The organism is Streptomyces sp. NPDC054765, assembly GCF_053612065.1.
Genome location: NZ_JBSHBP010000014.1, coordinates 1 through 57,671, shown reverse-complemented (window position 1 = coordinate 57,671; position 57,671 = coordinate 1). Strand labels below are relative to the sequence as shown.

General features: G+C 70.6%; 28 protein-coding genes (1 of these 28 running past the window's edge). 23 read left to right on the top strand and 5 right to left on the bottom strand.

Annotated elements, in window-relative coordinates; all coding sequences use genetic code 11:
* From ACWGJY_RS12020 to trpC, 9 genes are all read left to right on the top strand, one after another.
* On the top strand, window positions 1-462 hold the final stretch of the coding sequence (locus ACWGJY_RS12020; RefSeq protein ID WP_453260661.1) for an amino acid adenylation domain-containing protein. 12,063 nt of this gene lie to the left of the window's left edge; the window shows 462 of its 12,525 coding nt (coding positions 12,064-12,525); the start codon falls outside the window, past its left edge; its stop codon occupies window positions 460-462.
* A gap of 37 nt (window positions 463-499) precedes the next feature.
* A complete protein-coding gene (locus ACWGJY_RS12015) occupies window positions 500-5,131 on the top strand; it encodes an amino acid adenylation domain-containing protein (RefSeq protein WP_453260660.1) in 4,632 nt (1,543 codons plus the stop codon).
* Between the two features lie 37 nt (window positions 5,132-5,168).
* On the top strand, window positions 5,169-5,921 hold the full coding sequence (locus tag ACWGJY_RS12010; protein ID WP_453260659.1) for a thioesterase II family protein: 753 nt from the start codon (window positions 5,169-5,171) through the stop codon (window positions 5,919-5,921).
* A 294-nt stretch (window positions 5,922-6,215) separates the two neighbouring features.
* Window positions 6,216-7,733, top strand: a complete 1,518-nt coding sequence (locus ACWGJY_RS12005) for a tryptophan halogenase family protein (protein WP_453260658.1) — start codon at window positions 6,216-6,218, stop codon at window positions 7,731-7,733.
* A gap of 45 nt (window positions 7,734-7,778) precedes the next feature.
* Complete coding sequence (locus ACWGJY_RS12000; RefSeq protein WP_453260657.1) at window positions 7,779-9,035, top strand: cation:proton antiporter; 1,257 nt, start codon at window positions 7,779-7,781, stop codon at window positions 9,033-9,035.
* Window positions 9,032-9,556, top strand: coding sequence for a flavin reductase family protein (locus ACWGJY_RS11995; RefSeq protein WP_453260656.1), 525 nt, complete (start codon window positions 9,032-9,034; stop codon window positions 9,554-9,556). Before ACWGJY_RS12000 ends, ACWGJY_RS11995 begins: the two co-directional genes overlap by 4 nt.
* A gap of 55 nt (window positions 9,557-9,611) precedes the next feature.
* Window positions 9,612-10,442 carry a dimethylargininase gene (ddaH, locus tag ACWGJY_RS11990; RefSeq protein ID WP_453260655.1) on the top strand — a complete coding sequence of 277 codons (831 nt, stop codon included), beginning with the start codon at window positions 9,612-9,614 and terminating at the stop codon, window positions 10,440-10,442.
* A 266-nt stretch (window positions 10,443-10,708) separates the two neighbouring features.
* Entirely contained in the window at window positions 10,709-12,391 is a 1,683-nt protein-coding gene (locus ACWGJY_RS11985; protein ID WP_453260654.1) for a 2-isopropylmalate synthase, read from the top strand.
* A gap of 71 nt (window positions 12,392-12,462) precedes the next feature.
* Window positions 12,463-13,272 (top strand): indole-3-glycerol phosphate synthase TrpC, encoded by an 810-nt coding sequence (gene trpC / locus ACWGJY_RS11980; RefSeq protein ID WP_453260653.1) that lies wholly within the window; start codon window positions 12,463-12,465, stop codon window positions 13,270-13,272.
* Here trpC and trpD read toward each other — a convergent pair.
* Complete coding sequence (gene trpD / locus ACWGJY_RS11975) at window positions 13,244-14,302, bottom strand: anthranilate phosphoribosyltransferase (protein WP_453260652.1); 1,059 nt, start codon at window positions 14,300-14,302, stop codon at window positions 13,244-13,246. The genes trpC and trpD overlap by 29 nt on opposite strands.
* 231 nt (window positions 14,303-14,533) lie before the next feature.
* On the opposite strand from trpD, the gene pdxR reads away from it, so the two are divergent.
* Window positions 14,534-15,961 (top strand): MocR-like pyridoxine biosynthesis transcription factor PdxR, encoded by a 1,428-nt coding sequence (gene pdxR / locus ACWGJY_RS11970; RefSeq protein WP_453260651.1) that lies wholly within the window; start codon window positions 14,534-14,536, stop codon window positions 15,959-15,961.
* Between the two features lie 28 nt (window positions 15,962-15,989).
* On the opposite strand, the gene ACWGJY_RS11965 is transcribed toward pdxR, so the two are convergent.
* Window positions 15,990-16,562, bottom strand: coding sequence for an anthranilate synthase component II (locus ACWGJY_RS11965; protein WP_453260650.1), 573 nt, complete (start codon window positions 16,560-16,562; stop codon window positions 15,990-15,992).
* The gene (locus ACWGJY_RS11960) at window positions 16,559-18,157 is read right to left on the bottom strand and encodes an anthranilate synthase component I family protein (protein WP_453260649.1); all 1,599 of its coding nucleotides are present in this window, start codon (window positions 18,155-18,157) and stop codon (window positions 16,559-16,561) included. The genes ACWGJY_RS11965 and ACWGJY_RS11960 overlap by 4 nt, the downstream gene beginning before the upstream one ends.
* Before the next feature lie 208 nt (window positions 18,158-18,365).
* Between ACWGJY_RS11960 and ACWGJY_RS11955 the strand changes: the two genes are divergently transcribed.
* The 12 genes from ACWGJY_RS11955 to ACWGJY_RS11900 all read left to right on the top strand — a co-directional run bounded on the left by ACWGJY_RS11955 (window position 18,366) and on the right by ACWGJY_RS11900 (window position 52,149).
* Window positions 18,366-19,763, top strand: coding sequence for a class II 3-deoxy-7-phosphoheptulonate synthase (locus ACWGJY_RS11955; protein WP_453260648.1), 1,398 nt, complete (start codon window positions 18,366-18,368; stop codon window positions 19,761-19,763).
* A gap of 286 nt (window positions 19,764-20,049) precedes the next feature.
* Window positions 20,050-20,988: a 3-oxoacyl-ACP synthase gene (locus ACWGJY_RS11950; RefSeq protein ID WP_453260720.1), complete on the top strand. Its 939-nt coding sequence runs from the start codon at window positions 20,050-20,052 to the stop codon at window positions 20,986-20,988.
* A complete protein-coding gene (locus ACWGJY_RS11945; RefSeq protein ID WP_453260647.1) occupies window positions 20,985-21,311 on the top strand; it encodes an acyl carrier protein in 327 nt (108 codons plus the stop codon). The genes ACWGJY_RS11950 and ACWGJY_RS11945 overlap by 4 nt, the downstream gene beginning before the upstream one ends.
* A complete protein-coding gene (locus ACWGJY_RS11940; RefSeq protein ID WP_453260646.1) occupies window positions 21,295-22,518 on the top strand; it encodes an acyl-CoA dehydrogenase family protein in 1,224 nt (407 codons plus the stop codon). Before ACWGJY_RS11945 ends, ACWGJY_RS11940 begins: the two co-directional genes overlap by 17 nt.
* Window positions 22,515-23,639 carry an HAD-IIIC family phosphatase gene (locus ACWGJY_RS11935; protein ID WP_453260645.1) on the top strand — a complete coding sequence of 375 codons (1,125 nt, stop codon included), beginning with the start codon at window positions 22,515-22,517 and terminating at the stop codon, window positions 23,637-23,639. The genes ACWGJY_RS11940 and ACWGJY_RS11935 overlap by 4 nt, the downstream gene beginning before the upstream one ends.
* A complete protein-coding gene (locus ACWGJY_RS11930; protein WP_453260644.1) occupies window positions 23,636-24,538 on the top strand; it encodes a 3-hydroxyacyl-CoA dehydrogenase family protein in 903 nt (300 codons plus the stop codon). Before ACWGJY_RS11935 ends, ACWGJY_RS11930 begins: the two co-directional genes overlap by 4 nt.
* Window positions 24,535-26,487 carry a non-ribosomal peptide synthetase gene (locus ACWGJY_RS11925; RefSeq protein ID WP_453260643.1) on the top strand — a complete coding sequence of 651 codons (1,953 nt, stop codon included), beginning with the start codon at window positions 24,535-24,537 and terminating at the stop codon, window positions 26,485-26,487. Before ACWGJY_RS11930 ends, ACWGJY_RS11925 begins: the two co-directional genes overlap by 4 nt.
* 43 nt (window positions 26,488-26,530) lie before the next feature.
* Window positions 26,531-31,249 carry a condensation domain-containing protein gene (locus ACWGJY_RS11920; RefSeq protein ID WP_453260642.1) on the top strand — a complete coding sequence of 1,573 codons (4,719 nt, stop codon included), beginning with the start codon at window positions 26,531-26,533 and terminating at the stop codon, window positions 31,247-31,249.
* Complete coding sequence (locus ACWGJY_RS11915) at window positions 31,246-39,873, top strand: amino acid adenylation domain-containing protein (RefSeq protein WP_453260641.1); 8,628 nt, start codon at window positions 31,246-31,248, stop codon at window positions 39,871-39,873. The genes ACWGJY_RS11920 and ACWGJY_RS11915 overlap by 4 nt, the downstream gene beginning before the upstream one ends.
* Before the next feature lie 5 nt (window positions 39,874-39,878).
* Window positions 39,879-50,960, top strand: a complete 11,082-nt coding sequence (locus tag ACWGJY_RS11910; RefSeq protein WP_453260640.1) for an amino acid adenylation domain-containing protein — start codon at window positions 39,879-39,881, stop codon at window positions 50,958-50,960.
* A 12-nt stretch (window positions 50,961-50,972) separates the two neighbouring features.
* On the top strand, window positions 50,973-51,761 hold the full coding sequence (locus ACWGJY_RS11905) for a hypothetical protein (RefSeq protein WP_453260639.1): 789 nt from the start codon (window positions 50,973-50,975) through the stop codon (window positions 51,759-51,761).
* 178 nt (window positions 51,762-51,939) lie between these two features.
* Window positions 51,940-52,149 (top strand): MbtH family protein, encoded by a 210-nt coding sequence (locus ACWGJY_RS11900; RefSeq protein WP_453260638.1) that lies wholly within the window; start codon window positions 51,940-51,942, stop codon window positions 52,147-52,149.
* Between the two features lie 97 nt (window positions 52,150-52,246).
* Here ACWGJY_RS11900 and ACWGJY_RS11895 read toward each other — a convergent pair whose 3' ends face one another.
* Window positions 52,247-53,446: an acyltransferase family protein gene (locus ACWGJY_RS11895; protein WP_453260719.1), complete on the bottom strand. Its 1,200-nt coding sequence runs from the start codon at window positions 53,444-53,446 to the stop codon at window positions 52,247-52,249.
* A 713-nt stretch (window positions 53,447-54,159) separates the two neighbouring features.
* Here ACWGJY_RS11895 and ACWGJY_RS11890 point away from each other — a divergent pair.
* Entirely contained in the window at window positions 54,160-54,414 is a 255-nt protein-coding gene (locus tag ACWGJY_RS11890) for a helicase associated domain-containing protein (RefSeq protein ID WP_453260637.1), read from the top strand.
* Window positions 54,415-54,821: 407 nt separating this feature from the next.
* Here ACWGJY_RS11890 and ACWGJY_RS11885 read toward each other — a convergent pair whose 3' ends face one another.
* Window positions 54,822-55,223 carry a hypothetical protein gene (locus tag ACWGJY_RS11885; RefSeq protein ID WP_453260636.1) on the bottom strand — a complete coding sequence of 134 codons (402 nt, stop codon included), beginning with the start codon at window positions 55,221-55,223 and terminating at the stop codon, window positions 54,822-54,824.
* Window positions 55,224-57,671 lie beyond the last annotated feature (2,448 nt).

Below are 57,671 nucleotides of genomic sequence, written 5' to 3'. Positions count from 1 at the left end.
GTGCCGGACGGGGCGGAGCTGGCCCGCTACCTCGCCGAGCGACTGCCGTCCTACCTGATCCCGGCCGCCTTCGTCGCGCTCGACGCCTTCCCGCTGACCCGGCACGGAAAGGTGGACCGCAACGCGCTGCCCGACCCCGAGACCGTCCGCCCGGACGACGCGGCCTGGGTGGCACCGCGCAACGAAACCGAGCGGCTGGTTGCACAGATCTGGGCCGAGACGCTGGACGTCGACAACGTCGGCGCCCACGACAGCTTCTTCGCCCTCGGCGGACAGTCCCTGACCAGTGTCAAGGCCATCACCCGGATCAAGAAGACCTTCGGCGTCCGGCTGGCGTTCCGCAGCCTCCTGGACACCCCCACCGTCTCGGGCGTGGCCCAGCTGATCGAGGACGCCCTGCTGGAACAGCTGGAGCGGGCCGCGGCCAAATCATCGGGCGACGCCGTACCTGCGGCGGAATAGCACGCCGTGGCGCAGCAACGAAAGGAGTGGTGTTCACATGTCCCCATCGCGTGAGGAACGTATAGCGGCGCTACCCGAGCACCTGCAGGCGCTCCTGCGCAGCAGACTCTCCGGCGACGCCGACCCGGAACCGGCCGACGAGCCCGCCGCGACCCTGCGGCCGGTGCCGCGCGGCGGCCCGCTGCCCATGTCCTTCGCCCAGCAACGTATGTGGTTCCTCTACGAGTTCGATCCGCTGGCCGTCGGCTACAACTCCTGCTTCGCGCTGCGCCTGCACGGCGCACTCGACGCCACGGCGCTGCGCCTCGCGGTGAACTCCGTGGTCGCCGGGCACGAGTCGCTGCGCACCACCTTCGACTCGGTCGACGGCAAGCCGGTACAGATCCCGCATGCCTCGATGGAGATCGAGCTGCCGACCGCGGAGCTGACCGCCGGGGACCCCACCGAGCGGGAGCAGGAGCTGCTGAGGGTGGTGGAGCGGGAGATCGCCCGGCCGTTCGACCTGCGGGTCGGCCCGCTGCTGCGGACCCTGCTCGTACGGGTCGGCGAGCGCGAGCATGTGCTCGTCCTGAGCATCCACCACATCGTTCACGACGGCTGGTCGCTGGGGCTGTTCACCCAGCAGCTCGGCGAGGCGTACGACACGGCCCTGACCGGCCGCGACCCGTCCCGCCCGGTGGCCGCGCTGCAATACGCGGACTTCGCCGTGCAGCAGCGCGAGCGGTTCTCCGACGGGGCCCTGGACGACTCGCTGAAGTACTGGAAGCAGCAGCTGGACGGGGTCGCGCCCCTGGAGCTGCCCACCGACCGGCCGCGTCCGGCGGTGCTCTCCGGCGCGGGCGGCGCGCATATTTTCGAGGTGCCCGCACCAGTGGTCTCGGGGCTGCGCAAACTCACCGAAGAGTCCGGAGCCACCCTGTTCATGACGCTGACCGCGGCCACCCAGCTGCTGCTCGGCCGCTATTCCCGCCAGGACGATGTCGCCGTCGGCACGCCGGTGGCCGGCCGCGGCGGCGACGGCGAGCTGGACGATCTGATCGGCTGCTTCCTCAACACACTCGTACTGCGCAACCGCATCGAACTCGACCTGCCCTTCCGGGAGTTCCTGTCACGGGCCCGGGAAACGGTGCTGGACGCCTTCGCCCATGAGGAGGTTCCTTTCGAGCAGATCGTGGACGCGGTCCAGCCTGGCCGCGACCCGAGCCGGATGCCGCTGGCCCAGGTCCTGGTCGTGCTCCAGAACATGCCGGAGGTGACACTGACGCTGTCCGGGCTCACCGTGGAGGTGATGACGCTCCCGCAGGCCAGCACCGGCTTCGACATCGTCTTCGCCTTCGAGGAGCGGCCCGACGGCACCCTGTGGGCGGCGGCGGAGTACAGCGCCGACCTCTTCGACGCGGAGACGGTACGGCGGATGTCCGGCCATCTGGTGACCCTGCTGGGATCTGTCGCAGAGGACCCGGACCGGCAGCTGGGGCAGCTCGAGCTGCTCACAGCGGCCGAGCGTGACCGGCTGACCGGGGACTGGGCCCGCAATCCCGTGGCGTCCCCCGACTCTGGCGCGGTGCACCAGATGGTGGCGCAGCGCGCCGTGGAGCGCCCCGAGGACATCGCGGTGCACTGCGGGGACCGGCGGCTGACCTACGCGGAGCTGGACCGCGACGCCAACCGGCTCGCCCACCATCTGCTCTCCCAGGGCGTGCGGCCCGGGTCCGTTGTCGGGGTGTGCTGCGAGCGCGGCCCCGAACAGGTGCTTGCCACCCTCGCCATCCTCAAGGCCGGCGCCGTGTTCCTGCCGCTGCACCCGGCCTTCCCGACGGCCCGCCGCATCCTGATGCTCACCGAGACCGGCGCGGCCATGGTCCTCACCCAGCGCTCCCTGCTGGACGGCTTCGCCGAGTCCGAAGCCGGGATCCGGACGCTCGCTGTCGACGACGAGTGGCCACGCATCGTGGCGCAACCCGTCACCGAGCCGAAGACTGCCCGCACCAGCCCGCAGGACCTGGCGTACATCGTCTACACCTCGGGCTCCACCGGGACGCCCAAAGGCGTGCTGCTGGGACACGCGGGCCTGGCCAACATGGTCACCGCCTCCCGGCGGAAGCTGGGCGCCGGCCCCGGTATCTCGGTGCTTCAACTGTCCTCACCGAGCTTCGACGGCGCGGTCTGGGAAACCTTTGTCGGTCTCACCTCGGGAGCTGTGCTCGCCCTGCCCGACGACCCGTCGGAGGCGCTCGGCTCCGAGCAGATCACCCGGCTGTCGGGGGGACGTCCCACCGTCCTCAGCCTGCCGCCCGCGGCGCTGGCGGCGGTGGAGCCGCGGGCACTGCCTGGCGGGTCCGTGGTGCTCGCGGTGGGCGACCGCTGCCCCGCCGACCTCGCCCGCGCCTGGTCGCGAACGCATCGCTTCATCAACGGCTACGGGCCGACCGAGAACACTGTCGGCGCCACCATGTACGAGGGCGACGGCGCGGACGGCACTTACGGAGTGCCGCGGCTGCCGATCGGCCGCCCGCTGCCCAACACCGAGGTCTATGTGCTCGACACCTTCGGCAAACCTGTGCCGACCGGGGTGACCGGCGAGATCCACCTCGGCGGGGCCCAGGTCGCCAAGGGCTATCTGGGACGGCCGGAGCTCACCGCGCAGCGGTTCGTACCGCACCCTTTCAGCGACGACACCGACGCCCGCCTCTACAAGACCGGCGACCTGGCCGCCTGGCTGCCGGACGGGAAGATCGATTTCCGCGGCCGGGCAGACGACCAGGTCAAGATCCGCGGATTCCGGGTCGAGCCGGGCGAGATCGAGGCAGCGATGCTGCGCCACCCGCACGTCGCCCAGGCGGCCGTCGTGGTCCGCGAGGGCAGCAGGGGCAAGCGGCTGGTGGGCTACGTGGTGCCCGCCGCCGCCGCCGGCGGCGGCGCGGCGCTCGCCGCGGAGGTACGCGATCTGCTCGCCGGGGAGCTGCCCGCCTTCATGGTGCCCAGCACCGTGACCTCGCTGGCAGAACTGCCGCTGACCACCAACGGCAAGGTCGACCGTGCCGCCCTCCCGGAGGAACAGGCCGGCGCCGAACGGATCGGGACGCCCCCCAGCGGCCCGATGGAGACCGCCCTGGCCGACGTGTTCGGCTCCGTACTGGGCATCGACGAGGTCGGCGTGGACGACGACTTCTTCGAGCTGGGCGGCGACTCGATCCTCTCCACCCAGGTCGTCGCCCGCGCCCGGCAGGCCGGACTGCGGATCACCACCAAGGAGCTGTTCCAGCACAAGACGATCGCCCGGCTCGCCCGTGTGGCGCGCGCCGAGGACGCCGGGGAAGCCGATACCGCCGAGGACGCGTACCGGACCGGACCGGTGCCGCTGACACCGGTGCAGCACTGGTTCTTCGCCCACCACACCGTCAACCCGCACCACTTCAACCAGTCGCTGCTGCTGGAGCTCGTGCCCGGCGTCGACCACACAGCCCTGCGCGATGCGCTCGGCCTGCTCGTGGAGCGCCATGACGCGCTCCGTACCCGCTTCGCGTTCGAAGACGGGCGCTGGCTCCAGGAGATACGCGCCGAGGCCGCCGGCCGCTGGCACTTGCGGCGGGTGGACCTGACCGGGACCGCCGGCGAAGCGGCGGCCGACCGGCGGATCGAGGAGGAGGTGGCTGCCGCACAGCGCGGGCTGCACCTGACCGAGGGGCCGCTCGTACGGGCCGTCCTTTTCGACCTCGGAACGGACCGCGCGCCGCAGCTCTTCCTGACCATCCACCACCTGGTCGTCGACGCGGTGTCCTGGCGCATCCTGCTGGACGACCTGCGCCGCGGCTACGCGCAGTTCGCCGCCGGGCAGCACGTCGACCTCGGCCCGCGCAGCACCTCGTTCGGGCAGTGGTCGCACCGACTTCGGGAGCACACCGCGGCGGGCGGTTTCGACGACGAGCTGGCGCACTGGCGCGGCATGCCCACGGCCGCTGGTCCGCCCGAGGCGCTCGGCACGTTCGCCTCCCGCCGCACCGTTCGGGACGGCCTGGACGCGGCCGGCACCGAGGTGCTGCTGCGCCGGGTCCCCGGCGTCCTGCGGGCGCAGGTCAACGAGGTGCTGCTGGCCGCGCTCGGCCAGGCCCTGAACGGCTGGGGCGGCACCGAACAGACCCTCGTCGACCTGGAGGGGCACGGCCGGGAGGACATTCTGGACGGCGTCGATCTCAGCGGTACGGTCGGCTGGTTCACCACCATCTACCCCGTGGCTCTCGATGTGCCCAAGGACGCGGCGCCCACAGCCGCCGTACGAGCCGTCAAACGGCAGCTGCGCACCCTGCCACGGCGCGGGATCGGCTACGGCGCGCTGCGCCACCTGACGCCCGGGGCGGACGCAGCGCAGCAGGACGGTGGGCCGCTGTCCGCGGTGCGCTCCCGGGTGAGCTTCAACTACCTGGGGCAGTGGGACGGCCAACTTCCCGACGGTGACGAGCTGGTGATCCGCCACCTGGAGCACCGCGGCCAGGATCACGAGCCGGCCGAACAGCGGCTCTACGCGCTGGAGGTCTCCGCCGCGGTCCAGGACGGCCGCCTCGAACTGAGCTGCTCCTACTCGCCCGCATCGCATGACGAGGCGGTGGTCGGTGGCCTGCTGCGGACCATGGCCGACAGCCTCCGGGAACTGGTGCGCACATGCGGATGAGCGGGCCGGGACCCTTCACACGACAGGACGACAACCCATGACGACCACTCACCCCTGGCTGGTGATACCCAAACGGCGGCCCACCGCGGGGGTGCGGCTGGTGTGCCTCCCGCACGCCGGTGGCAGCGCCAGCTTCTACCGGCGTTGGGCACAGCACCTGGACTCCTCCATCGAGCTCCAGATCGTTCAGTACCCGGGCCGGGAGGAGCGGGTCAACGACCCGTTCGTCCAGGACCCCGCGGCCCTGGTGGCTGCCGTCACCGGGGCGGTGCTGGACACCGCGGAGCCGGACGTGGAGACCGTGCTCTTCGGACACAGCATGGGCTCCCTGATCGGATACGAGACGGTGCGGGCCCTGCAGACGCACGACTTGCGGGTGGGCAGGCTCTTCGTTTCCGGGCAGGCGGCCCCCGATGAGCGGATCGGCCGCCCGCCCGCCGAGGCGCTGGCTGACGACCGCATCCTGCACGAGGTCGAGAAGCACGGCGGCACGCAGATGAGCGTCTTCGACGACCCGGACATCCGGGAGATGGTGCTGCCGATCCTGCGCAACGACTACCTGCTGATCGACTCCTACAGCCCGGTGGAGACCCCGCCGATCGACACCGGCATCGTCGCCATCACCGGCGACCGGGACGCCAGCGTCAGTGTCGAGCGGGTCCGGCGGTGGGAAGGCGTGGCCGGCAAGGAGTTCCAGCTGCATGTGCTCCCCGGCGGGCACTTCTATCTCGCCGAGCAACGCGCACAGGTCATCACTCTGCTGCATCGGTACCTGCTCAACGAGGCATGAAATGCCAGCAATTTAAGCGAGGGCTGAAATACACACTCGGGCGGCCCCTCCCGAACAGAAAGGAGGTGCCGCCCGTTGCGCTGCAATTTTCCTGCCGGAATGCCACGCGATGCCGTCGCTGACCACCTGGAGTGCATGTTTCCGCTGAGCCTTAAAAGCTTGTCTTGATCTCATCTGCTGCTGAAAGATTCCGGCTGTGCAGGCAACTTGGAAACAGCCGAGTTGCGCATCCGACAGGGGAGGGCCTCAGTGCTCGGAAACGTCGTCATCGTCGGTGGTGGTACCTCCGGCTGGATGACCGCATCGTATTTGAAGGCCGCTTTCGGAGAGCGGATTTCCGTAACGGTCGTTGAATCCAAGCGGATCAAAACGATCGGGGTCGGTGAGGCGACCTTCAGCACGGTGCGGCACTTCTTCGACTACTTGGGCCTTCCGGAGCATGTCTGGATGCCGAAGTGCAACGCCACGTACAAGCTCGGTATCCGCTTCGAGAACTGGCACCGCAAGAACAGCTACTTCTACCACCCCTTCGAGCGGCTTCGGGTCGTCGACGGCTTCCCGCTCACCGACTGGTGGCTGAACAAGCGCCCCGGCGACAGCGAGCGGTTCGACCAGGACGTCTTCCTCATGTCGGCGATCTGCGATGCCGAGCGCTCGCCCCGCTACATGGACGGGACCCTGTTCGAGCAGGACTTCAAGGAGAAGGGCAACCCCAAGGACGGGGACCTGGAGCGCAGCACCCTCTCCGAGCAGGACACGCAGTTCCCCTACGCCTACCAGTTCGACGCGAGCCTGCTGGCCGACTACCTCGCCGAGTACTCCACGGAGCGCGGCGCCCGGCACATCGAGGACGATGTGGTCGAGGTGGCCCGCGACGACCGCGGCTGGATCAGTCACCTCACGACCCGCGAGCACGGCGAGATCACCGGTGACCTGTTCATCGACTGCACCGGATTCCGCGGGCTGCTGCTGAACCAGACACTCGAAGAGCCTTTCATCTCCTTCCAGGACACCCTGCCCAACGACAGCGCGGTCGCGCTTCGGGTGCCCGTGGACATGGAGAAGCGCGGACTGCGGCCGTGCACCACGGCCACCGCCCAGGACGCCGGCTGGATCTGGACGATTCCGCTCTTCGGCCGCGTCGGCACCGGCTATGTGTACGCCAGCGACTACACCACCCCGGATGAGGCCGAGCGCACGCTGCGTGAGTTGGTCGGCCCGGACGGGGCGGACATGGAAGCCAACCACATTCGTATGCGCGTCGGCCGCAGCCGGAATGCTTGGGTCAACAACTGCGTGGCCATCGGCCTCTCCAGCGGATTTGTGGAGCCGCTGGAATCGACCGGCATTTTCTTCATCCAGCAGGGCGTCGAAGAACTCGTCAAGCATTTCCCGAACGAGGACTGGGACCCGAGTCTGCGGGATTCCTACAACCGCTTTATCGGCAATGCCATCGATGGCGTACGTGAATTCCTGGTGCTGCACTACCGGGGAGCCGGCCGCAGCGACAACGCCTACTGGCGGGACGCCAAGACCCGTGCCGTGCCGGACGGTCTGGCCGAGCGCCTGGAGCGCTGGCAGTCCAAGCTTCCGACCACCGAGTCGATCTTCCCGAACTACCACGGCTTCGAGCCCTACTCCTATCACTCGATGCTGCTCGGTCTCGGCGGCCTCGACCTGAAGGCCCCGCCGGCACTGGCCCTGATGGACGACTCCGCGGCGCAGGCAGAGTTCAAGCTGCTGCGCGCCCAGTCGCAGGAACTCGCGAAGCGGCTGCCGAGCCAGTACGAGTACCTCGCCCAGATGCACTGACCGTCGCACCGAGCACCGAGCAGCTTCGTCGAGGAAAGAGGAGTCGTGGACGCTCTCGCGTACGTCCCGGCCGTGTTGCTGGTGGGATCAGTTGTACCCGCCGTGGCGCTGGGAAGACGGGTGGCCCGTCTGCTGGGCCAGCCCGTCATCGTCGGGGAGATCACGCTCTGCCTGCTCCTCGGCGCCCTGGTGGCCACGCAGTTCGGCTGGGGGGAAGGCGCCACCGCGGGCTGGCCGGTGCTGGAGAAGGCCGGGCATCTGGGCCTGGCACTCTTCCTCATCGGCGCGGTGCAGGAGATCCGCGCCGGCTCCACCCGGCTGGGAGGCCGCGCCGTCGTATGGACATCCGTCGGCTCCGCGCTGCTGCCGATGGCCTGCGGCGCCCTGCTGGCCGTCTGGGTGCTCGCCGAGGGAGATCCCGCGCTGCGCGGCGGCGCACCGACCACCGCCCTGGTGCTGATGCTCGCCATTGCCCTGTCGGTGACGGCGGTTCCGGTGCTCGCCGGAATCCTGGAGGACCGCGGACTGCTGCACACCGACACCGGCCGGCTGGCGATGGCCGCCGCGGTGTCCATGGACGCGGTGAACTGGGCACTGCTGGCGGTCGCCGTCGGCCTCGCCACCGGTGGCGAGCAGGCGACGCCGGCCATGGCGTTCGCCGGCGGCCTGCTCGCAGCCTGGGGCATCCGCAGGCTCGGCGGCATACCCGCCGCCCGCGCCCTCGCGGTGCGGGTACGGCCCGCGGTGCCCATCGGGCTGACCGCGCTGACGGCGGTTGCGGCGGCGCTGGTCACCGGCGAGCTGGGTCTCACCGATGTGCTGGGCTCCGTACTGGTCGCGCTGGCGCTCCCGGCGGACGGCGGCACCGGCCCGTGGACCCACGCCGCCCGCACCGTCGGGCGGTGGGGCAGGCTCGTACTGCCGCTGCTGTTCGTGATCACCGGCGCCGGGCTCGGCAGCAGCCCGCTGGGGGTCTTCTCCTGGCAGGCGATGGGCCTGGGCATCGGGCTGGCCATCTTCGGGAAGCTCGTGGGCAGTTACTTCGGCGCACGGGCCGGCGGCCAGAGCGTCCACACCAGTCTGCGGCTCGCCTCGCTGCTCAACGCCCGTGGCCTGACCGAGATCACCGTTCTTCAGATCGGTTACCAGGCGGGCATCCTGACGCCCGCGCTCTACCTCGCGCTCGTCGTCATGGCACTCGTCACGACAGCACTCAGCGGCCCCCTCTTGTGGGCCATCGACCGCCGTGTCCCGGTCATCCCCGTGGTCGCGGAGAGCCCCCTCCACCCAGTCGAGCGGTGAGTCACGTGGAACTCGTCACCCCAACCACCACCCAGGAGAGCACGCCAGCCCTGTTCCGCAGCTTCATGGCCGGCTTCCCGAGCGGAGTCGCCGTCGTCACAGCCATGGATGCCCAGCGCGAACCCTGGGGCATGACCTGCTCCGCGCTGTGCAGTGTCACCGTGGACCCGCCCACTCTGCTCGTCGGCATGCGGGTGGACAGCCCGACGCTGCGAGCAGTCATGATCACCGGTACCTTCGCCGTGAACCTGCTGCACGCCAAGGGGCAGGACACCGCGGAGCTGTTCGCCTCCGGCGCGCCGGACCGATTCCACACCACGCCGTGGCACACACCGAAGGACGCTGCGGGACCACACCTGGCCCGTGACGCCCATGCGGTAGCCGACTGCCGGGTCCGCCAGAGCGTCCGCATCGGCGGTCAGCGGATGGTCTTCGGCGAGGTCTACCGGGTCACCGGGCCGACCGACGAGCCCCCGCTTCTCTACGGACGCCGGCAGTTCAGCGCCTGGCCGGCCGACTGAGCCGTATACCGCACCACCCCAGGCGGATAACCCAGCAACAGGAGAGACACGAGCCATGAGCTCAAAAGCGCGCACCCGCACGACCCGGCTCCGGCGCTATCTGATGTGCCGCCCCAGCCACTTCGAGGTCACCTACTCGATCAACCCGTGGATGGACCCGGCCAAACCGGTGGACACCGAACTGGCCGTGGCACAGTGGGAAAGCCTGCGTGACCTCTACATCTCCCTCGGTCACACGGTCGAGCTCATCGAACCGATTGCCGGTCTGCCCGACATGGTCTACGCGGCCAACGGCGCCACCGTCGTCGACGGCAAGGTGCTCGGCGCCCGGTTCCGCAATGCCGAGCGGGTCGCGGAGGGACCCGCCTACCTGGACTGGTTCCGCGCTACCGGCTTCACCGAGCTCTGGGACCCCACGGAGATCAACGAGGGCGAGGGCGACTTCCTCGTCACCGGGCGGCACATCCTGGCCGGCCACGGCTTCCGCAGCTCCCGCGACGGGCACGCCGAGGCCCAGGAGTTTTTCGGCCGCCCCGTCATCGGGCTCGAGCTCATCGATCCCGCCTATTACCACCTGGACACCGCTCTCGCCGTCCTCGACGACGAGGAGGTGATGTACAACCCGGCGGCGTTCTCGCCAGGCAGCCGTGCCGTACTGGAGAGGCTCTTCCCCGACGCCGTGCTCGCCGAGCCGCACGATGCCGCCGTATTCGGCCTCAACGCGGTCAGCGACGGCCGCAACGTGATGCTGCCGGAGGCGGCCACCGGGCTGGCGGAGCAGCTGCGCGCCCGGGGCTTCCACCCGATCGGCATTGACCTGTCGGAACTGCTCAAGGGCGGCGGCAGCGTCAAGTGCTGCACGCTCGAATTGCGCGAGCCCCGCTGACCGTCCGGCCCGGCCCGCGCCAAGTGCCGCCGACGGCCCGGCCCGCCGAACACCCTTCCCGTACCTGCCTGTTGACCGTACGGCCCAGCGGCCGTACACCCCGCTGAGCGCGCCCGAACGGGCCGGCGCCCGGTGCCTGACCGGAGGCTCCGCACGACACCCCCCATGGACGTGCGGAGCCTCCTACGTCTTGCCTCTGCCGACCCCCGCCATGCCCCACCGGGATCCGGCCCGGGGCACATCCCGAGAACCGCTGTGGAGGAGAGATGAACACGATCCCGACTGGCGCGGACCGAGCCCAGGGCACCATCGACCGCGGAATCCAGCGCGCCGGCACGATGCCGGTGGACAAGTACCTTCCCTACGAGGCGGTCGGACTGCCCGACCGGACCTGGCCGGGGCGCCGCGCCGAACGCGCACCGCTGTGGTGCAGCGTGGACCTGCGGGACGGCAACCAGGCGCTTACCGACCCCATGGACATCGACCGCAAGATGCGCATGTTCGAACTCCTCGTGGCCATGGGCTTCAAAGAGATCGAGGTGGGCTACCCCACCGCCTCCCGCGACGACCATGACTTCCTGCGCCGGCTCATCGAGACCGGCGCCATACCCGAGGACGTCGTCATCCAGGTCATGACGCCGATCCGCGGTGACTTCATCGAGCGGACCGTCAAGGCCCTGGAGGGCGCCCGGCGCGCGGTCCTCCAGGTCTTCAACCCCACCTCGGAGATCCAGCGCCGGGTGGTGTTCCGCACGGACCGCCGGCAGACCCTCGGCCTGGCGATGGACGGCGCGGAACAGGCCCTCAAACTCCAGGAGTCGATCCCGGGCACCGAAATCTTCCTGCAGTACGCCCCCGAGTCGTACACCCACACCGAGCCGGACTTCGCCCTGGAGATCTGCAACTCCGTGCTGGACTTCTGGGCCCCGCGGGCGCAGCACACCCTCCGCATCAATCTGCCCGCCACGGTGGAGGTCTTCCCACCGCAGGAGTTCGCCGACCGGATCGAGTACACCCACCGCAACCTCGCGCACCGCGAGCGCACCATTCTGGGCGTGCACCCGCACAACGACCGCGGCAGCGGCGTCGCGGCGGCTGAACTGGCGGTGCTGGCCGGCGCCGACCGGGTCGAGGGGACGCTCTTCGGCAACGGCGAGCGCACCGGCAACGTCTGCCTGGTCACGCTCGCCATGAACCTCTTCTCCCAGGGCATCGACCCCATGCTCGACCTCAGCGACATCGACGGCGTCCGCAGAGCGGTCGAAAGCTGTAACCAGATGCCCGTCGGAGCCCGGCATCCCTGGGCAGGCGACTTCGTCTACACCTCCTTCGCCGGCACCCACCAGGACGCCATCGCCAAGGGCCTTCTCGCCCGCGAGCAATCGGGCCAGAAGATCTGGGACGTGCCGTACCTGCCCATCGACCCCCGCGACATCGGCCGTGACTACCAGGCACTGATCCGCATCAACACCCAGTCGGGCAAGGGCGGTATCGCCCATCTGCTGCGCACCGAGTACGGCATCGAGCTCCCCCGCCGGCTGCAGATCGACTTCGCCGCGGTGATGCAGCAGGTCTGTGAGGAGCTCGGCGGAGAAATCACCGGGGCACAGCTGTGGACTCACTTCGAGGAGCGCTACATCCGCCCCGGACACAAGGCGGCACCCGGCCGGGAAGCCGCCGTCACGGTGCCGGGCACCGGCAGCGAACGGTGGACCGAGCTGGGCCGGCGGGCGCTGGCGACGGCCGGTCTCGACGGCTTCGTGCAGGGCGTAAGCGTCGAGCGCGCGGGTGAGCCGCTCAACGCCGTGACCGCATTCTGCGAACTGGTCGTGGATTCCCACTCGTTCTGGGGCGTGGGCATCGCGGACACCGAGGACACGGCGGCGGCGCTGGCCGTCGGCTCCGCGGCCCGCCGCGCACTGACCGCGGCCCACATGGACGACCGGTGATCCCGGTGGGCCGCGTCGCCGCACCCGGCCGCACCACATCCCCGTACACCGTCCCGGAGGAACAAGCAGCCATGAGCGTGCTCGACGACATCGTGACCCAAGCCCGCGCCGATATGCGGCAGCGCGAGGCAACCACCGGGCTGGAGGTGCTGGTACACCAGGTGCGCTCCGCGCCGCCCGCCCTCGACCCGGTCGCGGCGCTGCGCCGGCCCGGTGTGCAGGTCATCGCCGAAGTCAAACGTCGCAGCCCGTCCAAGGGTGCGCTGGCGGACATCCCCGAGCCGGCCGACCTCGCCGCCGCGTACGAGAGCGGTGGGGCCGCGGTGGTGAGCGTGCTCACCGAGCGGCGCCGTTTCGGGGGCACCCAGGCAGACCTGGCGGCCGTACGCTCACGGGTCGGTATCCCCGTGCTGTGCAAGGACTTCCTCGTCACGCCGTATCAGCAGCACCAGGCCCGCGCCTACGGTGCGGACCTGGTGCTGCTGATCGTGGCGGCGCTCCAGCAGCCCGAACTCGTCGACCTGATCGAGCTGGCCGGCCGCGTCGGGCTGACCCCGCTGGTAGAGGTGCACGACGGCCACGAGCTGGACCGGGCGCTGTCGGCCGGGGCCAGGGTGATCGGCGTCAACGCGCGCGATCTGCGCACGCTGCGCATCGACCGCACCGTCTTCGAACGGCTTGCACCGCGGATCCCGGACGATGTGGTCAAGGTCGCGGAATCGGGCGTCCGTGGCCCCGAGGACGTGCTCACTTACGGAGCCTGGGGCGCGGAAGCGGTGCTGGTGGGCGAGCACCTGGTGACCCACGGCCGGCCCGCGGACGCGGTGGCCGGGCTGCTCGCCGCCCCGTCGCTCAGCCTGTCGCCGCGAGCTTCGCGGTGAGCACCGCCCAGCGCTGCAACACCTCGTGCGCCGCCCCCGAGTCCAAGGCCCGCGCGGCACGCCGCACACCGGCGTCGAGCCGCGAGGTAACCGGCTCCTCGGTCGGCTCCAGGGCCGCCAGGCCGGCCGCCGCGGAGAGCAGCACGGCATCCCGCACCGGCCCCCGCGCACCCGCGAACAGGTCCCTGGCGACCGCGGCGTTGTACGGGGCGTCGCCGCCCCGCAGCGCCTCCGGGGGCGCATAGCCGATGCCGATGTCGCGCGGATCGAAGGTTTCGGCGCGCACCTCACCGTGTGCGACCGACCAGACCGAAGAGGTCGTGGTGACCGCCAGCTCGTCCATCCCGTCGTCGCCTCGGAAGACCAGCGCGGAACCACCGCGACGGGCCAGGACCTCGGCGACCAGCGGCGCCAGTCGACGATCGGCCACCCCGATCGCCTGTGCGGTGGGGGAGGCCGGATTGGTCAGCGGGCCCAGGCAGTTGAACACCGTCGGTACGCCCAACTCCCGCCGTGTAGGCGCCGCGTGGCGGGCCGCGGGGTGGAATCCGGGGGCGAAGCAGAACGTGATGCCCGCCTCCACGGCGACCTGCGCGACCTCGGAGGGCGGCAGGTCGACGGCGATACCCAGTTCCTCCAGCACATCCGCGGAACCGCAGGCCGAGGACGCCGATCGGTTGCCGTGCTTGACGACCCGGGCGCCCGCGGCGGCCGCCACGATCGCCGACATCGTCGAGACGTTGACGCTGTTGCTGCCGTCTCCGCCGGTGCCGACGATGTCAAGAGTGGGACCGGCGACGTCGATGGTCACCGCGTGCTCGTACATGGCGCGAACCAGGCCGGTGATCTCGCCCGCGGTCTCGCCCTTGGCGCGCAACGCGATCAGCAGGCCGGCCAGTTGCCCGGGCGACGCGAGGCCGCGCATGACGTGATCCATGGCCCAGGCCGTGCTGTCGGCCGGCAGCTCCTGGCGGGCCAGCAACGCGCTGAGAATCCCGGGCCAGGAAAGGGCCGTTTGCTGCTCCGTCACGGTGCTCTCCTTCGGACGAGTGGTGCGGGCGGGGCGTACGGGGGAAGTGCCGCGCGAAATTCAGCAGCGGAATCGAGGAACGGCGCCGAGCAGTGGAATTCATGTGCCGTGACGGCCAATTCGACCGCAATTCAGTGTGTGCGCGAACACAATCCACTGCCAGACCAGTTGAGGTGCCTGCCGGCGGACCATTTCCGCGATGCGCACCAAGAGTGAAGGGGGATCGGGAAGGTGACCTGGAATACGCTGATCGATGTGACCCGGGATTCCGGACTTCCGCTGACCACACAGATCCAGGAAACCCTCAAACAGGAGATCACCGACGGCGCACTGCACCCCGGCACCCGGCTCCCGTCGAGCCGGCAGCTCGCCGAGGACCTGGGAGTCTCCCGGAGCGTCGTGGTGGAGGCGTACGGACAGCTCATCGCCGAGGGCTACCTGGAGGCGCTCCAGGGCTCCGGGACCCGGGTCGCCCCGCATCTGTCGAGCGCCCACAAGGTCCCCACGCTGCTGGACGGTGGTGGCGGCGCCCCGTCGGTCCGCTGGGATCTGCGCACCACAGGCGCGGGCGCCGGAAGCTTCCCGCAGCGCGAATGGCTCGCCGCCTATCAGCGGGTCCTGCAGCGCATGGACCGCCGCGACTTCGGCTACCCGCCGGTCTCCGGAGCCCAGGCGCTGCGCGGCGAACTGGCCCGCTACCTGGGCCGGGTACGAGGAGTGCACACCACGCCCGAACACATCATGGTGGTCGCCGGCTTCGCCCAGGCGCTCGGCCTGGTCTGCGCGGCGCTGCCGCAGCTGGGCATCGAGGAACTGGGCGTGGAGGAACCCTGCCATCCACAGCAGCGGCAGTTCGTGGCGGAGGCCGGCCTCACGCCCCGGCCGGTACCGGTCGACGAACACGGCATCGACGTCGCCACGCTGGCCCGCACCGGTGTACGGGCCGTCCTGGTCACCGCCACCCACCAGTTCCCGACCGGCGTCACCCTGAGCCCGCAGCGCAGGGAAGCACTCGCCCGCTGGGCTCAGGACGTGGACGGCTGGATCATCGAGGACGACTACGACGGCGACCTGTGGCTGGCGCACGGCCCGCGCCCGGCGGCTCTCCAGCGGCAGGCCCCGGACCGCGTCCTGTACGCAGGCACGACCAGCAAATCCCTGGCCCCCGGGCTGCGGCTGGGCTGGCTCGCACTCCCGCCCCGGCTGCGCGACCTGCTGGAACAGGTCCGTTCCCAACGGGACCTGGGCTGTGAGGTCTTCACCCAGCTCACCTTCGCCGAACTGCTGAGCACCGGGGTGTTCGACCGTCATCTGCGGCGCCAGCGTGCCCGCTTCCGGGCCCGCCGCGAGACGCTGGAGCAGGGGCTGCGCACCTTCCTGCCGGACGCCGGGATCGCGGGTTCCGCGGCCGGGCTGCACGCGTACGTCCTGCTGCCCCACCGCACCGACGAGGCGGCGCTCACCACCTTGGCGCTCAAGCGGTCCGTCCTGGTGCGCGGCGGCCGCTGCTGCCATCACCGGCCCTGGCAGGCCAGGCCGGCCCTGGTCATGGGCTATGCGTCGGTCCCGCGGTCGGGGGTGACCGAGGCACTGAGGGAGGTCGCGGACGCCTATACAGAGCTGACCGGCGGCGCGAGCCGCTCCTCCCGCTGCGCCTGAGCGGCCGCGCCCTGTGGCCCGGATGTGCTCAACGCGCGCCGACGGCGAGGAAGTTCTCGAAGAACCGCAGGCCGCTCTCGGTCATGATGCTCTCCGGGTGGAACTGCACCCCCTCCACCGGCAGACTCCGGTGCCGCAGCCCCGTCACGTACCCGTCGTCGGTCGCGGTCGCGGTTACCTGGAGCTCTTCCGGCAGCGGCCGGGAGACGATCAGCGAGTGGTAGCGGGTGGCGACGGTGCGCTCCTCAAGACCCCCGAAGACCCCCTCCCCGTCGTGCTCGACGGTGCTGGTCCTGCCGTGCATCAGATGGTCCGCCACTTCGATGCGGCCGCCGTAGGCCAGCGCGATTGCCTGGTGCCCGAGGCAGACCCCCAGCAGCGGGGCGTGCCCCGCGAATTGGTGCACCAGCTCGACGTGGCCGGACGCGGCCGGGTGACCGGGCCCCGGGCCCAGCAAGACGGCGTCCGGTTCCATGGCGGCCAGCTGCTCCGGAGTGCGGGTGCCGGCCCGGACCACTTCGGTGCGGGCGCCGAGCGTGCGCAGGTACTGGTCGATGATGTGGACAAAGCTGTCGTAGGCGTCCACCAGCAGGATCTTCACAGCAGTTCTCCACCCGTTAACGCCCAGTAGGCGGCGCCCATCTTGGCCAGCGTCTCGTTCCACTCGGCCTCGGGCGTCGACTCGGCGACCATCCCGGCCGAGCTCTGCGTCGAGTAGACCTCGCCGTCGTGCACGATCGTGCGGATGCACAGCGCGAACTCGCTCCACCCGTCCACATCGACCAGCCCGAGCGCGCCCGCGTAGATCCCACGCGGCTGCTCCTCGATCCCGTCGATGATCTCCATGGCACGCAGCTTCGGCGCGCCCGTCATCGTCCCGGCGGGGAAGGTGGCGGCCATCGCGTCCCACACCCCCGTGCCGGTCTCCAGCCGTCCGCTGATCGTCGAGACCATGTGGAAGACGTGCGAGAAGGCCTCCACGGTCATCAGACCGTCCTCGACGAGCGATCCGGCGCGGGCGACCCGGCCGATGTCGTTGCGGCACAGATCCACCAACATCACGTGCTCGGCCTGCTCCTTGGAGCTGGTGACCATCTCCTTGATACGGCGCTCGTTCTCCTCCGGGTCGGGCCCGCGGCGGGTGGTGCCGGCGATCGGCCGCATGACGATGCTGTCGCCCCGGCCGTCGTGTCCGCCGGTGTCGTCCGGCTCGGTGCGGAAGTGCAGTTCGGGGCTGGCGCCTATCAGGGTGTCGGCGCCGCGCGGGCACAAGTACATGTACGGCGAGGGATTGCGGGAGCGCAGCCGCTGGTACACCTGCTCGGGGCAGAGCTCGGTGCGGACGTCGATGCGATGGCCGATCTGGATTTGGTAGATGTCCCCGATCCGGATGTGTTCGAGGCACCGCTCGGCCCACCGCAGGAAGGTCGCCCGCTCCACGCTGTCCCGCACGGAGTGCGGTGGGGGCGCCTCGGGGCAGGAATCCGGCTCGGACGCCGGAGCGGCGGCGTCCGCCGCGAGGGCGGCCACATCGGGTCCGGTCGCCGGCGGGAAGGCCCCGCACGCCGCGCTGAGTAGCTGCACCTCGCCCGTCTCCTGGTCGTACCAGACGGTCTCCCGGAACAGCGTCACGGTGGCGTCCGGACCGCCACGCGAGGCAGCCCGCGCGGGCAGCGGCTCCATGTGCCAGGCGGCCTCGTAGCCGAGGGTGGTCAGGAAGCCGAAGGCGTAACCGCTGCCGGGCACCGCACGCTCCACGCAGAACAGCCCCTGGGCCGCTCGCAGCAGGGCCCACACCTGCGCGGACCGGCTGAAGCGGAACCGGTCGTGATCCTCGGGGGCGAGGCCGTCGCGGGTCAGCCCGGCCCGTTCGGCGGCAGCGCCCAGCGCACGGCGCAGCGGGCCCGCGCCGTCGATCTCTACGTGCCCGGCGAACAGCCGGATCTCGGCGAGCCGGCCGTGGCCGACGACCGCCGGGCGGCGGTCCGCCTGCGGCCCGGCGAGGCTCTCCAGCAAGAACACCTCGCCGCGGCCCGCCGCCGCGGCCAGCGAGGAGTACAGCGCCAGCGGATCATGGGCGGGAAGCGGCACGCTGGTGACGAGTACGGAAAGAGGGGAAACCGCCTTCGTCGAGCGGGCGGTGAGTTCGCCGTCCGCTACCTCTCCGGCGGCCCTGACCGGTGTTATTCCTAGCATCTCAGTCCTCGGTTTCGCAGGCTTTCCCATTCGGCTGGGTGAAAGTGCACGGTAAGTGAATCAGCCGCGGATCGAGGGGATCCAGACCAATCGGGGGATGCAGATACGGGCCACTCCGCCAATTCTTGACCATGCCGTTGCCGCGCGGGTTTTATCTGACATCGCCAGACGTAGCCGAATTGAATTCGATCCCATTCTGGGAGATGTGATGAAGGAACCCGCACAGGACAGCCCCACCGGTTCGTCGCGGACCGTCCCGCCGCACCCGGCGCAGCTGCCGCACCCGGCGACGCCGTTGGGCGCTCCGCTTTCGGCCGCGCAGCAGCCGCAGTGGCCGGACGTGGCGGAACGCGACGCGGTGGTCGCCGAGTTGAGCGCCGCCCCCCAACTGGTCTTCGCCGAGGAGTGCGACCGGCTCCGGGACCGGCTGGCGGCGGTGGCGCGCGGCGAGGCGTTCCTGCTCCAGGGCGGGGACTGCGCGGAGACCTTCGGGCAGACCTCCGCCGACGCGATCGGCGCGAAGCTGCGCACGCTGCTGCAGATGGCCGTGGTGCTCACGTACGCCGCGTCCATGCCCGTGGTCAAGGTCGGCCGGATGGCCGGGCAGTACGCCAAGCCCCGCTCGCAGCCGACCGAGACCCGGGACGGCGTCACCCTGCCCGCCTACCGGGGCGACGCGGTCAACGGGCTGGAGTTCACCGAGGCCTCGCGGCGCCCCGACCCGCGTCGGATGCGACGGATGTATGACGCGTCCACCACCACGCTCAACCTTGTTCGGGCCCTGACCCAGGGCGGCTTCGCGGACCTCCACCAAGTGCACGCCTGGAACCGGGGATTCGTCACAGACTCGCCCGCGGGCCGGCGCTATGAGGAACTGGCCGACGAGATCGAGCGGTCGCTGCTGTTCATGCACGCCTGCGGCGTGGAGCCCAACGGCGTCCAGGCAGCGGAGTTCTTCGTCAGCCACGAAGGGCTGCTGCTGGACTACGAGCGGGCGCTGACGCGTACGGACGAGCGGTCCGGACTGCCGTACGCCACCAGCGGCCACCTCATCTGGGTCGGCGAGCGCACCCGTGCGAGGGACGGCGCGCATATCAACTTCCTCAGCGGGATCCGCAATCCCATCGCCGTCAAGATCGGCCCGGACACCCAGCCGGACGACATCCTCGGCTACATCGACCGGCTCGACCCCGTCCGAGAGCCGGGGCGGCTCACCTTCGTGGTGCGGATGGGCGCGGAGCGGGTGCGCGACCGACTGCCGGCCTTGGTGGAAAAGGCCGTAGCGGACGGCGCACGGGCCGCCTGGGTCTGCGACCCGATGCACGGCAACACCTACCAGACCGCCAGCGGCCACAAGACCCGCCGCTTTGACGTGATCCTGGACGAGGTCCAGGGCTTCTTCGAGGTCCACCGGGCGCTGGGTACGCACGCCGGCGGAATCCATGTGGAACTCACCGGCAACGACGTGACCGAGTGCGTCGGCGGCGGCAGCGCGGTCAACGTCGAGGATCTGCCGCGCCGTTACGAGAGCGCCTGCGACCCGCGGCTCAACCACAGCCAGTCCCTCGATCTCGCCTTCCGGGCTGCCGAGATGCTCCGCGGCTGACGGCGGCAGACCACTCGCGGAATGCGGATGCGGACCACTTCGCAAAACCTTGACCGGATGTGGGCACATTAGTTGGAATTCTTTCCGCGGGCGTAACGCGCCCGGATGGAGTCGCTCACGAGGCGAAAACGCCACGGGGCGGGTGTTCGTCATGAGCGAGTGCTCCGCTCCGTGCCGAGGACACGCCTGGAGATGAGGGTTCGTGACCGTATCGCCCGGCTACGAAAGCCGAGCGCCACTCGCCGTGCGCGCCGCGGCCTGGCACTTACCGGAGTCCTCGGCCCACATCGGGGAACTACCGGAACTGGCCGGACTGCCGCCGGCCGAGCGCAGCGTCTGCCTGGGGCTGGGGATCGAGCGGATACGGACAGGCAGGGAGGCGGACGCGGTCGGTCTGGCCGAGCATGCAGCACACCGGGCGCTGGCCGCAGCGGGACTCACCGCGCAGGACGCCGATGCGCTGATCGTCGTCGAATCGCGCGCCCCGCAGACCCTGCTCAGCTCGGAGGCGACCCGCCTCCAGGAACTGCTCGGGTCGCGGGACGCGCTCACTTTCACAGTGGGCGGGCTGGGCTGTGTCTCGCTGACTCCCGCCCTGCTCACGGCCCGTGGCCTGCTCGCCGCCGACCCGGAGCTTGAGCACGTACTGGTCGCCCACGGCAGCACACCCGCCACCCAGGGGCGCTACCGCCACCCGGTGACCGTCAACGGGGACGGCGGCGGCGCGCTGGTGCTCTCCAGGACAGGTTCGGTGCGGCTGCTGGACATCGTCCAGGAGACGAACGGGAAGTACTGGGATCTGTTCCAGGTTGCGTTCCGGGACCTGCCGAGCGACAGCTGGCGGGAGCGCTGCCAGGACCCGGCGACGTACTCCTTCCAGTTGGCGGTGGAGACCCGCAACCGGCTGACGGCCTTGCTGGACGGGCTCCTCACGCGCCATGGAATGACGCGCCGTGATGTGGCGGGATACATCACACAGAATCTTTCCTCGGGGAGCTTCGGATTCACCGAGGAATCCCTTGGCGTGCACGTTCTCCCGGCCTGTCGCGACAACCTCCGGGAATTGGGGCATCTGGGTCCGAACGATGTGTTCTTGAATCTGTATACGGCCCTTGAGCGCAAGGAATTGGCCGAGGGCGACCGCGCAGTGCTGATCAACGTGAGCCCGGTGGCGGCGTGGAGCCTGCTGCTGGTGGAGATCGGAGCCGGGGAGTCGACACAATGAACTCAACCATTGGCGAGATAACGGAGTTTCTCACCGTCGCGCTCAGGCAGGACATCCGGCCCGAAGACGACTACTTCGCGCTGGGACTGGCGGACTCACTGTTCGCGCTGGAGTTGGTGACCTTCGTCGAGGAGCGCTTCCGGCTCACCGTCGAGGTGGAAGACCTGGACCTCGAGAACTTCCGCACCGCGGTCGGCGTCGCCGGGTTCGTCGCACGCAAGACCGCGGGCGCCGGTGGCGCCGCCGAACCGGCCGACGTCCATGAACCGGCCGCTGCCGAGCCCGCCCCCGAGTTCACCACCGACTATGAACCCCTCCGGTAGCCGGGGGAGCGCCCTCGTCCAGGCGGCCGCCGACCTCGCCGCCGCCGTACGCGACCGGGCCGCGGACTGGGACCAGCGCGGTGCGCTGCCCGAGGACGTGCGCCGTGCGGTGGCCGAGGCGGGCCTGCTGGGTGCCGCCGTGCCGCCCGGCCACGGCGGCGCGGAGACCGGGCAGGACGAACTGGGAGAGATCAGCGCCCATTTGGGCGGGGTGTGCAGTTCCCTGCGTGGCCTGCTCACCGTCCAGAGCATGGTGGCGGCGGCCCTGCTGCGCTGGGGAACCGAAGACCAACGCTCTCACTGGCTGCCTCTGCTGGCCGGCGGCGAGCGGATCGCCGGATTCGCCGCCACCGAGCAGGACGCGGGCAGCGCGCTGGCACATGTGGGCACCCGGGTCGAGGACGACGGACGGCAGATCGTGGTGACCGGCCGAAAGAGGTGGATCACCTTCGGGCAGACGGCCGACGTGTTCCTGGTGCTCGGCCGGTCGTCCGGCGGTCCGGTCACGGTGCTCGTCGAGGGAGACCGGCCGGGCGTGCGCCGCGAGCTGGTGAGCGGCCAGCTCGGCATGCGCGCCGCCGGGATTGCGCATGTGGAGTTCGACGACGTCGTGGTGCCTCGGGAGAACCGGGTGGCGCCCGCGGGGGCCGGACTGTCCCATGTCGCGGCCACCGCGCTGGACCACGGCCGGTTCACCGTCGCCTGGGGCTGCGTGGGCATGGCCGAGGCATGTATCGCAGACGCCACCGAGCACGCCGTGCACCGTACCCAGGGCGGCGTGCCGCTGGCCCGCCACCAGCTGGTCGGATCTCTGCTGGCGCGGGCGGCCGTGGAGACCGATGCCGCGCGCCAACTGGCACTCCGATCAGCCCAGTTGCGTACTGATAACGGGCTGCGCGCCATGACCGAGACCATCGTCGCCAAGTACGCGGCCGCCCGCGCTGCCGCTGAAGCGAGCCACAGTGCCGTACAGATCCTCGGGTCCGCGGGCTGCGGCCCCGAGAGCCGGGCCGGCCGCTTTTTCCGGGACGCCAAGGTGATGGAGATCATCGAAGGATCGCCGCAGGTGGCCGAGTTGCACATCGCCGAGCGGATGTTCCGGCAGCACGGCCTCCGACCGGCCGGCCCCGGACCGCGGCCGGCCGCACCAGGCACAGCTCGGACTGGCGCCGCCGGCACCGTGGCCCGTCAGGAGGTGTCGACATGACGGACACGACGGGCACCCCGCCGCCCCCCGCCCCGGCCCCGACGGTGAAGTGCCTGGTGTGGGACCTGGACGACACCCTGTGGGACGGCACCGTGCTGGAGGGAGACGCACCACGGCCGTTCCTCGCGGCCACCGCCGCCCTGCACACCCTGGACGAACGCGGCATCCTGCACGCGGTCGCCAGCCGAGGCGACCCTGAGGCCGCGGCCGCCCACTTGGCCTCGCACGGGCTGGACGACCTGTTCACGCTGCTCGACATCGGTTGGGGCGCCAAGTCCGATGCGGTGCGCCGGATCGCCGCTCGGCTGAACATCGGCCTCGACACGCTCGCGTTCATCGACAACGACCGGATGGAACGCGCCGAGGTGGTCGCCGCCCTCCCCGAAGTACGCTGCTACCCGGCCTCCCAGGCCGCGCGGCTGACCGTACTCCCTGAATTCCGGCCGCCCTTCGTGACCGACGAATCACGTGAACGGCGCGCCCTCTACCGCGGCGAACTGCGGCGCAAAGAAGCCCAGGACACCTACGAAGGGGCCCCCGCGGAGTTCCTGGCCTCCCTCGGCCTGGAGCTCTCGGTACGCCGCGCGACCGAGGAGGACCTGGCCCGCGCGCATGAGCTGACGGTCCGTACCCACCAGCTGAACACCACGGGACGCACCTACGACCTGGAGGAACTGAGGGAGCTGTGCGCCTCGCCCCGGCACCGCGTGCTGGTCGCCGGACTGACCGACCGCTTCGGCTCGTACGGGACGATCGGCCTGGCGTTGACCGAACACACTGACGGCGCGCAGGACGGGCCGACCGGCGCTGAGGGCGCCAGTGTGCTGAGGCTGCTGCTGCTGTCCTGCCGAGTGATGTCCCGCGGCGTCGGCCCCGCCCTGATCGGACACCTCGTACGCGACGCACTGGCCAGGGACCTGCGCCCGGTCGCGGAGTTCGTCCCCACGCCCGTCAACCGCGTGATGCTGGTCAATCTGCGCTTCAGCGGCTTCGAGGTGATCGAGCGGGCCCCGGACGGGCGCGTCGTGCTGGGCCTGGACCGTGCCGCCTCGCCGCCCCCCATGCCCACCCATGTACGGGTCGTCGACACCGATGCGAACTCACCCTGGAGAGACCGTTGAGCAATCCGCAGAGCGAGAACGGCACCGGGAGGGCCGCCGTCGGCGTGGTCGGCGCGGGCACCATGGGCATCGGCGTCGCACAGAGCCTCGCCGAGGCCGGTCACCCCGTCGTGGTCGTGGACCCCGTCCACGAGGCCCTGGACGACGGCCCGCGCAAACTGCGTGACGGCCTGCGCACGGCCAGGCTGCTGCGCCGTACATCGCGCCGTACATCGGGTGTCGTCCCGGCGGCCGAGGTGTCCGACCGGATCCGCTGGACGCCGGATGCCGCCGCTCTCGACGCGGTGGCCTTCGTGATCGAATGCGCGCCGGAGCGGATGTCCGTCAAGGAAATGGTGTTCAAGGAACTGGACGCGGTGTGTCCGCCCGGCACGGTCTTCGCCTCGTGCACCTCCGCGATCCCGATCGCCACTCTCGCCGCGCACACCCAGCGCCCCGACCGGGTGCTCGGCACGCACTTCATGAACCCGGCCTATCTCAAGGACGCGGTCGAGGTGATCCGCGGGCCCGGAACCGGCGACCGCGTTCTCGATGCGACGCTCGGCCTGCTGTCCGGGATGGGCAAGCGGGGACATGTCGTCAACGACGCACCAGGCTTTGTCTCCAACCGGGTGCTGATGCCCATGGTCAATGACGCGGCGGCCCGGGTGGAAGCGGGCACCGCGGACGCCGAGACCGTGGACCGCATCTTCCAGGACTGCTTCGGGCACGCGATGGGCCCCTTGCGAACGGCCGACCTGATCGGCCTGGACACCATCGTGGACACCCTGTACGTCCTGCTGGAGATCACCGCGGACGCGCGATACGAGCCGTGCTCGCTGCTGCTGGAGTTGGTGCGGCAGGGGCACCGCGGCCGCAAGAGCGGGCGCGGATTCCACGCCTACGGACGGCGAGGATGACCGCCCGCGAGGCTGTCACCGGGCCCCCCGTCCCGGCCGCCGTGGATGTACTGACGCTGATGGAGCACCACTTCCGTGCGTCGCCCGACCGCACCGCCCTCGTAGTCGGCGACAGGGCGCTCACCTACCGGCAACTGGCCTCGGAGAGCGAGGAGCTGGCTGCGCGCATCGCCGCAGGGGGAACGGTACGGCCGGGCCGGGGCCAGGTCGTGTTGCTCTACCAGCGGCAGAGCGAACGCACCGTCGTCGGGATGGTCGCCGCGCTGCGCCTGGGCGCAGCCTGGTGCGTGGTGGAGCCGGGACAGCACGGGCCGTCCGAGCCGGCCGCCGGCCGTGTCCGGGCCCTGCTCGTCGACACCGACTGCGCGGCCATCGTCTTCGACGGGGCCAACGCGGCCACCACCTCGGACACGGTCCGGGCGCTGGCGTCCGGCATCGCCCTGCACGACCTGTCGGGGCCTTCCGGAACTCCCGGGGCGGCCGGTTCCCCGCCCGCCCCTGCGCCGCGCGCCGAAGTGCCGGGCGCTGCCCCCGCGTACGTGATCAGCACCTCCGGCTCGGCCGGCGCACCCAAGGCGGTCGTGGTCAGCCGCGCCAACCTCGCGCACCTGATGGCCGGGCGCGCAGAGGAACCCGGCACGGTCACCTTCGCCCCGTGCCGGCTGGCCTGGGACGGGGCGCTGCTGCTGCTCTTCCATGCGCTCTGCACCGGTGGCACGGCGGTGCTGCCGGACGCACGCGGGCTGCCCGACGCGGCGGCGGCCGCGGCGCTCATCCGTACCTGGCACGTCCGGCTGGCCGCCTCGCCGCCCTCCTTCTACCGCCTGATGCTGCCCCACCTGTCCGGTGCGGACACCCACCTGCGGACCCTGATCCTCGGCGGCGAGGCGGTCCCCGAGGTGCTGGCCGACGCGCACCGCAGGACGCTGCCCGGCACCCGGCTGTGGAACGAGTACGGCCCCACGGAGACGACGGTCGGCGTCCTCGCCCACCTCGCACCGGACGCCCAGGAGCCGGCCGGGTCCGCCAAGTCCCTCCCGATCGGCCATCCCATCGGGCCCGCCACGAGGGCGTACATCCTCGACCACGACCTGTCCCCGGCACCCAACGGCACATTCGGCGAGCTGTACATCGGCGGTCCCCAAGTCGCACACGGCTACGCGGGCCGTCCGGCCGAGACCGCGGGCCGCTTCGTGGCAGACCCGTTCACGGACGTCCCCGGAGACCGGATGTACCGCACCGGAGACCTTGCCCGGCTCAACACGGCGGGTGAGATCGAATTCGGCGGACGGAAGGACGGACAGACGAAGGTGCGCGGAGCGCGGATCGAGCGGCACGCCGTCGAGGCCGTGCTGGAGAGCCACCCCGCCGTGCGCCGGGCGTCCGTGCTCGGCATCACCGACGAGCACGCCGAGGACACCCTTGTGGCGTTCTGGTCCGCGGACCGGACGGCGGCAGCCGCGCCCACGGTCCGTGAGCTGCTGGCGCACTGCGCCGGTCAGCTGGTCGAACAGGCCGTTCCCGAACGCTTCGTCCAGGTCGCCGGAATTCCCCTGACCGCCATCGGCAAGACGGACGAGAGCGCCCTGCGCGCCCTGCTTCGGCACTCCGAGGTAGTGCCCCAGGGGCCGGGGGAGTCCGTGAACGGTGACGCCGACCCCGCCAGGCGCCGCGGGAACGCGCTGGAACGGGAGATCGCCGCGCTGTGGGCCGAGGTGCTGCGGCATGACGAATTCGGGCTCGGCGACGGCTTCTTCGCGGCCGGCGGCAATTCGCGGCGCGTCGTGGAACTGCATCTGCGGCTGCAACGGCGCTGGCCGGGCGCGATACGCGTGGGACGGCTCTTCGACCTGGACACCGTGCGGGCCCAGGCGGCGGCGGTCGCCGACGCGCTCACCGCGACGGGAAGCGAGTGGCCGGCCGCGGCACCCATGACATTCGAAGTATGAGCGAGCCAGGCACCAGAGGCATCAGCACCGTGGGAGAGAGCACGTGACGAGCCGAGCGGCAGCCGTACCCGGCAACGACCATGTCAGCGACGGCGCACCGGTGCGGGACAACGACATCGCGATCGTCGGCATCGGTGTGCGGTTCCCCGATGCGGAGAACCTGGCCGAGTTCCGCGCCAACCTCCGGTCCGGCCGGGACTCCGTGGGCGCCATGCCGGCAGCGCGGGCGGCGGCGACCGGGCTGGACCCCGCGGCCCGGTTCCTCCCCATGGGGCACCTCGCCGACATCACTGGCTTCGACTACGCCTTCTTCAACTTCTCCCGTCGCGAGGCGTCCTTGATGGACCCGCAGCAGCGGCTCGCGCTGCTCCTCGCACACGAGGCGATTGAGGACGCCGGCTATGCGACCTCCGGCCTGGGCGACCACCCGGTGGCCGTCGTCCTCAGCTCCGCCACCTCCAGCTACCACGCGGCCGCCACGGACCCAGGAGCGCTCAGCGCACTGGGCAACGTGCCCTTCGGGCTGCCCGCCCGTATCGCCCATGTTCTCGGCCTCGCGGGGCCGTGCTACGCGGTCGACTCCGGCTGCAACGGCTCACTGATCGCCGTCCACCAGGCGAGCCGCGAACTGACCGCGGGGGACGCGGAGTACGCCATCGCGGGCGGGGTCAGCGTCCGCTCCGGCGGACTGCCCGCGCGGGACGCCGAGGGGCTGGACGAACTGGTGTCGCCCTCCGGCCGCTGCCGGGCGTTCGACGCCGACGCGGACGGCACCGTATCCGGCGAGGGCGGGGCCGTACTCCTGCTGACCACGGTACGGCGGGCGCTCGCCGACGGCGCCCCCGTCCACGCGGTGATCCGCGGCAGCGCCACCCTCCACAACGGGCACGCGGCCGCCACCATCAGCACGCCGAGCGCGGCAGGCCAGGCAAAGGTGATCGCGAAGGCATGGCAGTCGGCCGGCGCCGATCCCGCGTCCGCCGGATATCTGGAGGCGCACGGTTCGGGCACCCGGCTCGGCGACGCGGTCGAACTGGAGGGACTGACGACGGCGTTCGCGGGCCGGCGGGAGCGGCCGGGGCGGAGCGGGACCGCCCGGCTGCCGATCGGTTCGGTGAAGACGAACATCGGGCATCTGGACCACGCCGCCGGGATCGCCGGGCTCATCAAAGCCGTACTCAGCGTCCGGCACGGCGAGCTCTATCCCTCTCTGCACTTCGCACGCGCCACCGGCGGCATCGATCTCGCGGCCGCCGGGATGGAGGTCGTCACCGAGACCCGGCCGTGGGAGGAGCCAGGAGAGGGACGGCATCGGCTCGCCGGCGTCAACTCGTTCAGCCTCGGCGGCATCAATGCACACTGCGTGGTGCAACAGCCACCGGAACGGCCGGATCAGGATCCGGGCCGGGTGGGACACGGCCCCTCGGCACCCGCGCTGGTCGCCGTCTCCGCCCGCAGCCGGGCCGCACTGGCCAGGCTCTGCGCCAGCCTCGGGACCACCTTGCGCGACGGCCGGCAGCGCTTCGAGGACGTCACCTTCACGCTCAACAGCGGGCGCACGCACCATGAGCACCGCATCGCCGTACGAGCCCGGGACACGAAGGAACTGGCCGTACAACTCGCCGCTCAGGCAACTTGGCTGGCCGCGCAGATGCCTCCGGGCAACGAGACTGCTCGGGGCGTCGCCCGGCCCGCGGTGCCTGCGGTCGCGCTGCTGCTCTCACCCGACGCGCCGCCCGTGGGTGTGGAACCCGTGACGTTGCCCGACGAGTTGTCCGCCCCGACGCCGGAAAGTTGCGTACTGGCAGGACAGTTGGCGATGCACGCTGCGATGCTCCGCTGCGGGGTCCGCATCGAAGCGGTGCTGAGTGCCGGGACATCGCGCTATGCGGCGCGCTACCTGCGGGGCGAGCTCACCGAGCGGGACAGCCGTGAGCTCGCGGCGGGTGAGGGTGCCGCACCTGCCGACGCCGGAAGACTGATCGAGGCGGCGGACCGGCTGCTGGCCGACGGACCGGTGGTGTTCGTGGAACCGAGCCCCGACGGCAGCCTCGGCGCACTGCTCGCCGAGCACCTCGACGGGCGTAGGAACGCCGAGGTGCTCACGGCCTCCGAGCACAGCGGCGGGCTGCTGGGCGTGCTCGGTGCGCTCTACGAGCGCGGCGTGGACCTGAACTGGCGCGCGGTGAGCCGACCGGAGGCGGGCCCGGCCGCGGACCGGCCGCCGCGCCGGGTGCGTCTGCCGGGACACCCGATCAACGGCACGCGCTGCTGGGCGGATGTGGACCCGGTCCGGACGGGACCGGTTGAACCCGTGGCTCCGGCCGTCGCGCAGGCGGCGCGGTCCACACCCGATATCCCCCTGTCCGGTACCGCGGAGCTCGACGCCCCGGCGGCACCCCCGGAACGCGCAACGGAGCCCGGTTCGCAGCCCGCCGATCCCACGACCTGGCTGCGCACGGTCCTCGCCGAGCTGCTCAGCTCCGAGACCGAGATCGCCCCCGACGCCGACTACTTCGCGCTCGGCGGCAACTCGATCATCGCGCTGCAACTCGTCGAGCGGATCGAGGCGCACTACGGCTTCCGGCCGAACCTCATGGATGTGTACGACCACCCCACGGTGGCCGAATTCGCCGACCTTCTCAGATCACCGAAGGACCCCGTCGCGGCCGGCCCGCCCACCGGGACGGTGCCCCCGGTGGCTCCGCAATCCGGCCTCGTGATGTCCTTCGGCCAGGAGCGGATGTGGTTCCACCACCAGCTCGACGAGGACACCACGCTCTACAACCTGCCCATGGTCAGCCACGTCCGCGGCTCCATCGATGTCGCCGCGGTGCGCGGCATGTGGGAGGACCTGGCCGCCCGGCACGAGGTGCTGCGCTCCAACTTCGTCGAGATCGACGGCACGCCCACGCTGCGCATCCGCCCGGACCTCGGTGACTTCTTCCGGTACGCCGATGTGTCCCGCGCGCCCGATCCGCGGGCCGCCGCCCGGGAGCTGGTGCGCGAGGCAGCGGAACACCGCTTCGACCTCGCGAATGACCCACTGGTGCGGGTGCTCGTCGTCCGGATGGCCCCGGACGAGCACGTCTTCCAGATCACCATGCACCATGCCGTCAACGACGGCGGCTCACCGAAGATTTTCCAGCGGGAGCTGCCGGAGCTGTACGCGGCACGCCGGGCCGGCCGACCGCCACGGCTCGACCCGCTCCCCGTCCAGTACCGCGACTACGCACGCTGGCAGCGTGACCTCCTGGAGTCCGCTGCCCTGGACGGTGAACTGGCGTACTGGACAAACACATTGACCGGCGCGCCACAGCTGACGCTGCCGACCGACCACCCCCGCCCGGCGCGCAAGAACTTCGCCGGCGACCTGCGTGCGTTCACCGTCCCCGCGCCGGTCATGCGCGAACTGCGGCAGCTGGCGGCGCGCGAGTCGGTGACGCTGTTCGTGGTGCTGCTGGCCGCCCTCTATCTGCTGCTGGCGCGCTACAGCGGACAGCGCGATCTCGTCGTCGGCACCCCCACCACCGGACGCAACCGGCCCGAACTCCAGGGCCTGATCGGCTTCTTCAACAGCACGGTCGCACTACGCGCCGACCTGTCCGGCGACCCACGGCTGCGGGACTTCCTCCGGAACGTACGGACCATCGTCCTGGAGGCGCTGGAGCACCAGGAGATCCCGTTCGACCGGGTGGTCAATGCGCTGGGCGGAGAGCGCGACCTGAGCCGCGCCCCGCTGTTCGATGTGTTCTACGTGCACCAGGACCTGCCCCCGGTCCAGCAGATGGACGGCGCCGCGGTCGGCTTCTTCGACGAGCGCCACTTGGCCGCCAATCTCTTCGGCGGGATGCCGGCCGGCACCGCGAAGTTCGATCTGACCCTGGTCACATCGGACCGTGAGGGCGACGAGGAGATGGATGCCTGCCTGGAGTTCAGCACGGAACTATTCTCCGCCGATACGGCCGCCGAACTCACCGACGCGTATGCCGGGCTGCTGCGCCAGCTCGCCGCGGCGGACGTCGGCAATCGTCTGCTCTCCCAGCTGCTGCTCCCGGACACCGGAGCCACCCCGGCGACGGCATCCGTCCCCCCGCCCGCCCCGGAGCTGATGATTCCGGCGGACCGGCCGCGCCCGCCAGCCAGATCACCCATCGCCCTGAGCGACGCGGTGAGCGAGCCCCTGGACGCCGGACTGACCGCCGGGCTGCGCACGTTCGCGGCACGGTGCGCGGGCGGCGGCGATGACGCGGATACCTGCCTGCGGGCCGCGCTCCTCGCCGGCTGGGTGGTGCTGCTCGCCTGGGTCTGCGGACAGGACGAGGTGACCCTGGGGACGCCGACGGGCACAGTGCGGATCGAGCTGTCCGACGAGCCCGCGTTCGGGCCGCTGATCGACAGGGTCAGCGACGCACTGTCGGCCGCTGAACCACCCCTGCCCACCGGCACACCGGGCCCGCGGGTGCGCTGCGACGGTCTGCGGCTGCCCGGCGAGGCGGCGTTCGCCGAGGGCGGTGCGGGCGCCGAGATGAGCCTGTCGTGGCGGCCCGGCGCAGGCGACAGCCCGACCCTCTGGCTGGCCTTCGCCCCCGAACTCTTCGACACGACAACGGCCGCCGCGCTGGCCGCCGATCTCAGGCTGCTGCTCGGCGGCCTGCTGGACGAGCCGGACCTGCCGGTCCACGAGGTGGCAATCCAGTACATCGACCAGGACGCCAACGAAACGTCAGCCACATCAGTACTCGCGGCGAGGAAAACATGACCACTTCTGTTCCGCTGCCGCTGAGCGCGGCCCAGCACTCCGTTCTCCTGGACGGCCGGGAGAACGCAACCGACTGCGTGGCACAGTATCTCAGGGCCGATGGACCACAGCCGGCGCGGCCGGACCTGCTGCGCGAGGCGCTAGTGCGTGCGGTACGCGAGTGCGAGGGCCTGCACGTCACCTTCCGGTGGTACACCGACGGCCCCGTGCAGCTGCCGTCGCCCGACCCGGAACCGCCCATCGACCTCCTCGACCTCGATTTCCGGACCGCCCCCGCAGCCGGGGACCCGGCGGTCGACGCATGGATCGAAGCCGAACGCGCTCGCCCTCTCGACCTCGGCGCGGGCCCGGCCTACCGCCTGGCTGTGTTTCGGTTGCCCGGAGACCGGCTCGGCTGGTTCCAGCGTTACCACCGGCTGGTCAATGACGAGGCGGGAATGGCCGCGATCGCCGAACGAGTGGGCGAGCACTACGCTTCGCTGGTCGAGGGGCGGCAGGCCCGCCCGGCCCCCGGCCACCCGCTGACCGCCCGGCTCGCGGAGGAGGCCGCCTACCGGCGGTCGCCGGAACGAGCAGCGGACCACCGCTACTGGCGCGAGCTGCTCGCCGGCGCGCCAGGCCCCGAGCCGAAGTCACCCGTATTTCACGGGAGTTCGGCGAAGCGGCCGGTGAGGAACGCAGGTCACCGCTCGACCCTCGGCGCCGGGGACCTTGCCCGCGCCGCGCGGCGCAGCGGCGGCGGCCCGGCCGCCGTGCTGCTGGCCGCGCTGGCCGTGTATACTCACCGCCTCACCGGCTCCCGCAACCTGGTGCTCGGCCACCGGACGGCGGCCGGGACGGACCCGGGCACCCCGGGCGGCGACGCGGCCCGACCCGGCACCCTTGTGCCGATCCGGCTCACCGTCACCCCGGACCTGAGCTTCAGCACGGTGGCCAAGCGGGCCGGACTCGCGCTGCGCCGTGCCCGGCGGCACCGCTTCCTCGCCGACGCGGACCTGCCCTGGAGCGCGCCGGCCGGGTACGGCGCCATTGCCGCCTTCGAGCCCGCTCCGGGGCCCGTGGCCGGTTCCGGATTCACCGTCGCCCGTACCTGGGGCACGCCCGGCGAGGGGCTGTTCGTACGCGCCCAGGAGACGGCGGACGGCGGATGGAGGATGGAGATACGCGACTCCGCCACCGGCCCCGCCGACCCGGGCAGCCGCGCGGGCGGACACCGGCTGCCGCGACTGGTGGAACAGCTGGTGGCCCGGCCCGAGTCGCCCATCGGCGGATTCGACCTCGCCACGGAGGACGAGCTGCGCCTGGTCGGGCAGGAGCTGAACGCCACTGCGCGGCCCGTACCGGAGTCGACGATCACCGCCGAATTCGCGGCGGTGGTGCGCAGCACTCCGCAGGCAGTCGCGGTACGGGGCCAGGGCCTGGAACTCACCTACGCCGAGCTGAACGAGCGCGCCGACCGGCTCGCCGAGCTCCTGGCGCGCCGGGGCGCCGGCCCGGAGGAACTGGTGGCCGTCATGCTGCCGCGTACGCCGGACATGGTGGTCGCCGTACTGGCGGTGCTCAAGTCCGGCGCCGCGTACCTGCCGGTCGACCCCGAATACCCGGCGGGGCGGATCGCGTTCCTCCTCGGTGACGCGCGGCCCAAGGCCGTGCTGACCAGGGGTGATCTGGCCGGCCTGCTGCCCGCGGGCGCACCGCCCTGCGTGCTGGTCGACGACCTCGCCACCGTCGCCGAACTCGCCGCCCGGCCGGGCGATCCGCAGGAGCAGCCGGACCCGGTACGGCCCGGCAACGCGGCGTACGTCATCTACACCTCCGGCTCGACCGGCCTGCCCAAGGGGGTGGTCGTCACCCACCGCGCCGTGCACAACTTCGCGCGCTGGTCGGCCGACGAGTTGGGCACGGAGGCCTTCTCGCGGGTGCTCGGCGCGACGTCGCTCAGCTTTGACATGTCGGTGTTCGAGATCCTGGTTCCCCTGCTCTTCGGCGGCAGCGTCGATCTCGTGCGCAATCTGCTCTCGCTGCTCCAGGTCCCGGACTGGTCGGGCAGCCTGATCAACACCGTGCCCTCGGTCTACCGGAAGGTCGCCGGGGCGAAGTGGGTGCACGAGCGCGCGGACCACTACGTCTTCTGCGGCGAACCGCTCCCCGCGGAGCTGGTCCGCGAGGTGCAGCAGCGGGCCCCCGGCGCGACGGTCCACAACATCTACGGGCCGACCGAGGTCACCGTCTACGCGACGTCCTGGCGCTGCCCGCCCCAGACACCCGAAGACGCCGGCAACCGTACCGCGACTGTCACGGACTCCGCCGCGCCGCCACCCATCGGCACCCCCGTCGGCAACGTCCGCTGCCACGTCCTGGATGCGGCACTGCGCCCGGTGCCCCCGGGGCACACCGGCGAGCTGTACCTGGCTGGCGACTACCTGGCCCGCGGATACGCCAACCGCCCGGGTCTGACCGCGGAACGCTTCATCGCGGACCCCTTCGGCGGCCCCGGTGGCCGCATGTACCGCACGGGCGACCTGGCCCGGTGGACCGAGGCCGGCGCGCTGGAGTTCGTCAGCCGCACGGACAACCAGGTCAAGGTGCGCGGGTACCGGGTCGAACTCGGCGAGATCGAGGCCCGGCTCGGCGCGCTGCCCCAGGTGGCGGCCGCCGCGGTCGTGGCGACCGACGACGGCGAGGGCGACCGGCGGCTGACCGCGTACCTCGTCGCCGCCGACGGACAGCTGCCCGATCCGCAAGCGGTCCGCCAACGGCTGCGCGCCGACCTCCCGGACCCGCTGGTACCGTCCGCGATCGTCTTCGTGGACGCGCTGCCGCTGAACCCCAACGGAAAGACCGACCGGGCGGCTCTCCAGGAGCGCGCCGCGCAGCTCTCCGACGCCGACGGCCCCGAACCCGCCGAGCCGTCTGACCCCCTCGAGACGCTACGGAAGGTCTTCGCCCAGGTGGTGGAACGGGTCGCCGTCGGCCCGGAGGACAGCTTCTTCGCGATCGGCGGCGACAGCATCCGCTCCATAAAACTGGTCCGCCGGGCCCGGGAGGCGGGACTGGTGATCTCGCCCGAGGACGTCTTCGACCGCAAGACCCCGGCCGGGCTGGCCGAGGTCGCGGTGCCGCTTTGCACCGTGCCACCGGGGTCGGACGCCCCCGCGCGTACAGCTCCCGCGGCGGGTGCGGCGACCCCGTCACCCGGCCCCGCTATCGCGTCTGCGGGGCGGCCGGCCTCCGCCTCGCACCACGAGCCGCTGGTCCTGCTCGACGCGCAGGAGCATGGCTGGCTCGCGGCGCGGCACCCCGCCCTCGAGGACGTGCTGCCGCTCTCCCCGCTCCAGGAAGGGCTGCTCTTCCACGGTCAGTACGACCGGCAGGGCGAGGACGCCTACGTCATGCAGATGACGCTGGACATGACCGGACACCTCGATGTCCCCGCGCTGCGCCGGGCGTGCGATCTGCTGTGCCGCCGCCACCCCAACCTGCGGGCCGGCTTCCTACAACTGCCGACCGGACGCGCCGTACAGATCATCCCCGAACGCGGCCCGGACGTCACGGAGGTGGACCTGACCGGGCTGTCCGAGCGTGACCAGCAAGCCGAGTCCGACCGGATCTTCGCCGCGGGCCGGGCCACCCGGTTCGACCCCGCCGATCCGCCGCTGATCCGCTTCACCTTGATGCGGCTGGCCGCCGACCGCTACCGGCTGCTGGCCACCGCCCACCACATCTTGCTCGACGGCTGGTCCAACCAGCTCTTCCTGCCGGAGCTGTTCGCGCTCTACAGCGGCCCGGACGGGCTGCCCGAACCCACTCCCTACCGTGACTACCTCGGCTGGCTGCTCCGCCAGGACCGGGACGGCTCGCTCCGGGTGTGGCGTGACGCCCTGGGCGACAGTGCCCAGGGCAACGGGGCGCCGGAGCCGACGCTGCTTGCCCCGTCCGGCGTGCACCGTGCGTCGGTGTGGCCCGCCCGGCTCATGCACAGCATGACGCAGGAACAGTCGGACGCGGTCGCGAAGTTCGCCGGACATCACGGCATCACCGTCAACACGCTCATGCAGTGCTGCTGGGGGCTGCTGCTCGCGGAGTGGACAGGGCGCACGGATGTGCTCTTCGGCGCGATCGTCTCCGGCCGGTCGCCCGAGCTGCCCGGCGTCGAGTCGATGGTCGGATTCCTCATCAACACCCTGCCGGTCCGGGTCAGGATCGCGCCCGGAGAATCGTTGGGCGACCTGCTCCAGCGCGTTCAGAAGGAGCAGACACGTCTGCTGGCGCACCACCACATCGGCCTCACCGAGATTCAGCGCGCGGTCGACGCCGATGAACTTTTCGACACCGTCATGGTGTACGAGAACTTCCCGCCCGCCGGTGACCTGCGTGCGGCGCTGCCCGGAATGGAGATCACCGGTGCCAGCAGCGAAACGGCGGGCCACTACCCGCTGTCGCTGATGGCGATCCCGCGGGACGGCCGACTGGAGTTCAACTTCCTCTACCGGCCTGATGTGTTCGGCGAGGACGTCGTCGAACGCATGCTGCGCAGACTGCTGCGGCTGGTCGAGACGTTCACCACCGCCCCGGGCACCACGCTCGCCGGGCTCGACCTGCTCGATGCGGACGAGCACGCCACGCTGGCCGCGTACCGGGGCGGCGCCCCCGCGGTGCCGCAGGTCACCGTCACCTCGCTGCTGGACGCGCAGGCGGCCCGAACCCCGGACGCGGTAGCCTTGCGGCTGGCCGGCGACGAGGCAGGCCCCGGCACCGAGCTGAGCTACGCCGCGCTGCACGCGCGGGCCAACCAGGCCGCCCGGGAACTGATTGCCCGCGGCGCGGGACCGGAGAAACGCGTCGCGGTGCTGCTGCCGCGTTCCGTCGGGCTGACCGTCTCCTTGCTCGCGGTGCTCAAGGCGGGTGCCGCCTTCGTCCCGCTCGACCCGGAATACCCCTGCGAGCGGCTTCAGCTGATGCTGGACGACGTGCGCCCGACCGTGGTGATCACGGACCGGCGGCACGCCGCGACGGCCCCACTGCCCGGCCGCAGCGACCTGCTCGTCCTCGACGACACCCGGACCGCCGAGTCGATCGCCGGCCGCTCCGGCACACCGCTCCACGACGGTCTGCGACCTGCTCCACTGCTCCCCGCACACCCGGCCTACCTCGTCTACACCTCGGGAACCAGCGGACGGCCCAAGGGAGTTGTGGTCCCGCACGGCGGCACGGCCAGTGTGCTGCACAGCACCGTACCCGCGATTCGGGCCGGCCTGGGAAGCCGGATACTGCAGTTCGCCTCACCGGGCTTCGACGCGGGCCTGTACGACTTCTTCGAGGCGCTCACCAGCGGCGCGACCCTTGTGGTGGCGCCCACGGACCGGCTGAGGCCGGGCCGCGCCCTGGAACACCTCGCCCACCAGGAACGCATCACCAACATCTGCGTGCCGCCTTCCGTCCTCGCCGTGCTCACCCCCGGCGAGAGCCTGCCGCCGGGCACCCTGATCCGGTGTGGCGGCGAGGCTCTGCCGGCGGACCTGGCGACGCGCTGGTCGGCACTCCATCCACTGGTCAACGCCTATGGCCCGACCGAGACCACGGTGGTCGCAACGATCACCGGCACACTCCCCGGCGGGGGCACCTGTGTGTCGATCGGCCGCCCGGTCGCGGGCACCGTGATACATCTGCTCGACGCCGCCCTGCGCCCCGTCGGCCCGGGCAGGCCGGGAGAGCTGTATGTGGGGGGCCCCGCAGTGACCCGGGGATACCTGGGGCAGGCGGTGCTGACGTCGGAGCGGTTCGTTGCGGACCCGTTCGCGGGCGACGGCGGCCGGATGTACCGCACCGGGGACTTCGCCCGGTGGAACGCCGACGGAGAGCTGGAGTTCGTCGGCCGCGCCGACCGGCAGGTCAAAATCCGCGGCTACCGCATCGAACCCGGCGAGATCGAGGCGGCACTGGAGCGCCACCCCTCGGTCGCGAGCGCGGCGGTACGGCCCTGGACCGACGACACGGGCGACACCAGGCTCGTGGCATACGTGGTGCCGGAAACGCACGGCGCGGCGGCCGCCCCCGGGAACGCGGACCGCGACGGGCATGATGCCCGCGCCGCCACCGAATCCGACCTGCTCCATGAGTGGGAGTCGCTCTACGCGAGTTTGCATTCCGACCAGGAGGAGGGCGCCGAACGGGCGCCCTTCAAGGCGGACTTCACGGGCTGGCAAAGCACCTACGACGGCACCCCCATCCCGCATGCGGAGATGCTGGAGTGGCAGGCCGCCACCGTGCGCCGGATCCTTGAACTCCAGCCGTCCCGGGTCCTGGAGATCGGCGCCGGCAACGGACTGATCCTCGCCGCGGTGGCCCCGCACTGCGAGAACTACCTGGCCACGGACTTCTCCCTGCCCGCAGTCGAGGCACTGCGCCGGCGTCTCGCCCGCAGCCCCGGGCCGGCGGCGACGACCGAGGTGCGGCAGCAGGCCGCGCACGACTTCTCCGGGCTCGCCAAGGGCACGTTCGACACCGTCATCCTCAACTCGGTCGTGCAGTACTTCCCCTCCCGCGACTATCTGCTCCGCGTGATCGAGGGCGCACTGGAGCTGTTGGCCCCGGGCGGTGCGCTGTTCCTCGGAGACATCCGCGATGCGCGGCTGCGCGGCTGGCTGTTCACCGCGGCCGAGTGCGCCGCCGCGGCGCCCATGACACCAGTAACCGCTGTCCGCCTCGCCGCCGACCGGCGCACCCTGCTGGACGAGGAACTGGCCGTCGCCCCCGAATTCTTCGCCACCCTCGGCGCGCACGGCGGCCCGCCCGTAGGAGGCGTCGACATCCGGCTCAAATCCGGCCGCCACGACAACGAACTGACCCGCTACCGCTACGACGTCACGCTGCACAAGGACGCGGCCTCAGCAGTGTCCGTACGCGACGTCACCCGGCTGCGCTGGGACACCGACGTCAGCGATCTCGGTGAGCTGACCGCGCTGTTGCGCGCCGCCGCCCCGACACCCCTGCGGGTGTGTGGAATTCCGGACACCCGGCTCGCCCGCGACATTGCGGTACGGCGGATGCTGGACACCGCGCCGCCCACCACCAGGATCGGCGCACTCGACCTCCCAACGGACGCTGGGGGCGTGCACATCGAGAAGCTGACTGAGCGGGGCGCGGAACTCGGCTACCGCGTACTGGCAACGCCGTCGGCCACCGAGGGCGCCTTCGACGCGATTCTGGTGCCGGGTGACGCCGAGCGGTTCCGCGATGTCCACGAAGCCGGCCCCGTCGCCGGACTCACCTCCGCCGCGGACCTGGTGCACGACCCCGCCGCCGCAGTCGCCGTCGCCCACCTGCCGGGCACCCTGCTGGACGCGCTGCGCGGCACGCTGCCCGCACACGCCGTGCCCTCCTCTGTGGTCGTCCTGCCGGCGCTGCCACGCACCCCGAACGGCAAGACCGACCACGCCGCGCTGCCCGATCCTGACCTCTCCGTGAAAGCTGCAGGACGGGGGCCGCGGACGGTACAGGAGCGCCACCTGTGCGCCCTGTTCGCCGAGACTCTGGGTCTGCCCGCCGTCGGGATCGACGACAACTTCTTCGACCTGGGCGGGCACTCGCTGCTGGCCACCCGGCTGGCCCGTCGGCTGGAGTCCACCTGGGGAGGGAAGATTGACACCTCGGCGGTCTTCGTCGCGCCGACCGTCGCCTCGCTCGTCGAACACATCGGCGTGGACGACCACCAGCCGGCCTTCGACACCCTGCTCCCGCTCCGGCCGGTCCACGCCGCGGCCGGAGCGGCGGCGAGCACCACCGCCTCCGGGGCAGGCGACCGGCCTCCGCTGTTCTGTGTGCACCCGGCGGGCGGCGTCGGCTGGATGTACTCCGTGCTGATGCGGCAACTCGGCACCGAGCAGCCCCTCTACGCCCTTCAGTGCCGCGGCCTGGACGGTACCGGCCGACTCCCCGGCACGGTCGAGGACATGGCCATGGACTATGTCACCGAGATCCGTTCGGTGCAGCCCGAAGGGCCATACCATCTGCTGGGATGGTCGTTCGGCGGGATGGTCGCACACGCCATGGCGACCCGTCTCCAGGAGCAGGGCCAGACAGTCGGGCTGCTCGCATTGCTGGACTCGTACGTCATGGCGGACATCCCCCAACTGCCGCCGGTCCAGGCGTTCGGCGGTGAGCGCGCGATCTACGGTGCGCTCCTGGAGTTCGCGGGCATCCGTCCCATCGCGGCCGGTCCCGCGGCCTGGGCGGGGCCCGACGAGCTGTCCCCGGAGCGTTTCCTGGAGATCGTCCGGAACAGCGAAAACATGCTTTCGCGGATCTCGGAACAGCATCTGACCGGGATGGGCAACGTCTACCGCAACAACGTGGCGCTCGCCGCGAACTTCCACCCCGCGACGTTCTCCGGAGATGTGCTGTTCTTCGAGGCCCGGCAAGACGAGCGGACGGAGAACGGCGTCGACGGCCGACAGGACAGCATTCCCGTACTTGACCCCGGGATGTGGACCCCATACGTCAGCGAAGGCCGCATCCGTGTTCACCACAGCGACTTCTCCCACGCGGACCTGGGCAGCCCCGAATCGCTCGCCGAGATCGGCCGGACCCTGGCTGCCGAGCTGTGCCCGGACGAGAGGAACTGAACGGCATGGCCGACGGCATGGACACCAACGGCACACCGGAGAAGCGGTGGCCGCTGACAGCGGCCCAGTCCGGCATCTGGTTCGGCCACGAACTCGATGCCACGGGGCAGCGGTACAACGTTGGGCAGTACGTCCATCTGCACGGTGCGATCGACGAGGAGCGCTTCGAGCAGGCGCTCCGCACTGTCGTCGCGGGCAGCGAATCGCTGAGAGTACGGTTCGAGCGGACCCCGGACGGGATCATTCAGATCCTCGAACCGAATGCTGAACTCCCACTGCACCGACGGGACTTCAGTGATCGCGACGACCCTGCAGCGGCCGCACAGCGATTCATCGCCGAGGCGTACGGAACACCCTACGATCTCACGGTGGCCCCAGCCTTCGACCACTACCTGATCAAGACGGGCGCGGCGGACCATCTGTGGTGCGTCAAGATGCATCACCTGCTGGTCGACGGCGTGTCCATGGCCGGCCTCATCCGCCGTGTCGCCGCCGCCTACACCGCGCTGTGTGCTGGTGAGCCCCTCGCGGAGGGCGTTTACGACCGGCTGGAGACCCTGGTCACGGAGGACCGCAGGTACCGCGCGTCCGAGCGGTTTCGCACCGACGCCGCGTTCTGGGCGGACCGGCTCGCCCATGTCGCAGACGCTCCGCAGTTCGGCGCGGGATCGCCCCCTCCAGGGGCGCACGGCCATCTGCGGCGCAGCGCGCGCCTGGAGCGCGGGCGCTGGGACCGGGTGCGGGATCGGGCGGCGGAGCTGGAGGAACGCTGGCCGTCGCTGTTCGCGGCGGCAGTGGCGATCGCGCTGCAGGCCGACACCGGGAGCCGCGAGATCGTTCTCGGACTGGCGGTCGCGGCGCGGAGCGGCCCGCTCAAGCGCGAGGCCCTGGGCATGGTCTCCAATGTGCTGCCGCTCCGGGTGACCGTTGACCCGGCTGCCTCGGTGGAGAGCCTGGTACATGCCGTCGCGACGGAGACCCGCGCGGTCCTGCGCCATCAGCGCTACCGCTTCGAGGACATGCTGCGCGACACATCCTCCGTCCTCGGCGAACGCCGCCTCATCGGCCCGACGCTCAACATGATGTCGATGGACCAGAATCTGGACTTCGCCGGAACACAGGCCACCGTTCACGAGGTCTCGCCCGGCCTCACCGACGATTTCACCATCGGCGTCTATCACAATGGCGAACCGGACCTGCGCGTCGACGTCGACGCAGGCGAGCGCCACTACAGCGCGACTGAAGCGCAGGCTCAACTGGGCCGACTGCTCGACCTGGTGACTGCTGCGGCCGAGGCTCCGGACGGGACGCCGATCGGCGCGTTGCGGCCGGGCGGAGGGCCGGAGCGGGCCACGGGGGTGCCGGCGTCAGCCACCTCCGCGGCCCGGCACGACACCGGCGACACCCTCGTAGGGCTCTTCGAGCGGCAGGCCGCCGCCGTGGCTGACACGACGGCCGTGGTCTGCGGAGGGCAGGAACTGACCTACGCCGAACTCGACGCGCGGGCGGAGAGGCTGGCGCGCCGGCTCACCGAATCGGGAGTGCTGCCCGGCCAGTTGGTCGCCGTCGCGCTGCCGCGCTCGACGGAACTGGTTGTGGCCCTCCTCGCGGTGCTCAAGGCCAGCGCCGCGTATGTCCCCCTCGACCCCAAGTACCCCGCCGACCGGCTGGCCGCGACGCTGGCCGATGCGACGCCGGCCCTGCTGATCACCGACCGGCGCACCGGAACCGCGGACGCCGCTCCCGGACTGCCGCTGATCCTGACGGACGCCGATGAAACCTCTGCCGGCGGGAACAGCGGGAGGGGCGGGCAGGACGGCAACCCCCGGCCCGCCGCGCGCCACCCCCGCCCCACCGACCCGGCCTACGTCATCTACACCTCCGGCTCGACCGGCCGCCCCAAGGGCGTTGTGGTGACGCACCACAACGTGACCCGGCTCATCACCGGCAGCACCGACCGCTTCGGCTTCGACCGCGCGGACACCTGGACGCTCTTCCACTCCTACGCCTTCGACTTCTCGGTCTGGGAAATCTGGGGCGCCCTGCTCCACGGCGCCCGGCTGGTGGTGGTGCCCGACGACGTGGCCCGTTCACCGGCCGAGTTCCTCGACCTCCTGGTGTCCGAGCGGGTGACAGTGCTCAACCAGACGCCTTCGGCGTTCACCCAGCTCGCCGACGCCGACGCGGAACGCCCCGAGCGAGGCACCCAGCTCGCGCTGCGCTATGTGATCTTCGGCGGCGAGGTGCTGGAACCCTGGCGGCTGGCCGGCTGGTACTCCCGGCACGCCGACGACGCGCCCCGGCTCGTCAATATGTACGGCATCACCGAAACCACGGTCCATGTCACCGACGGGCCGCTGGACACCTCGGCGGCCTCCGGTACCGGCAGCCTGATCGGAAAACCCATGCCGGACCTGCGCGTTCATCTCCTCGATGGGGCACTGCGCCCGGTTCCCCCGGGCATCCCCGCGGAGATGTACGTCTCCGGGCCAGGTGTCGCCCTCGGCTACCTCCACCGCTCCTCCCTGACCGCGGAACGGTTCGTCGCCGACCCGTTCGGCCCGCCCGGCACCCGTATGTACCGCAGCGGGGACCTGGCCCGCCGCCGGGAGGACGGCAGCCTGGAGTATCTCGGCCGCGCCGACCGACAGGTGAAGATCCGCGGGTTCCGGATCGAGCCTGGCGAGATCGAGGCCCGCCTCGCGGAGCTGCCCGGTGTCGCGGACGCCGCCGTCCTCGTCACGGAGTACGGGCAGGGCGACCGTCGCCTCGTCGCCTACCTGCTGGCGGAAGGCCCCGCGGCGGAAGGGGCCGCCTGGACCACCGAACACATCGCGGAGCGGGCAGCGCAGATCCTGCCCGCTCACATGGTGCCGTCGGCCTTCGTCACGGTCGATGCGTTCCCGCTGTCCGTCAACGGCAAGCTGGACGAGCGAAAGCTCCGCGCGATCCGCCCGGGAGTTCCCGGCGCGGGCATTGCCGCAGGCCGGGGGATGGGGGAGAGCGGCGCAGCGGGTGCCGGGAGGGCGCCGCGCGGCGAGCCGGAGACCACCGTGCACCGGCTGTTCGCCGAGGTGCTGGGCGCGACCGACGGCCCGGACGCTGACACGGCGCGTGCCGGAGGAGACGCCGGCACCGGAGCCGCCAGCACGCCTCCCTTCGGCGTCGACGAGAGCTTCTTCTCGCTCGGCGGCGACTCACTGCTCGCCAATCGGCTCGTCATGCGGCTGCGCGCCGAGATCCCCACGACGCTCTCGGTCCGCGACCTCTTCCAGCACCCGACGGCCGCGGGGCTGGCAGCGCTCATCGATGGCGGTCCGCCCACACCGGAGTCGGGATCCACGGCCCGTCCGACCGCCGGCCTCCGCCCGGAGCGGGTACCGGCCTCCTACGCCCAGCGCAGCCTGTGGTTCCTGCACCGGCTGGGCAGCCAGGAGTCGACCTACCACATTCCGCTGGCGGCCCGGCTGACCGGCCCGCTGGACACCGATGCGCTGCGCGCCGCGATCGCCGACGTCCAGCGCCGTCACGAGAGCCTGCGCACGGTCTTCCCCGCCACGGGCGACGAACCCTGCCAGCGGGTGTTCGATGACCCCGCCGTCCCCCTGACCGTCACGCAGACGACGGAACGGGGACTGTCCGAGGCGCTGTCCGACCGGACTCGGCGCGAGTTCGAGCTGGAGACCGAAATCCCCTGGCGGGTCACGTTGTTCACGCTTGCTCCGGACAACCATGTGCTGTTGCTCGTCATCCATCACATCGCTGCCGATGAACACGCGCTGCACCCGCTGACCCGCGACCTGGCCGCCGCCTACGCCGCCCGGACGGCCGGCCACTCACCCTCCTGGACTCGACTGCCGCTGCAATACGCCGACTTCACGCTCTGGCAGCGGCGAGCCCTGGGACGCCAGGACGACCCCGACAGCCCACTGTCGTCCGAGCTGGCCCACTGGCGCGAGACATTGCGCGGCGCCCCGGCGGAGTTGTCCCTCCCCGCGGACCACCGCCCGTCCGCCGCGCCCGCACACCCCGGTGGCACGGTGCCCTTCACCCTGGACGCCGAACTCGGCGCCCGCCTGGCCGAAGTGGCCGCCGCGCGCGGTGCAACGATGTTCATGGCGCTGCACGCCGCCGTGTCCTGCTTGCTCAGCAGGCTCGGGGCGGGCACCGACATCCCGGTGGGGACGGTGGCCGCAGGCCGTGCCGAGCCGGCCCTCGACGCATTGGTCGGCTTCTGCGCGGAGACCGTCGTGCTCCGCACCGACCTGTCCGGCAGCCCCGGATTCGCGACCGTCATCGACCGCGCCCGGCACACCGATATCACCGCATTCACCCACCAGGCGCCGTTCGAGCGCGTCGTGGAGGCGCTCAACCCACCGCGCGAACTCGGTCGTCACCCGCTCTTCCAGGTGATGATCACGATGCACGCGGAGCAACAGGCCACACTGCACCTGCCCGGCCTCGACAGCACCCCGCTCCACCCCGGCCGTTCCATGGCCAAGTTCGCGCTGCTCTTCGAGTTCACCGAGCGAACCGACCACAGCATCGAGGGCGTCCTCGAATACGCCGCCGACGCGTTCGACCGCCAGACCGCGGAACTGATCGTGCGCGCACTGCAACGCCTACTGGAGGGCGCGCTGGACGCCCCTGAGCGGCCGTACGACACGATCGAGGTGCTGGACGCGGCGGAGGAGGCACACCTGAACCTGCCGGAGCCCGCTCCAGCAGCCCCGGCGGTGACCAAGACATCCCCCACCACCCCCTCCGAGGAACTGCTCCAGTCACTCTTCCGCTCGATCCTGGGCAGGAATCACGTCGGCCCCGACGACAACTTCTTCCGGCTCGGCGGCGACAGCATCCTCGCCATTCAACTGGTCACCCGGGCCCGCGCTAGCGGCGTACTGATCAGCCCCAAGGACGTCTTCGCCCACCAGAGCGTCCGCGCCCTCGCCGGCATCGCCGACCGCACGGGCCCCGTGGCGCCGTCGAGTCACGCCGAGCACCACGCGCTGGGCGAGATGCCCGCGATGCCGATCATGGACTGGCTCGCCTCGCTCGGTGGCCCGGCCGACGGCTTCGCGCAGTCGGTCGTCTGCCGACTGCCGAAGACCGCCACCGAAAGCACCCTGCGCGCCGCCCTGCAGCAGCTCCTGGACCACCACGACGCGCTGCGCCTGCGTCTGACCGGCGCGGCGGGTGAGCCGTGGCGATTCGACATCCGGCCACCGGGAGCCGTTCCTGCAGCCTCCTGTCTGCACCGGATCTCCCTGGACCGCGAGGGCATCACCGACGGCGCGGGTCTGGACCGGCTCATCGACGAGCAACGCCGCGAGGCGCGCAGACGACTGGACCCGCGGTCGGGTGATGTCGTCCGGGCCGTGTGGCTCGACGGCGCGGGGCAGAACCTGCTCCTGCTGGTCATCCACCACTTCGCGGTGGACGGCGTCTCCTGGCGGATCCTCCTCCCCGACCTGGCTGCGGCGCACACCGCGGCCGTGTCCGGGCAGCGCGCCGAACTGCCGCCGGTCCCCGTTCCGCTGCGCGCCTGGGCCCACGCGCTCACAGCGGCCGCCGAGCGCCCCGAGCTCCGTTCCGAAGCGGACTGGTGGCGAAACATGCTCGCGCAGGCCAACGGGACCATCGGCACTCGTACACCGGACCCCGCGCTAGACCGCGTCGGCAGCACCGAGTCGCTCAGCATGAGCCTCGCGCCGAACGAGACCGGAGCACTGCTCGCCGACGTACCGAACTACTTCCACGCGGCCGTGCCTGACGTACTCCTGGCCGCGCTCTCCGTCGCACTGCACCGGTGGCCCGGCAATCCCGCCGGCGGCCCGGTACTCGTCGACATCGAAGGCCACGGCCGGGACATCGACCTCGACGGGCTGTCCGATCTGGATGTCTCACGAACCGTCGGCTGGTTCACCGTGATTCACCCGGTCCTGCTGGACGCACGGGTCGAGGACTGGGACACGATGCGGACGGACGGCGACGGGCTCGCCCGCGCCACCAAGCAGGTCAAGGAACGGCTGCGCGCCATCCCCCACCAGGGCGCCGGCCACGGGCTTCTCCGCCACCGCGGACAACGGCTGCACGACGCGGCCGACGCCCGGATCGCCTTCAACTACCTGGGCCGTTTCGACACCCACGAGCCGGGCGACTGGCAGCCGGAGCCCGGCAGCTTCCGGGGCGAGGCAGACCCCACGCTGCCAGTCGCGCACGCACTCTCGATCGACGCCTTCGTCGAGCACAGCCCCGACGGCCCGCGCATGCGCGTGGTGTGGACCTGGCCCAGGGGAGTGCTGGACGGTGAGACGGTCAGTGACCTCGCCGGCTCCTGGCGCGACGTCCTGGCGGCGTTCGTGCGGCATCACAGCACGCCGTCAAAGACCGGTGGCCGTACGCCGTCGGACTTCCCCCTCGTACGGGTGGACCAGTCGCGACTGGAATCCCTGCAAGAGACCCACGGCGACTTCGCCGATCTCCTGCCGCTCCCCCCGCTCCAGGCGGGCCTGCTCTTCCACACGCTCTACGGCGCCGAGGCGCTGGAGGGCGACACCAAGACGGACGCGGGCGTGGTTACGGACCCGGGCCGAGGAACGGGCGCCTGCACCACCCCGGCACATAGCCCGCGGCACGACCCCTACCTCGTCCAACTAGCCCTCGACCTGACCGGCGAACTCTCCCCGGAACAGCTGCGCGACGCCGCCGGCGCCCTACTGCGTCGCCACCCCCACCTCAGCGGGAGTTTCCTGGTCGACGACCTGGAACAGCCCGTCCAGGTCGTGCCCTCGGCCATCGAGGTCCCGTGGCGGACGCTCGACCTCACAGCTACCACTCCCGCATCCGAACGCCGCGCACAAGCGGCGGAGCTGACCCGCCAGGACCGCCGCCCCTTCGCCCTCGACGCCCCGCCCATGTTGCGCTTCAGCCTGCTGCGCGTGGCCGAGAACCGCTGGCGGCTCGTCTTCACCCACCACCACCTTCTGCTCGACGGCTGGTCGGTGCCCATCTTCCTGAATGAACTCTTCGCCCTCTACGAAGGCCGGGTGCTTGCCCCGGCCCTCCCGTACAGCGGATACCTGCGGTGGCTGGGCCAGCGGGACACACCGGCTGCGCGCACCGCGTGGCGCGCGGCGCTTGCGGGCATCGAGCCGACCCGCGTGGGGAATGCGGGCCGGGACGGCTGGACAGAGACATCAGAGCTGCACACCTTCACCCTCCCCGAGGAGGTGACGACACGACTGTCGGAGCGGGCCGCCGAGTGGGGCGTCACCCTCAACTCCGTTATCGAGGCGGCGTGGGCGCTGCTGCTGGCCCACTTGACCGGGCGTGACGACGTCGTCTTCGGCGTGACCGTCGCCGAACGGCCGGCCGAACTCCCGGGCGCGGAGCAGTTGGTCGGACTGCTCATCAACACCGTCCCGGTCCGGGTGCGCCTTCAGCCGCACGAACCGCTGTCCAGCCTCGCCCCGCGTATCCAGCGGGAGCGCGCCGACCTGCTGGAGCACGAGCACCTGGGACTGGCCGCCATAGAAGAGGAGGCAGGCACCGGCAGCCTCTTCGACACCACACTGGCCTTTGAGAACTATCCGCTGGACTCGGCAGCAATCGCCGATCCGGCCTCCGGCGTGTGGGTCGAATCCATCGACGTCCACGACGGTACGCACTACCCCCTGGCGCTCGCCGTACTCCCTCGCGAGGGCCGACTCGCCTTCCGCCTCCATGCCCGTACGGCTGAACTCGCCTGGTGCGGCGGCGCCGAGACCATCCGCGAGCGGCTGCTGGCCGCCTGCGCGGCCCTGACTGCGCAGGACACACACCGCCCCACAGCCCAGACCCGACTGATGCCCGCACCACAGCAATCGGATGTCATCCGCCTCGGCATCGGGGATCCGGCTCAGCCGCCGACACGCATCCCGTCGGCCGTGCCCTCCCCACCGACCACACCGGCCCGGTCCATCGGCGCGGCGTACGAGGCGATGGCGGCCGCGGATCCCGCGCGTGTGGCGCTCTGGTGCGAGGGCCAGGAGGTCAGCTACGGCGAACTCAATGCCCGAGCCAATCGATTGGCCCGGCACCTGGCCCGAGAGGGCACCGGATGCGGCACACCGGTGGGCGTCTCGCTCGACCGCTCGCCCGAGGTGGCGATCGCCTTCCTGGCTCTGGCGAAGCTGGGAGCGCTCTGCGTCCCCCTGCACAGGGACTTCCCCGCCGAACGCGTCCGCTGGATCCTCGACCACACCGGCGCGCCGCGCGTCCTGGACGACCTGGCGGCGGCGGAATCCGCGGCCCGCACGGAACCCGCGGAGGATCTGCCCACCGCCATCCCCGCCGACTCGGTCGCCTGCGTCATGTTCACCTCGGGATCGTCGGGACTTCCCAAGGGCATCGAGGTGACGCATCGCAACATCCTGACCCGGGCGGGCGACCCCGCATGGCGCGGGGGTGAGCACGCACGAGTGCTGTTCCACTCCCCACATTCCTGGGACACCGCGGTCTACGAACTGTGGATGCCGCTGCTCACCGGACGCCGGGTCGTGGTGGCGCCACCGGGAGATCTGGATGCCGAGGACTACCGCCGGGTGATCGAGGCAGGTGGTGTCACCGCAGTGTGGCTGACCGCAGGCCTTTTCGATCTCATCGCGGACCAGAACCCGGCCGCGCTGCGCGGCCTGCAACGGATATCCACCGGCGGCGATGTCGTGTCACCCGTCGCCGTGCGACGCGCCCTGCGAGCCGCCCCACATCTGCACGTGGTCAACTTGTACGGCCCGGTGGAGAACACCACCTTCTCGCTGGGATACGAGATCCCCAACGGGCTGCCGACCGCGGCCGACGCGGACGACGACGCGGCCGCGGCGGCCCTGCCCATCGGAGCGCCGATCGCCGGGACCCGCGTCCTCCTGCTCGATCCGGCCCTGCGGCCCGTACCCCCGGGCGTCCCCGGCGAGATCTACCTGGCCGGCGAGGGACTGGCCAACGGCTACCACGGCGCCCCGGCCCGCACGGCGGACCGCTTCGTCGCCGACCCGTTCGGCCCGCCCGGCAGCCGTATGTACCGCACTGGTGACCTGGGACGATGGGACACGGTAGGCCGACTGCACTTCCTCGGCCGACAGGACCGCCAGCTCAAGATCAACGGATTCCGGATCGAACCCGGTGAAGTCGAGACGGTGCTGCGCCGCGAGCCCGAGGTGGGCACCGCCGTGGTGACCGCCCGGGGCGAGGGGCCGTCGGGAAAGGCTCTGATCGCATACGTGGTGCTCACAAGCCAGCTCGACACCGCCACGCTGCGCAGCCGCCTGGTCGCGAAGCTCCCCGGCTATCTGGTGCCGGCCGCGATCGTCGAACTGGACGCGTTGCCGCTGACCGGCAACGGCAAGGTCGACATCGCCGCGCTGCCCGCACCACGCAATGCGACGCCCACCGCGCCCCGCACCCCCCGCCAGCAGGTGCTGGCCGCGATGTTCGGCGACGTTCTGGGCCTTCCCGGAGCCGTCTCGGTCACCGACGACTTCTTCGCGCTCGGCGGCAACTCCCTCTCCGCCATCAGACTCGTCGGCCGCATCCGCACGCACCTGCACTGCGCAGTGTCGGTACGCGGCCTCTTCGAGGCGCCCACCGTCCTCGCCCTGGAACACCGCATCGCGAACACGGCACAGGAGCCACCTGGACCAGATGAGCGGTCGACGGACGCCGCGCCACTCCCCAGAACCACCCCCATCCCCCTCTCACCCGCTCAAGCGCGCCTATGGACGGTCAACTACCTGGGCGGAGACCGCCCGAACTACCTCAGCCCCCTGCTGTTCGAGTTCGATGGCGTGCTCGACACGAGCGCACTGCGCACCGCGCTCGACGACCTCGTCACCCGCCACGAAATCCTGCGCACCGTACTGCCGTACGGCGAACACGGGCCGGAGCAGCGCATCCTGCCCGCCGCATCCGCGCCACTGGACTTCCGTACGACCACCAGCGCCGCTGGCCCCGACCTGGACAAGGCGGTCGAAGCGGAACTGGCCCAGGGATTCGACCTGCGGACCGAACTTCCACTTCGCGCAAGGCTGTTCCAACTGGGCGCCGCTCGGCACGCACTCCTTCTCGTCCTGCACCACGTCGCCTTCGACGGCCACTCGGCCGGCCCGCTGCACCGCGATCTGCGCTTCGCCTACACGGCCCGCGCGGCGGGGCAGGCGCCACACTGGCCCGCCCCGGCGGCACAGTACGCCGACTACACAGTCGAGTTGCAACAACGACTCGGTCACGAGGGGATACCCGATAGCCCGATGGCGCACCACGCGCACTATTGGACCGAGACGCTCGCAGGCCTCCCCGAGGAACTCGCCCTCCCCACCACCCACCCCCGCCCGCCGCTCACACCTAGCGGCGCGGCCGTGGACAGCCGTGCCGAATCCCTTCCGCTCAGCATCGACCACGAGATGCACAGCCACCTGGAGGCCGTGGCCAGGGAGTGCTCGGCAAGCACCTACATGGTGCTGCACGCGGCACTCGCAGCCGCGCTCACCGAGGCGGGCGCGGGGGACGACATCCCCATCGGAGTGCCGCTCAGCGGCCGCGACACGGATCCCCTGGACGGACTCATCGGCTGCCTGATCAACACCGTCGTACTGCGCACCGACACTTCCGGCAGCCCCACGCACCGGGAACTGATCGGTCGCGTACGAGACCGTCTGCTGGCCGCCCATGAAAACCAGGACTTCCCCTTCGACCGACTGGTCGAGCTGCTCAACCCGGCTCGTTCCCCGCACCGCCACCCGCTCTTCCAGACAGCGCTGTCCTATCTACGCCTGGAACCGTCCGCCAAGGACCACCCATGGCCGGAAGGCCTCGACGTCCGACTGCGGCCGACCCGCCCCGCCCACACCGAACTCGATCTCCTCTTGCAGCTGCGCGAGTTGCGCACCCCCGACAACAAACCGGCGGGCATTGAAGGCGAACTGATCTATTCCGCGGCACTCTTCGACAAGGACGCGGCCTCCCGCATCGTCCACTCCTTCACCACGGCTCTGACCGCGCTGCCCCGGACCGCTGTTTCTGGCACGCCTCTCTCCTCGTCCCGCACCTGAAAGACCTCTCACATGCCCAAGAAGTTGACCCACGACGACCAGGTCGGTTGTGGAGGAGGCGACGGCGTACTGTTCGTCGAAGGGCTGCCCGCTCCGGAGGCAGTGGCAGAGCAGGCCGATCCTGAGGTGGAACAGGTACCGCTGGACCTGTGCGGCCGAGTCGGCGTATGCCGTGAGTGCGCGGGCATCAGTGAACCGCTGACGGTCTTCGCCCCTCTCGGCGTGCACCCGGGCGCCGAGTTGAACGCCCATGCCGGCGTAGCTGAGCCCGTTCTCAGCGTCCGGGCGCTCGCGGAAAGACGTCTCCACCGCCGCGGCAAGGTCGTCGGCGGCTTGGCAGCCGACAACCAGCTGCACGGACAGCGGCAGGAATTGCTGTCCCATGGCGTCCTCGACGAGCTGCGGCCGGTGGGCCTGGCCAGCGTGTTGAGCTGCCTTGATCCGTTCGGCTTCATCGTCGACGCCGCGGTTGCGGCCGGCGCTTATGCGGCGCTTGGCGAGCAAGATGCCTTCCTGGCCGACCAGGGCTACGCCATGATGCGACTTCGCCCGGTGGAACCCGCGGAACAAGGTCGATCTGTTTCCCTACCTCGTGTGTTTGTGCAGGTGGCAAGCCCATCCAGGCCACGTGGCGACCTGTTCCCAGGACTCAACAGTCCGCCATCTCACCAGGCGTTCGCGGCACCAGCGCACCGCACGGGCGCCGGTCTGGATCAGAGCGCAGACGGCTCGCGGACTACGAGGGGGCCGCCGTGTAGCGGGCTCACACCACGACGATCAACGTCCGGGACCGGGCGGTGAGTTTCGCAGCGGCCCGAAGACACCGGGCGCCTCGCTCATGGAGAAGGCCTCACGGGCCGGGAACCAACAGGAGCCGGCCCGATGCCCACACGGCCGCCACGTCCCCCACACCGACAGTCCGGACAGTACCTGCCGGGACCAACCGGAACCGTTTACTCAAGGGTAAGGAACCGCTCCCATGACGAATCCGTTCGAAGACCCCGAGGCGCAGTATTACGTCCTCACGAACGACGAGCACCAGCACTCCCTCTGGCCGGCGTTCGCCGAGATCCCGGCAGGCTGGAACCGCGCCTTCGGCCTGGACACCCGCCAGGCGTGCCTGGACTACGTGGAAGCACACTGGACAGATCTGCGCCCCCGCAGCCTGGTGGAGGCCATGGGAGCCTGAACGGCTACCACACGCGCACAAGCGCGGAGGTCCGTCCGGCCTCGCCAACCGAGACGGACGGACCTCCGAGTTTTTGATCCACGTGATCTGTTCGTCGTCAGACCAACCCGAGGGCAAAGGCGGAGAAGCCCACCGCCAGCGCCCCCGCGAGTATGCGGCGGCCTTGGGTCACGCCCGTCCAGGGCGTCTCGAACCTCCGGGCGGCCTGTGAGATGAGGATGAGAAGGGCGGCGAAGAGCGGAAGCCAGGGCAGGCGGGTCAGCATCCAGGTGGGGAAGTCCGGCGAGGTGGTCAGGCCGGGCACCGTACCGAGGATCGACGCCGGGAGTGCGGTGGCGACCATTGCGGTCTGGTGCCAGCACAGAATCGTCATCGCAGAGAGATTGACGGCCGAGACCGGTGCCCACAGCGCGGGCCGTTCGAGCAGCGCGGCGATACGGTCCCGGAGGAGTATCGCGGCGCCCGACTGTGTCGCGGCGAGGGCTATGACCAGCAGCGACGGCGGATGTGAATTCGTACGGTCCTGGCCCGGCACGCCGACCATGCTCGCCGGATAGTGGAACACAATCAGCAATACGGTGAACAACGCCGCGCCACCTACCAACAGCAGCCAGGCACCCCGCCGTCCCAGCCGCTTCTCCCCCCAGGAGACACCGAGCTGATACGCGAACATCCAGCCGGGGAACAGGCTGATCAGGCCAACCCCACCCGGTATCGAGTCGGCGAACGGGCCGTATCGCAGAAAGTCCACGCCGGCGACGGTCGCCGCCAGCGGCGCCGCCGCCCAGCCCCCGAGACGCCGATTGGCCGCCAGGCAGTACGGCGTCAGGACCGTCACCACGGCATACACGCACACGAACCACAGCGGCTGGACAACCAGCGTCGCCGCTGTACGCACAGTCGTCGTAGGGACTCCGGCCACGCACAACAATGGCGCCAGCACTGCCCACACCGCGGTGACCCCGACGGCGGGCCGCAACAGCCGGGCCAGCCGGCCCCGCACCCACACGCCCGTCGACTCGCCCCGCTCGGCCGCCCGCTGGAACGACAAAACGGAGGCATAGCCACCGACCAGGAAGAAGATCCCCAGCATCTGAAGCACCCAGGTGAGGGGCGCCAGCGGGCCGAAGCTGGATAACGGACTGGCGTTGTGCAGGGAGGTGTTGCTGTCGCGCACAAACCCGCCGATGAGCCAATGGCCGGTCGGCACGGCAAGCAGCGCCAACGCCCGCAGCCCGTCAATGGCACGGTCCCGCTGACGTGGTTCGCGACTCCCGATCGTGCTGAGGCACAGCATGCGCGGGCGAGGACGCTTGTCCAGGCTCATGCTCGTATTTCTCGTCAGATGCGCCATGGCGGCATTCCTCTCCTCGCGCGATGCCGGTCAAGGGCCGGTCAACCGACCCCTTAAGGCTCGGCCGCGGAACAGAAAGAAACAGTGAGGCCAGCGCCCCAACTGCGGTGGTGCTGGCTGCACTTCGCGACGGGGAGTCGCCTACTGGTAGGCCCCCCAGCCAGCCACCCCACCGCGTCGCGATCACCCGGCCGCGTACGGCTGCCGACCAAGGACACCGCCCGAAGCCGGCCGAAGCGGGCACGGCCCACGAGAAGGACCTGGCGGACGAGGATCCGAAGAGCCTCTGGTTCACTCAGCTGAAGGGTCGCACCGGGCGACCACGTCGCATACCGCGTGGCCAACGCGGGCCCAAGGGCCCAGGTGATGTCCTCCGACCGCGGGTCATACGACCACCAGTCCACTGCCCGGGCGGCGACTAGGCGGCCGAGTGTTCGACCAGGACACCGGGAGGCACTGTGCACGCGCGCCCGATTCGGTCCGCCTCGATGACACCGTGCACGCTGCCGGGGGAGAGGTGAGCGACTAGCGCCAGTCCCGCGAGCTGTTCTGAGGTTGCCAAGTGCTGGGCAGGAGGCCAGGCCCAGGGCTCCGTCGGCGGAACGGGCTCGGGCCTGGCGCCCGGGAGCCTGTGCCAGGACGGCGGCGTCGAGCAGTTGTGCCACGACTGCGCAGCATTCCGCCGGGAACGGGCCTTCGCCCGAAGACTGCGCGCAGCACGCACCTTCTGGCGCGGACACCGACACCCGAATGTCCCCTACGGAAACGTACGCAGCCAGGAGGGCTTCCCTTTGGCACGGTGGATCGCCGACAAGCGACGCAGTCCGCAGCAGCTGACACAGGAACAGCTCAACGCTCTCGAAGCACTCGACATGCGCTGGATCCCGCGCCCGCGCCGCGTTGCAGACTGAATGCCCCGCGGTGGAGGATCTACCGGGCGGGGGACTACCGTCGTTGTAGTCGCAATCCAAGGCCCAGAATTATGCGCGGGCCCGTACTGACGCGAGCCCAGCGACGAAGACCCCGTGAAGCCGCCCGGGTCGAATCGCTCGTACCGGGCGCAGAACGTGGCCAGCGGGACGGCCCGTTCGGCGAGTTCCTCCAGTTCCGCGGCGATGCAGGAGTCCAGGTCGAGGACGTGTAGAGCAGATCGACGGTGACCGCCAGGCTATCCCGCGCGCTGTTCAGCACGACGTCTGCCGTGCGGCCACTGGCGGACGGTTCGACGGCCGCGAGCGCCAACCAGCTGATCTCCTGTCAGAAATGCTGGCGGTCAGGTGCTTCTGCTAAAGCTTGCCGACAGCGAGTTGAGTAGTGGTCAGGGCGGTGTTGGCTGGTGGGGGATGAGGGTGTGGGCCTGGGTGATGCCGGCTCGCCAGCTGGTGACGGTGGTGGTGACCTGGTTGGCCAGCCGCATGTACTGGGCGAGTGGCCCGGTGAGTTGGCGGCGGCCTTCATGGTCGAGCTGGTAGCGGGGCGGGGTGATGCTGGGGTGGAGTTCGCGCCAGGCACGCAGTCGCTCGATCGCCGGGTGCGAGGTGTGCCAGCAGGCGGCGACGACCTGGGCGACGAGGCCGGCGGAGACGCGCTCGGGGTAGCCGTCCAGTCCGCGGTCGCGCGATCCGGGCCACCGGCCCTGATCCCAGGCGTGGTGCCAGCCCCGCGAGCGCATCTCCTCACGCACGCCATATTCGACGAGGACGTCCTTGGCGTCGAGCAACTCGCCTGACTTTCACTGGCGTTGGACCTCAGAGCGCCATGATGCCCGCCGGTGCGCGGCAGCGGAACCGCGCAGGCCGAAGGTGTGCCACTGAGGGTCGGCCATCCGCTGGGCTCGCAGCTTCTTATGAGCCTCGGTGGCGTCCTTGACCTACTGGGCGATCCTGGCGTCGCCCGCGACCCAGACTGCATGCACAGCACCGAGAGGCATCTTCTACCGCCTGAGGAATCGTATATTGCAAATCTCAACACACCCTAGTGGGCTGACGGTCCGTCAATTAGGGCGGGGCCGCCCCGTCCGGCTCGCGGACCAGTGCCTATGACCCCTCCGTGCGGGCGACGCACGCGCTCCAGCGCCCGGAGCCCCGCTACGCACCCCCTCCGAAACAAGCGCAGCAGGTCACGCTACAAAATCGCGCAAAAAGAAAGAGGAAGCAGTTATAAATCCTCAATCAAATAACCCAAGAATTCGAGTAATCGCGCTTAGCAAATTTGGGGGATGATTCTTTCCCTGGCGGCCGGGAGCGGATCGCGCGGCGGCGGGAGCGGGCTGGGGTGCTCGGCGTCCGCACCAGCTGGTGTCGCCGGCAGCCGCCCAGAGGGGAGCACCAGTGGACACCGGGGTGGCCGCCCGTACCTTGGCGGGCGGCCCGAGCAGCATGGTGGTCTAAGGAGCCAGGACCTGGCGAGCATGTGCGCCGGGCATCCGTGGTTGGCGTCATTGGATATGGCGCGGCGGCGTCCGGTGTCGCTTCGACCATGGGCTCCTGGAGCACCGACACCGAACCACGCCCCAGCCACCGCTGTACATGCGCCGGCAGCAGCCCAGTCGCCGCATCGCTCCAACTGTGCAGCCGACACCGTCCAGCCGAGCGTGCCAGGCGCTCGATCAGCTCCCGATCCGACCCCACCGAGCTCTCCCCGCACCGCGCCGCAACACCTTAGAGCCCCGCGAAGCACCCGCAAACCGCCGACAACCAGCCTGGTTGACTGAGCGTCAACATCCCTCAGCCATCGGGCTGCCAGGGGTCAGTCGAACCGAAGGAGCTGCCCCTATGCTCGCCTACCCTCACCCACCGGCGCCGCCCTGGCCACCTCACCACCGCAGCCGTCCCCCTCCTGCTCACCTCCACCATCGGCCATACAGCCCTCGCCTTTTACAGCGCCGCCCTGTTCCTCCTTCCTTGCTGCCACCCTTGCCTCCGCACCCGCCTACGCCCCCCGCCGGATACCGCACCCTCCACTTTCTCCTGCGCCTCGCCCCCTGTTATCCCGACCATCCCCAATAGCTCCCAATGGATGCCCGCACATGCACCCCAGACAGAATTACTCCCCAATATCCAGACGTACCGCCCCACGGAAGCCCAACGCAAAACCCGCCACTATAAATATCAGTCTCCCAACCCGCGAACCACTCTTCTGACACCCTCTCCTGAATCGATCAAAAGAAGCACTGAAATCCCGCCCACGACAAACAAGTCCACCCCACCCTCGTCTCATATCTCGACCGGGTCGGAGAAAGTGACGACACGGGCAGAAGAAAAGGAGCGATACCCCTAGAATTGCTCCAAGGAATTTCGAGCCGCTCGCCCACACAGATTTACTGCCGCCACACCCCCAGCGCGAGCGCACAACCGCAGCCACCCACCAACCCTGGCCATCGGCCAGGGCACCCCTTCCCCAGCCAGCCGTTCCGCATATTGCAAACTTAACCCGATCCTCAGGCCTCTGCCTTAGACACACGTCACCTGAGCGTCTCAGGACTACAACTGACACCCCATCCGAGATCCAACAGAGGGCCAGAAGAGCAGAGACAAGGGACATAACCGTCCACCGCTAGCGCCGTCAGGCGCCCGCCGAGACACCGCCTTCACACCAAGGCAACATCGCCACCTACAAAGAGGAGGCACCCCCGGCCTCAACCACCGGAGTACACCCCCAACACCCCAGCTGCGCCGTCCACCGGGATGTGACATCACTCGGCGCCGACAGGCGCCGGCACCAGGGGAACGGCCCAAGGGACACTAGCGCCAAATACCGGCCACCAATCTCAACCCCTACAGCAGTCACACCCCAGGACGCCCCTACATTGGCCCACCCGGACCAACCCACCAGCACTCAACACTCAGTCATGCCATCAGGCATGACGGCATATCACACACCTGACAACCCATCACGACAACAAACCACAGAGCCATAGAACTCGCACACCACCTAAAACAAGAAAGACCGCGCCAGCGGCCTAACAGAAACCTAGGAAAAGAAATTTTGTCGCCAGGCAAAATCCCAAGCCCCATTCCACCTCACAACTAGAATTCGTCGCCAGGCGAATTCACACGCTAAACCAAGGGCCGCGCCAGCGGCCCGGCAGAAACCACAGAGAATTCGTCGCCAGACGAATTCTGGGGCGAGGAATTTCGCCAGAAATTCCCAAAGAGGCATTTATGCC

Bases quoted from the DNA above. Each gene is read 5' to 3' on its own strand.
- ACWGJY_RS12015 (WP_453260660.1), top strand. From the start codon at position 500: ATGTCCCCATCGCGTGAGGAACGTATAGCGGCGCTACCCGAGCACCTG.
- ACWGJY_RS12010 (WP_453260659.1), top strand. From the start codon at position 5,169: ATGACGACCACTCACCCCTGGCTGGTGATACCCAAACGGCGGCCCACC.
- ACWGJY_RS12005 (WP_453260658.1), top strand. From the start codon at position 6,216: ATGACCGCATCGTATTTGAAGGCCGCTTTCGGAGAGCGGATTTCCGTA.
- ddaH (WP_453260655.1), top strand. From the start codon at position 9,612: ATGAGCTCAAAAGCGCGCACCCGCACGACCCGGCTCCGGCGCTATCTG.
- ACWGJY_RS11985 (WP_453260654.1), top strand. From the start codon at position 10,709: ATGAACACGATCCCGACTGGCGCGGACCGAGCCCAGGGCACCATCGAC.
- trpC (WP_453260653.1), top strand. From the start codon at position 12,463: ATGAGCGTGCTCGACGACATCGTGACCCAAGCCCGCGCCGATATGCGG.
- ACWGJY_RS11960 (WP_453260649.1), bottom strand. From the start codon at position 18,157: ATGCTAGGAATAACACCGGTCAGGGCCGCCGGAGAGGTAGCGGACGGC.
- ACWGJY_RS11955 (WP_453260648.1), top strand. From the start codon at position 18,366: ATGAAGGAACCCGCACAGGACAGCCCCACCGGTTCGTCGCGGACCGTC.
- ACWGJY_RS11945 (WP_453260647.1), top strand. From the start codon at position 20,985: ATGAACTCAACCATTGGCGAGATAACGGAGTTTCTCACCGTCGCGCTC.
- ACWGJY_RS11940 (WP_453260646.1), top strand. From the start codon at position 21,295: ATGAACCCCTCCGGTAGCCGGGGGAGCGCCCTCGTCCAGGCGGCCGCC.
- ACWGJY_RS11935 (WP_453260645.1), top strand. From the start codon at position 22,515: ATGACGGACACGACGGGCACCCCGCCGCCCCCCGCCCCGGCCCCGACG.
- ACWGJY_RS11925 (WP_453260643.1), top strand. From the start codon at position 24,535: ATGACCGCCCGCGAGGCTGTCACCGGGCCCCCCGTCCCGGCCGCCGTG.
- ACWGJY_RS11915 (WP_453260641.1), top strand. From the start codon at position 31,246: ATGACCACTTCTGTTCCGCTGCCGCTGAGCGCGGCCCAGCACTCCGTT.
- ACWGJY_RS11910 (WP_453260640.1), top strand. From the start codon at position 39,879: ATGGCCGACGGCATGGACACCAACGGCACACCGGAGAAGCGGTGGCCG.
- ACWGJY_RS11905 (WP_453260639.1), top strand. From the start codon at position 50,973: ATGCCCAAGAAGTTGACCCACGACGACCAGGTCGGTTGTGGAGGAGGC.
- ACWGJY_RS11900 (WP_453260638.1), top strand. From the start codon at position 51,940: ATGACGAATCCGTTCGAAGACCCCGAGGCGCAGTATTACGTCCTCACG.
- ACWGJY_RS11895 (WP_453260719.1), bottom strand. From the start codon at position 53,446: ATGCTGTGCCTCAGCACGATCGGGAGTCGCGAACCACGTCAGCGGGAC.